This is a genomic window from Cytobacillus sp. QJM3NY_8, from assembly GCF_056173585.1.
On the sequence record NZ_CM149681.1, the window covers coordinates 1,999,207 to 2,056,589 of the forward strand.

The window sequence follows — 57,383 nt, forward strand, 5'->3', positions numbered from 1 at the left end:
GAATCAGAGAATCTGTTAACGAAGTCAGGGAAGAACAGGATGTGAAGCAGGGGAAACTAAATATCGGCTATCGGACAAAAGTCGTTTACGGTGATTCTGATTATTATGCCCTGCAGGTATTCAATGGAATTTTTGGAGGCTTTTCACACTCAAAATTGTTCTTGAATGTCCGCGAAAAAGCCAGTCTCGCATACTATGTAGCCAGCCGCCTTGAAAGCCATAAAGGCTTAATGATGGTTATGTCGGGGATCGATAATAGTAATTATGACCAGGCAGTTAATATTATTAAAGAACAGCTGGAAGCCATGAAAAACGGGGACTTTACGGAACAGGAAATGGAGCAGACCAAAGCTGTCATAAAAAATCAGCTTTTGGAGACTGTTGATACAGCCCGCGGGATTGTCGAAGTCCTCTATCATAATGTTGTGTCAGGCAAAGAAATTACGCTTCAAACCTGGATGGATGAAATGGATAAGGTAACTAAAGAGGAAATTGCCGAAACAGCTAAGAAGGTCAGTTTGGATACAGTGTATTTCCTGACAGGAAAGGAGGCGGGCAAGTAATGGAAAAAATCACTTTTGACCAGCTTCAGGAAGAGCTGTATTATGAAAACCTTGAAAATGGGCTGGATGTATATGTTTTGCCGAAAAAGGGATTTAACAAGACCTATGCCACGTTTACAACGAAATATGGTTCGATCGACAATCATTTCCTGCCCTTCGGGAAAGATGATTTTGTAAATGTTCCTGATGGGATTGCCCATTTTTTGGAGCACAAGCTTTTTGAAAAAGAAGACGGAGATGTATTCCAGCAATTCAGCAAGCAGGGAGCATCAGCCAATGCATTTACTTCTTTTACGAGGACTGCTTATTTATTCTCCAGCACATCGAACGTAGAGTTGAACCTTGAGACTCTGATTGATTTTGTGCAGGACCCTTATTTTACAGAAAAGACTGTTGAAAAAGAGAAAGGCATCATCGGCCAGGAAATCACCATGTATGATGACAATCCTGACTGGCGCTTATATTTTGGACTGATCGAAAATATGTATAAAAACCACCCGGTTAAAATCGATATAGCAGGTACGATCGAGTCCATTTCCCATATTACAAAAGATATGCTGTATGAATGCTATGAAACCTTCTACCACCCAAGCAACATGCTGCTGTTCATCGTTGGACCCGTTGATCCGGATCAGATTATGTCTCAGGTTCGAACGAATCAAAGCAAGAAGGATTATAAAGAGATGCCGGAAATTAAACGCCAATTCGAAGAAGAGCCTGCTGAAGCGGCCGAAAAGAAAAAGGTTCTTGAGATGAATGTTCAGACCTCAAAGTGTCTTGTTGGGATAAAGAGCAGTAATGCAAATCAGTCCGGCAAAGAAATGCTCAAAAATGAACTGAGTCTGAATGTGCTGCTGGATATCTTATTCGGTAAAAGCTCTGAGCACTACAGCTCACTGTATAATGAAGGGTTAATTGATGACACATTCTCCTTTGATTATACACAGGAACAGGGCTTTGGATTTGCCATGGTCGGCGGGGACACAAATGATCCTGACCGTTTAGCTGATACATTGCAAAAGATGCTGCTGGATGCAAGGGAAAAGGGAGCTATTTCACAGGAAACACTTGATCGGACAAAAAAGAAGAAAATAGGTGCATTCCTGCGTGCTGTCAATTCACCTGAGTATATAGCCAATCAATTTACCCGGTATGCTTTTAATGAAATGGATTTGTTTGATGTTGTGCCGACGCTTGAAAGCATCACACTTGAGGATGTGGAAAATGCGGCTGGTCATTTGATTAGCGAAGAACGATTTACGGTTTGTCAGGTTGTGCCTAAAAAATAAAAAGCTGTTTCAGCAGAGCGCCATAAAAGGCGCTTTGCTTTTTTCGGGAGTGTATGAAATGAGGAAATTTGCGTTAATAACTGGAGCGAGCGGAGGAATCGGCCAGGAAATCAGCATTAAACTGGCGGAGGAAGGCTATTCGCTCTATTTGCATTACAATCAAAATAAGCGAAGTATAAACAATCTGCTGGACCGCCTGCAGGCCTTTGATGGAGAATATATTCCAATCCAGGCAGACCTGTCTGTACAAGGCGGCTATAAAAAAATTATACCAAATATCTTTTCGCTTGATGCCATTATCCATAATAGCGGGTCAGCACAATACGGACTTCTGACGGAATTGCCGGAAGCGGAAACTGAGGCGCTGATGAACCTTCATGTGACCTCACCTCTTCTGCTGACCAAAGAGCTTCTGCCAAAACTTATTTCAAAGGGCAGCGGGAATGTCATAGTTATTTCCTCTATATGGGGCCAGACGGGTGCTGCTTGTGAAGTTGCTTACTCGGCAGCTAAGGGCGCCCAAATTGCTTTTGCAAAAGCTTTAAGCAAGGAAGTTGCCCTAAGCGGAGTGAGGGTTAATGCGGTTGCCCCAGGTGCAGTCGAGACAGCTATGCTGAATGATTTTACTGAAGAGGAGTTGGATGCCGTAAAAAGCGATATTCCTATGGGCAGGCTTGCCTTGCCTGCTGACATTGCCAACTCCGTTTCCTTCCTTCTTTCAGAAAGGGCCTCGTATATTACCGGACAGGTCTTGGCTGTAAATGGCGGCTGGTATACGTAACTGCCTATCGTTCATTGAAGTTTCACATATTTTTTGTTCATGTGTATTAGTGCATGCATATTTTATTCAGCCCCTAAGCACAATATAATTGTACAACATTTAAAGGAGGCAATAATTATGTCTGTACTAGATAACTGGCAGCAGTGGAAAGACTTCCTTGGAGATCGTCTTCATCAGGGACAGAACCAGGGAATGAATAAGGAAACTGTAAATGACCTTGCTTACCAAATCGGCGATTATTTAGCCAAGCAAGTGGAGCCGAAGAATGACCAGGAAAAAATCCTGGCTGATCTTTGGTCTGTAGCAAGCCCGGATGAGCAGCATGCCATTGCAAATATGATGGTAAAGCTTGTTCAAAACGACGGCTCTCAATAAGAATTTAATGTAAATCAGCGAAAAGAGAGGAAATCCTCTCTTTTCGTTTTCCCCAAAAAGAATTTCCTCCACAGCCAGACGGGTTTTTCCTTTCATATTGGTAAAAAATCATATATTATAGAATCTAGATGAAAATTCAGGGTAGGTTTAATAAAAATTTACATTAATAAAAGATATACATATACATATAAAATGCGCAATGAGCCGCGCATCATGCAGGAGGAGGTTTTCCGGTGGAGAAAACAGAATGGTATTTGGAATATGAAATCCAAAAGAATCGTCCCGGCTTGCTTGGTGACATTTCTTCCCTGCTGGGTATGCTTTCCATAAATATCGTTACCATCAATGGTGTGGATGAAGGCCGAAGAGGATTGCTGATTCTGGCTAAAGACCACGAACAGATTGAACGCTTAAAATCGATTTTAAATACTATGGATACAATTAAAGTGATTAAGCTCCGGGAGCCTAAACTTAGAGACCGTCTTGCTGTGCGCCATGGAAGATACATTCAAAGGGATGCCGACGACAAGAAAACGTTCAGGTTCGTCAGGGACGAGCTTGGTTTATTAGTCGACTTCATGGCGGAATTATTTAAACAGGAAGGGCACAAGCTTATAGGGATCAGGGGAATGCCAAGGGTTGGAAAAACTGAATCCATTGTGGCCTCAAGTGTTTGTGCCAACAAACGATGGCTATTTGTTTCATCCACTCTGCTAAAGCAGACGATACGCAACCAGCTGATCGAGGATGAATATAATGAAAACAATTTGTTCATAATAGACGGAATTGTCTCAACCCGACGTGCAAATGAACGTCACTGGCAGCTTGTGCGGGAAATTATGCGCCTTCCTGCAGTAAAGGTAGTAGAGCATCCGGATATCTTTGTGCAAAACACTGAATACTCCCTTAATGATTTCGATTATATTATTGAGCTCCGACACGATCCTGAGGAAGAGATTACTTATGATGTAGTAGAGAAAAACAGTATGTTCTCTGAATCTGATTTTGGAGGCTTTGATTTTTAGTAAGTTGGAAGGTGTTGTAAATTGACAGAACTAGGAAATCGTTTAAAAGAAGCGCGGCTGGCTAAGGATATGAGCCTTGACGATCTGCAAAAGGTCACAAAAATACAAAAGCGCTATTTGATGGGTATTGAAGAGGGCGATTATAGCATGATGCCCGGGAAGTTTTATGTCAGGGCATTTATAAAGCAGTATGCTGAAGCGGTGGGAATTGAGCCTGAAGAAATTTTCGAGCAGTATAAAAATGACATTCCGGCACAGATGAATGATGATATTCCGGAAAAGCTATCCCGTGTTCAATCCAGAAAAGATCTTTCTGGCAGGACTTCAAAGGTATTCGATATTCTCCCAAAGGTACTTATTGGTGTCTTTATAATTGGTCTCATCGCAGTCCTTTATAATTTCCTGGGTGCCAAAGATCAGGCGGATAATGAAGAGCAGCCATCTGATCGGACAGATGGGCAGACGGTCATAGAAGAGTCTGAAAACCTTTCAGATAGTAAAAAAGATGAAAATGATAAAGATGAATCAGCAGGAGAGAAAGAAGAATCTGCTGACAAAGACTCTGCTGAGGAAACTGCCGAGGATCAAGAAGCCGAGGAAGCGCCAAAGCAGGAGGTTGCTGTGGTGCAATCCAGCGGAAATGGAACGGTTTATGAATTGAAAAATGCGGACAAGTTTGAACTGGAAGTTGTGTCTACAGGAGAAACTTGGGTGAATATCAAAAACGGCAAAGGAAATTCCTTCTACCAGGGAATGCTGACAGCTGATGGCACGAAAAGCCAGAAGGTAGACTTTTCAAAGGAAACAGAAGCTTCTATTGTAGTCGGAAATTCGACTCAAACTGAAATCTATGTAAACGGCGAAAAAATTGAGTATAAGGTGCCGCCTTCACAATCCGTCAAGCAGGATATAACCATTAAGTACGCGCCGAAGACCGAATAGTCATCTTCTTTAGATGACTATTTTCGCTTTTTATGTAAAAATTATCATTAAAAGGTTTGCAGCGAATGTCTGACACCTTTTTCTGCAAGAAGCTTCATTTACTATACTTGGAGGTAAAACATGAATCTGCCAAATAAAATTACAGTGTCACGTATCATGATGATACCCGTATTTCTGCTCGTAATGCTTGTTCCTTTTTCGTGGGGAAATATAGAATTCCTTGGAGCGGAAATGCCGGTAACCCACCTGATTGGAGCTCTTATCTTTATCATTGCTTCAGTTACCGATTGGGTTGATGGCTATTTTGCCCGCAAATACAATCTGGTTACAAATTTAGGTAAGTTTCTTGATCCGCTTGCAGACAAGCTCCTTGTCTCTGCAGCATTGATTGTCCTTGTTGATCTTGAGCTGGCTCCATCCTGGATTGTGATTATTATCATTAGCCGTGAATTTGCCGTAACAGGTTTAAGGCTTGTTCTGGCGGGGGAAGGAGAAGTAGTCGCAGCGAATCAGCTAGGCAAAATCAAAACATGGGCTCAAATTGTGGCCATTTCTTCACTGCTTTTACATAATATTATTTTTGAAATGGTTTCAATTCCGTTTGATCTGATTGCCCTTTGGGTTGCGATGTTCTTTACCATCTGGTCCGGCTGGGACTATTTTGCAAAAAACAAGCAGGCCTTCATTAACTCAAAATAATTTTTTTAGCCAGAAAGGGGCTTTTGAATGAATGCAGAAATTATAGCTGTCGGGTCTGAGCTTTTACTTGGACAAATCGTTAATACAAATGCCCGCTTTCTTTCCCGGCAGCTTGCTGAACTAGGCATTAATGTTTTTTACCATTCAGTGGTTGGCGATAACCCTGAGCGCCTGAAGTCTGTGATCAAAATTGCGGAAGATCGATCAGATCTGATCGTTTTCACTGGCGGGCTGGGGCCGACAAAAGATGATTTGACGAAAGAAACGATTGCCCGCCATCTAGGCAAAAAGCTTGTCATGGATGAGCAGGCGCTTGAATCCATACAGATGTATTTTAAACGGACCAACAGAGAGATGACTGAGAATAATAAAAAACAAGCACTTGTACTTGAGGATGCACAAGTACTTCCTAACGAGCATGGAATGGCTCCTGGAATGATTTCCGATAATGGCGGGCATGTTTTTATGCTACTTCCGGGACCTCCAAATGAAATGGAGCCTATGTTCCTGAAACATGCTTTTCCGGCCCTGCAATCCAAGCTGGGCACAGATGATATGATTGTTTCCCGGGTATTGCACTTTTTCGGGATTGGAGAAGCCATGCTTGAAACTGAGATTGAAGATATTATCGATGCGCAGAGTAATCCAACAATTGCTCCGCTTGCCTCTGACGGAGAAGTCACGCTAAGGCTTACGGCAAAGCATAGCCAGCCTAACACGGCAATGATGCTGATGGATGAAACTGAAGCTAAAATCCTCGGCCGTGTCGGCGAATTCTTCTATGGCTACGATGACACTTCCTTGATGCATGAGCTCACCAAGCTGATCAAGGAAAACAATATGACTATTTCCGCTGCTGAGAGTTTAACAGGCGGCATGTTTCAGCAGGAGTTTACATCCATTCCGGGAGCAGGCGGTCTTCTAAAAGGCGGAGTGGTTTGCTATACAAACGAAGTTAAGGCTGAGGTTTTAAAAGTTCGCAAAGAAACGATTGATAACTACGGGGTCGTCAGTGCTCAGTGTGCAGCAGAGCTTGCTGAGAATGTCGCCAGTCTGACTAACTCAGATATCGGAATCAGCTTCACAGGTGTTGCTGGTCCTGACGAACTGGAAGGCAACCCGGTGGGAACCGTATATATAGGCATCTGGATAAAAGGTAAGCCTGTCCAGACTGAAAAGCTGAACCTTGGGGGAACCAGGGCGGCAAACCGTGTCCGTACGGTAAAATATGGCTGCCATTTTCTTATAAAAGCATTAAAAGAATGTCAGAGCGCCTGAAAAGCGTTCTGATTTTTTAATAGCCTGAAAAATAGACAGAATTCTTATCGAAATGCCATTTCTTCTATTGATTCACATCTGAAAATTACATTTTCCACAGCATGAATTGATATTTTCGGGCAAAATGTCCAGGTGAAAAAAATCGAATGGATGTTCGACTTTTTGCTCGACAAATGCATTGAAAAGGTTTATAGTAGAGTTAGGTTTTGAGATGAGACAAAACGAATCTAATCAAAAGATAGATTCGTCTATATAAAAGGAGGAACTATTAGTGAGTGATCGTCAAGCAGCTCTTGAAATGGCGTTAAAACAAATAGAAAAGCAATTTGGTAAAGGTTCTATTATGAAGCTTGGTGAACAGACTGACCGCAAAATTTCCACTGCACCAAGCGGATCCCTTGCCCTTGATGCAGCTCTTGGGGTAGGGGGCTATCCAAGAGGACGCATTATTGAAATTTATGGACCTGAGAGCTCAGGTAAAACAACTGTAGCCCTGCATGCAATTGCAGAGGTTCAGGCAAGCGGCGGACAAGCTGCTTTTATCGATGCTGAACATGCTCTAGACCCTGTTTATGCACAAAATCTTGGTGTGAATATTGATGAGCTTTTACTTTCCCAGCCGGATACAGGAGAGCAGGCACTTGAAATTGCAGAAGCACTTGTTCGAAGCGGAGCTGTTGATATTCTGGTAATTGACTCTGTTGCAGCCCTTGTGCCAAAGGCTGAAATTGAAGGGGAAATGGGTGATTCCCATGTTGGTTTGCAGGCCCGCCTTATGTCCCAGGCACTTCGTAAACTATCAGGCGCAATCAACAAATCTAAAACCATTGCGATTTTCATTAACCAGATCCGTGAAAAAGTCGGAGTTATGTTCGGAAACCCTGAAACCACTCCTGGCGGACGCGCTTTGAAATTCTACTCTTCTGTCCGTCTTGAAGTGCGCCGTGCAGAAACTCTTAAGCAGGGCAATGAAATGGTTGGTAATAAGACAAAGATCAAAGTTGTCAAAAACAAAGTCGCACCTCCATTCAGAGTGGCGGAAGTAGATATCATGTACGGTGAAGGAATCTCTAAGGAAGGCGAAATCATCGATCTTGGCTCTGAACTGGATATTGTCCAAAAGAGCGGCTCATGGTACTCATACAATGAAGAGCGCCTTGGCCAAGGCCGTGAAAACGCCAAAGTATTCCTAAAAGAAAACCCTGAAATCCGCCTCACTATCCAAAAACAAATCCGTGAACACTATGGACTTGATGGAGATAAAGTAATCAGCGGAGACGAAGAGCAGGAAGAATTCGAGCTGATCGATTAATACAAAGCAAAAGCAAAGCCCGGGCGGCTTTGCTTTTCTTATAGGTATGAAATTATGTAAACGGGAAGGTTACATGTGGATTTGAGCTCATGGTACGACAGTTCATCAGTAGTATTGAAAATATCCTTTGAAATATCGGTTTAAGGGTTTTGATAACTAAAAATTACTTAATTAGTACATGCTGATTGTAGTGGGAGGCGCGAGATCCTCGAAAATGCTAACGCATTTTCTTCGTGCGGTGTTTAACAGAGGAGCTTACTCGATGTCCTGCGGGAGTGCGGTAAACGGGAGATCCCGTTGGCGCGAATGCGCTGAGGAGGCTCCCGGACCGCCCTCGGCCGCTGAGTGAATGCATCAGAAATCAACACCCATATTCAACGGACGCTAAACAAAATCTTAATTGTAACCAGTTGTAATCTTAAGATATAAAAAAATGAATTGACTAAATGATCAAAAGTGTTCAAACCAATCGAAATATTAAGAAAAGCCTATAGGACAAACCCTTGACAATGAAATTCCACAGCTTTACAATTAAAAATGTATATTTTACATTTTATATGTAAAGAAATTCTTACTGAGTTAGACTTTGTCTTTCTCCAGGCTCCATTGGCTATTCATACGTTAATATTATGCCAGCCCTCAAATGGATGCCCAGTGCTTTATTGAGATTGAAACGTTTAAAAGCCTTAGTGCTGTATGTTGAATTGGACAATGTACATGCCGACACTTTAAAAAACGTAACACAAACAAGTTCATAGCAAGAGGAGGTGAAATGATGGATCTAGTAACAGCAATCATCTCCATTTTGCTTGGCCTAATCGTCGGTGCTATTGTTGGCTATTTTGTTCGCAAATCTATTGCCGAAGCAAAAATTGCAGGAGCTAAAGATGCTGCTGAGCAGATTTTGGAAGACGCAAAGCGAGAAGCTGAGGCTACGAAGAAAGAAGCCCTGCTTGAAGCGAAAGATGAAATTCACAAGCTTCGCACAGATGCGGAAAGTGAAATTCGTGATCGAAGAAATGAACTGCAAAAACAAGAAAATCGCTTAATGCAAAAAGAAGAGAACCTTGATCGCAAAGATGAAACGTTAGATAAACGTGAAGCGCTTTTAGAAAAGAGGGACGATTCTCTTAGCAAAAGACAACAGCATATTGAAGAGATGGAAAGCAAAGTGGACGAGATGATTAAAGAGCAGCAAGCTGAGCTGGAACGCATCTCAGGCTTGACTCGTGAAGAGGCAAAGTCCATCATTTTAGAGCGCACGGAGCAGGAAGTGGCTCACGATGTCGCTATTATGGTAAAAGAGAGCGAGACTAGAGCGAAAGAGGATGCAGATAAGAAAGCGAAGGAAATCTTGTCACTGGCTATCCAAAGATGTGCAGCTGATCATGTAGCAGAAACTACAGTATCAGTTGTCAACCTGCCAAATGATGAGATGAAAGGGCGCATTATTGGCCGTGAAGGCCGTAATATCCGTACTCTTGAAACTCTGACTGGAATTGATCTCATAATCGATGATACGCCGGAAGCGGTTATTTTATCCGGTTTTGATCCGATTCGCCGTGAGACTGCACGCTTAGCTTTAGACAAACTGGTTCAGGACGGACGCATCCATCCAGCTCGGATTGAGGAGATGGTTGATAAGGCCCGCCGTGAAGTGGATGAACACATCCGCGAAATTGGTGAACAAACTACTTTCGAGGTTGGTGTTCACGGTCTGCATCCAGATTTAATCAAAATTCTTGGCCGTTTAAAATTCCGTACAAGCTACGGTCAGAATGTGTTAAAGCATTCAATGGAAGTGGCTCAGCTTTCAGGTTTGCTGGCGGCCGAATTAGGACAGGACGAAACATTGGCACGCCGTGCTGGATTGCTTCATGATATTGGAAAAGCAATCGACCATGAGGTGGAAGGAAGCCATGTTGAAATCGGTGTGGAACTTGCCACTAAGTATAAGGAGCATCCTGTTGTCATCAACAGTATTGCTTCCCACCATGGTGACACAGAGCCTACTTCGATCATTGCCGTGCTTGTCGCTGCAGCTGATGCTTTATCAGCAGCAAGACCTGGAGCAAGAAGAGAGACTCTTGAGAATTATATTCGACGTCTGGAAAAGCTTGAAGAGATTTCAGAATCCTATGATGGTGTTGAAAAATCATTTGCCATTCAGGCAGGACGGGAAATTCGCATTATGGTTAAGCCTGAACAAATTGATGACCTTGAATCTCATCGTTTGGCAAGGGATATCCGTAAGAAGATTGAAGAGGAACTTGATTACCCGGGCCACATCAAGGTCACGGTTATCCGTGAAACGAGGGCCGTTGAATATGCAAAATAAAGCGATGCACATGCATCGCTTTATTTCTTTTTCGGGGTGTGCTTTATATTGATGCAGGAAACTGTGTTAAACTAATAAAAAAGACTGGAAAAGCATACATATATCTTTAAAAACAGAAAGGGATATGACATGAATATATTGTTTGTCGGAGATGTAGTGGGATCCCAGGGGCGTGATATGATCACTGAATATGTACCGAAGCTAAAAGAAAAATACCGCCCGCATATCACGATTATTAATGGGGAAAATGCAGCAGGGGGAAAGGGAATAACAGAAAAGATATACCGGGGATTTCTGGAGGCCGGTGCTCAGGCGGTAACGCTCGGTAATCATACATGGGATAACCGGGAGATTTTTGAATTCATTGACCGCGCTAAATACATGGTCCGTCCGGCCAATTTTCCTTCAAATAATCCTGGCAAAGGCATGGTGTTTTTAAAATTCAATACAGAGGAAGTAGCGGTTATCAGCCTTCAGGGCAGGACTTTTATGAATACAAGTGATTGTCCTTTCCAAAAGGCGGATGAACTGATAAAGGAAGCCCGTGAAAGGACTCCGTTCATTTTTGTTGATTTTCATGCGGAAGCAACAAGTGAAAAACAGGCAATGGGCTGGTATTTGGATGGAAAAGTATCAGCAGTAGTAGGTACGCATACGCACGTGCAGACAGCCGATAACCGTGTTTTGCCTGGCGGGACAGCTTTTATGTCTGATGTAGGAATGACAGGCCCTTATGACGGTATCCTTGGTGTTGAAAAAGAAGCTGTGATCAAAAGGTTTTTGACTGGATTACCGGTTCGATTTGAGGTTCCGAAAGAAGGCAGGACCCAATTAAGTGCAGCATTCATTGAGCTGAACCCAAAAACGGGGCTCGCAAAAAAAATTGACCGGATCTTAATTAACGATGACCACCCTTTTTACACATAAACAGATAAAAAACTGCATTCGGATGTCCGAATGCAGTTTTTAGTTTTTTCATGAAAATCAGCCTGAAACCCTGCTTTTTTTGTCCAAGCCGGAATATGTGAATTCCAAGCTGAATATAGTAGCAATGGAATGATATATAGACCTGGTGCTAAATTCCATCAAAGCAGTATGACATGAACGGAAAGTAATTGCCTCTCTGAAGGCATTCGGCCTTTGCAGAAGGCGAATCAGCGCTTTGAGCAATGCATACAGGAGGGGTAAAACGAGGAGGAGCTAGGAATGGAAATATTAAAAGTTTCAGCAAAATCTAATCCTAATTCTGTAGCTGGTGCGCTTGCTGGAGTTCTTCGCGAAAGAGGAAATGCAGAAATCCAGGCAATTGGTGCGGGTGCATTGAACCAGGCTGTTAAGGCAGTAGCGATCGCAAGAGGATTCGTAGCGCCTAGCGGAGTGGATTTAATTTGTATCCCTGCATTCACGGATATTCTGATTGACGGCGAAGAGCGGACTGCCATTAAGCTGATTGTGGAGCCGCGTTAGCCAAAAGCTTCAGAATGGGAAATCATCCATTGTCATATGCATAAGTCAGCAAAATATAAATTCGTGAAAAAATATTAAAACCTGTTTGCATCATAGGCAAACAGGTTCTTTTTTTAATAAGATGAAGCTATACAGAAAAAGGGAGGAAGACAGCGTGAAAATATTTGATGCACATTGTGATGTCCTATATAAAATGTTTTTGAACAGAGAGGTTGATTTTAAAAATTCAGGAAGTCTTCAGGTAAACATGGAAGGTCTGCAGGCCTCCCGTTTCAAAGTTCAGTGCTTTGCCATATATGTTCCTGAATCTGTACATCCGGAAATGAAGTTCAACGCGGCCCTATATATGGCCGATCTGTTTTACGACAAAGTGCTTAAGCCCAGCCCTCAATTAAAGCTCATTAGAAGCAGCCGGGACATCGACCTGCTGCAGGATGATGAAATAGGGGCAGTGCTGACACTGGAGGGATGTGATGCCGTTGGCTGCGATCTGCTGAAATTAAAGACGCTTCTCAGGCTGGGGGTGTCTTCAGTGGGACTGACCTGGAATTATGCAAACTGTGCTGCTGATGGAGTGCTTGAAGAGAGGGGGGCAGGGCTTTCCTCGTTTGGCAAGCAAGTGGTTTATGAATTAAATGCCAGCAAAGCATGGTGCGATGTATCCCATCTCTCTGAACGCGGGTTCTGGGATGTGATGGAATGGGCGGATTATCCTTTTGCCTCTCACTCGAACTGCTATTCGCTGTGCCCAAATCCCCGCAATTTATCAAACGAACAGATTGAAGCCCTGATTGACCGGGACAGTGTTATGGGCATTACATTTGTGACGGAGTTTTTATCAGGAAAACAATCAGCCACAATTACTGATATCCTAAGACATCTTGAACATGTTTGTTCACTTGGAGGAGAAAATCATGTTGGATTTGGTTCGGATTTTGACGGCACCGATGGAAGAGTTACAGGTTTGGAGGATGCAAGAAAATACGACAGCCTGATAAATGAACTAATAAAATATTATTCTGATATACAAGCTGAAAATTTTCTATTTCGGAATTTTTATAGCAGATTTCCAAGGTGAAAATGGTGAAAAAACTGTATATCAAGGGTTGTTAGAGACCTATTGAATCCAAAATAGAATGATCTTTTTAGTATTTTTCAAAAAATAAAAAAATATTCATCTTTTAGCCAATAAATATTCAGAAAGGGTTGCTTTTTTAGACGCATAGGTCTAGAATTGAAAGCGTTTAGTACCCATCCATCTTCCAAAAATATAGCCTTAAAGGCATGTTGAATGACCGGTTTGACTGGACAAGTACTACACTGATATTAAATAAACGTTTTTACATAATTTCTTAACGTATCTAAAGGGGTGTAAGACATGATCAATCAACTTTCATGGAAAGTTGGAGGACAGCAAGGGGAAGGTATTGAAAGTACCGGGGAGATTTTTTCCATTGCGCTAAATCGTTTAGGCTACTACCTGTACGGTTACCGCCACTTTTCATCACGTATTAAGGGCGGGCACACGAACAACAAGATTCGCGTCAGCACGTCACAAATTCGTTCTATTTCGGACGATTTAGATATTCTGGTAGCTTTTGACCAGGAAACAATCGATTTAAACTACAAAGAACTACACGATAAAGGGATCATGATTGCAGATGCAAAGTTTGATCCTAAACAGCCAGAAGATACGAATGCAGCTTTGTTTGCAGTCCCTTTTACAGAGATTGCTACAGAGCTTGGAACATCCCTGATGAAAAACATGGTTGCTGTTGGTGCGACATGTGCGGTTCTAAATTTAGATATTAAAGTATTTGAAGAAGTAGTTCAAGAGATTTTTGGGCGAAAAGGACAGCAGGTTGTCGATAAGAACATGGAAGCCATTCAGGCTGGCTTTGATTTCATGAAAGAAAAGCTTAGTGATGATGTGGAATTAATGGAGCTTGAAAAAGCTGACGGGCTGAAGCGTTTATTCATGATCGGAAACGATGCAATCGCTCTTGGTGCGCTGGCAGGCGGATGCCGCTTCATGGCCGCTTACCCAATAACACCTGCATCCGAAATCATGGAATATCTGATTAAAAAGCTTCCGGCACTTGGCGGATCTGTCATCCAGACAGAAGATGAAATTGCCGCAGTTACTATGGCAATAGGTGCAAACTACGCAGGTGTCCGCTCACTTACAGCATCTGCTGGTCCGGGACTTTCCCTTAAAATGGAAGCGATAGGCCTTTCAGGGATTACTGAAACACCGCTTGTTATCGTTGATACGCAGCGTGGCGGCCCTTCTACAGGACTTCCGACAAAGCAGGAGCAATCTGACTTAATGGCAATGATTTACGGAACTCATGGCGAAATTCCAAAAATCGTGCTTGCTCCAAGTACGGTACAGGAAGCATTCTATGATACGGCTGAAGCTTTCAACCTTGCGGAAGAATATCAGTGCCCGGTTATTGTTCTCTCAGATTTGCAGCTTTCCCTTGGAAAGCAGACAGTGGAGCCGCTTGATTTCAGCAAAGTGGAAATCCGCCGTGGAAAGCTTGTTACAGGAGATCTTCCTGAAATTGAAAACAAAGGCTACTTCAAGCGCTTTGAGGTTACAGAAGATGGAGTTTCACCTCGCGTAATCCCAGGTATGAAGAACGGAATTCACCATGTGACAGGTGTGGAACATGATGAAACTGGAAAACCTTCAGAATCAGCTGCAAACCGGAATGCGCAAATGGATAAGCGTTTCCGCAAGATTGAAAATATTAAATTCAATACACCTGTTCACAAGCATGCTCCTCATGAAGAAGCAGACTTGCTGATTGTCGGCTTCAACTCAACACGCGGTGCAATTGAGGAGTCAATGAGCAGACTGGAACAGGACGGTATTAAAGTGAACCATGCACAAGTTCGCCTAATTCATCCTTTCCCAACTGATGAGTTATTGCCGCTTGTGAAATCAGCTAAGAAAATCGCTGTAGTTGAAAACAACGCTACAGGACAATTAGCGAACATCATGAAGATGAACGTCGGACATGCTGAGAAAGTACATAAGCTATTAAAGTACGACGGAAATCCATTCTTGCCGCATGAAATTCACACAAAATGCAAGGAGTTGTTCTAAATGGCCACATTTAAAGATTTTCGTAATAATGTAAAACCAAACTGGTGCCCAGGTTGTGGAGACTTCTCCGTGCAGGCTGCGATTCAGCGTGCGGCAGCAAATGTTGGTTTAGAGCCTGAGAACTTAGCTGTTGTATCAGGCATCGGATGTTCCGGACGTATTTCCGGCTATATCAATTCTTACGGTTTCCACGGCATTCATGGGCGTTCACTTCCAATCGCCCAGGGTGTGAAAATGGCAAACCGCGATTTAACAGTTATCGCATCCGGTGGTGACGGAGATGGATTTGCGATCGGTATGGGCCATACGATCCATGCGATCCGCCGTAATGTGAACATCACTTATATCGTCATGGATAACCAAATCTATGGTTTAACAAAAGGACAGACTTCACCGCGTTCTGCGGCTGGCTTCAAAACTAAGTCCACTCCTCAAGGTTCTATTGAGCAGGCGATTTCTCCAATGGAAATGGCATTAACTGCTGGTGCGACTTTCGTGGCACAAAGCTTCTCAACTGACCTTAAAGATCTGACTGCGTTAATCGAAGCTGGCATTAAGCATGATGGCTTCTCTTTAATTAATGTGTTCAGCCCATGTGTTACATACAATAAAGTAAACACATATGACTGGTTTAAAGAAAATCTGACTAAGCTTAGCGATGTGGAAGGCTATGATAATTCTAGCCGTGAAATGGCCATGCAGACTCTTATGAAGCACAGCGGCCTTGTAACTGGATTAATCTATCAGGACACAGAGCGGAAGTCTTATCAGGAATTGCTTTCAGGTTACTCTGAAACTCCTTTATCACAAGCAGATCTTGAACTAGATCAAGCTCACTTTGATAAACTTGCAGCTGAATTTATGTAATGGAAAGAAGCTCGGGGCTCCCGGGCTTCTTTTTTTGAGGCAGATACGGCTATTGTGAATTTGGCGAATAATATGTAAAAACTGGGGATATGAAAGCAGGATTGAAGTAGCAATCAGAAAAATAAGGAAAGTTTAGAGTAATCCGGGATAAAAATCTGCAAAATGTGGAAAGCATTCCACCAGAGACGAAGCTTAGGGAGATTGAATATAATGTGACACTTATCACACACAAAATGTTAATTTTAGTCTAGTATTAGTGGTTGTGCAGGGTTAAAACTTTACCAGAACGTACATACAAGTAATAGCTGCTGATAAGAGGCTGAGTGCGGTTTTCTATTGTTTTAACTATAAGAAAGCCTTATACTATAATAATGTGCACATATATAAAATGCACACCAATAATAGCTGAAAAATGAGTTTAAATGATAGATGCTGCTCAGGAGAAAGAGAAAGGGGATACATGATGAACGAAAAACAGCGTTTAGAAAGCCAGCAAGTGCAAACAGCAAATCCTTCGGACAAAAAATCCGTCAAGGATTACAGCAAATACTTTGAAACTGTTTATACTGCACCTTCCTTAAAGGAAGCGAAAAAACGCGGTAAAGAAGAAGTGAAATATCATAAAGACTTTAACATTCCAGAAGAATTTCATGGAATGGGGAATGGCCGCAAATTCTATATCCGCACTTACGGCTGCCAGATGAATGAGCATGATACCGAAGTTATGGCTGGTATTTTCCTTGGTCTTGGCTATGAGCATACAGAATCAGTGGAAGATGCAAATGTCATTTTGCTTAATACATGTGCCATCCGTGAAAATGCGGAGAATAAAGTATTTGGCGAACTTGGCCATCTTAAACATTTAAAAAAGGAAAATCCCGATCTTCTAATTGGTGTCTGCGGATGTATGTCACAGGAAGAATCTGTTGTTAACAAGATTCTTAAAACATATAACCAGGTAGATATGATATTTGGAACACACAACATCCACCGTCTTCCTAACATTCTTCAAGAAGCGTATATGTCGAAGGAAATGGTTATAGAAGTATGGTCTAAGGAAGGGGATGTTATTGAAAACCTTCCAAAAGTGCGCCGCGGCAATATTAAAGCATGGGTCAACATTATGTATGGCTGTGATAAGTTCTGTACGTACTGCATCGTACCTTATACACGAGGAAAAGAGCGGAGCAGACGTCCTGAGGATATCATTCAGGAAGTGCGCCAGTTAGCGGCACAGGGCTACCAGGAAATTACCCTGCTTGGGCAAAACGTAAACGCGTATGGAAAAGACTTTGAGGATATGAATTACGGTCTTGGCGATTTAATGGATGAAATGCGCAAAATAGACATTCCGCGAGTCCGCTTTACAACAAGTCATCCGCGCGACTTTGATGATCATCTGATTGAAGTGCTGGCCAAAGGCGGCAATCTGGTAGAGCATATTCACCTTCCAGTTCAATCGGGTTCAACAGATGTACTGAAAATCATGGCCCGTAAATATACAAGGGAACAATACTTGGAACTTGTTCGCAAGATTAAAGCGGCTATTCCAGAGGCTACTTTCACAACTGATATCATCGTCGGCTATCCTAATGAGACAGAAGAGCAATTCGAAGAAACAATATCCCTGTATCGGGAGGTAGGCTTTGAAGCTGCTTATACATTCATTTACTCACCTCGTGAAGGCACACCAGCGGCCAAAATGGTGGATAATGTGCCAATGGAAGTGAAGAAAGAACGTCTTCAGCGCCTGAATGCAGTTGTTAATGAATTATCGGCAGAAGCAATGAAAAAATATAAAGGCCAGACTGTCGAAGTTCTTGTGGAAGGGGAAAGCAAGAACAATCCTGAAATTCTTGCAGGGTACACAAGAAAGAACAAGCTGGTAAACTTTAAGGGACCGAAAACAGCGATCGGCAAAATTGTGAATGTCAAAGTAACTGATGCGAAGACTTGGTCCCTAAACGGAGAAATGGTAGAAGAACTAGACGCGGTTGAGGTGAAGCAGTAATGGCTAAATACACAAAAGATGAGATTGTAGAACGTGCTAAGGAATTGGCACGCATGATTGCAGAGACAGAAGAAGTGGATTTCTTCAAGCGTGCTGAAGCACAGATTAATGAAAACGATAAGGTTAGTGCTACCATTACAACAATCAAAGGCTTGCAAAAGCAGGCTGTGAATCTTCAGCACTATGGTAAAGCTGAAGCATTAAAGAAAACGGAAGAAAAAATTGCCCAATTGGAACAGCAGCTGGATGAAATCCCGGTTGTTCAGGAATTCAAGCAATCCCAGGTGGATGTTAATGAATTGCTGCAGATTGTGGCTAATACGATTTCCAACACTGTAACAGACGAAGTCATTACTTCTACAGGCGGAAATCTCCTGAGCGGCGAAACAGGATCAAAAATCAGCAACAGCAGCTGTACACATTAATAAACAGATAGTGAAACACCCTGCACCAATTGGTGCAGGGTGTTTTTACGTTCTATATTTAAGGGAGGAATTGGTATTGGCCATGGGTTGTGGGGGGCCTTTTATTGGTTTCGCAATAGTTCTACTGCCTTTAAAAATTCTTTTCTGTACTCCTGCTGTTCGATGATTGCTGCATTTAACGTTGACAGCAGGGATTGATTCAGCATTTTAGTCCCTGCATCATCAGATTTTTTGTCCAAAAAGTTGAGGAGAAAAGTATACACAAGAAGCAATGTCGAGTAATTATCCACATATGTGAGATTGATGGCCCGTCCGCCCTTTCCGCCGGCAGCATGGTTATTAATCGACGGTATTCCGGCTTCTGCAGCCATATCAATAAACTCCTTTGGAATACCCAGCTGCTTGAGGACTTCCGGATCCAGATCCAGCTTTTGCATATTTTGACTTAGCATGGTACTCCCTCCCTTCTTTTTGGACATTTTTAGACTCTGCATAGAAAGAATTGCTTTATCTTTAATTACGCTTTGTTGCTTTGCTGCTGAGTTGTAGTGTTCACAGAAATGGCTGTGGAGTCTCCTCCATTTGCAATATTGTATTGGGCTGAAAGAATTGGAATGTTGATCAGTGCAGCGTTAACAGCAAATCCTCCACCAGAAATCGGCAATTGGCCGTTTAGGTTTGTTTGAGGAAGGTTTGCTTGTGCAGCGAAAGTAAAAGCTTCCGCTTCATTGCCGCTGTCTGCTCCATTTACTGCTCCGCCGCTCGGCAATACGCCATTGTCTTTTTCGTAATCATCATAGCATCTTGATAGCATATTTTTTCACCTCCTTCAATTGATTGAAGTGGCTGTTTTCCAGATTATGAGTCTTTCTTCATCATGTCTGAAAGATCCAGATCCAGAAGTTTCTTACGGTTTACAGATAGTTTCACCTGTTTATAATCCTCGGATGTTTCCACAACAGGCAGCAGATTTTTTAATGCAGGAATCATATTCCCGATCCCGGAGGAATTTTTTGTGAAGAGCCCTTCTAAGTTTCTCAACGGCTTAAGAGATTCCATAAGATTTCCTTTTAACTCTTCAGACTGAATTTTTTCTAATCCTTTTGTATAGAATCCGCCCAATGTTTCCGTAAACTTGGCCACCATTTCTTCTGCATATTGTTTTGCTTCTTCCCCTGTCATCTCTTTGCCATTGATTGAAACTTTATAGTTGGAGTTCTCCTTGTCTGCCATTCCTGTTCACCTCCTTATCGATAGTTTATTATATTGATTCAAGAGCCAAGCTGTCTCCGCAAATGCAGTAGGACAAACGTGCATTTTTCAATTACATACCTATTAGTGAGTTTTAAGTCCTTACCATAGGCAGGCAGTTTCCTTATTTATATAGAGAATTCTCCTGCTGGATTTGTTCAGACCGGAACATTCGCCCGCTCCCGGCATACTATAAATCATGCCAATACTTTTGCCTAACATTCATAAAAATTATCGCACACTAGTCTAATATCCCGCATAGGATGAATTGAAAATGAATGAGGAGGGTTCGCTCGCAATGGGAGATTACAGAGAGATTATAACGAAAGCGGTCGTTGCGAAAGGACGTAAATTCACACAGTCCAATCATACGATCTGCCCGTCACACCATCCGTCAAGCATACTTGGCTGCTGGATCATAAACCATACGTACGAGGCGAAAAAAGCTGGGAAAACAGTGGAAATCTGCGGCCATTATGACATTAACGTTTGGTACTCTTTCAACAATAATACAAAAACCGAAGTTGTTACCGAACGGGTTGAGTATAAAGATGTCATTAAATTGAAGTACCGTGATCCGGACTGTTTGGATGATCATGATGTCATCGCCCGTGTTCTGCAGCAGCCGAGCTGCTGTGAAGCAGTCATTTCTCCAAATGGCAATAAAATCATCGTCACTGTGGAAAGAGAGTTCATGGTCGAGGTGATCGGCGAAACAAAAGTTTGTGTAGCTGTTCATCCAGACAAGTGCGAGTGCGATGATGACGCTTGGGGACTTGATGTGGAGGATGAAGAATTCGAGGATTTAAATCCGGATTTCTTGGTGGGAACTGAAGAAGAGTAATGACAAACTAGGAGGTTTTGCTTCCTAGTTTTTCTTTTTATATTTTCATAGTGTCAGCCAAATTCAAGCGAATTAATGACAGCACCTTCCGCCTTTAGTCTGAATGCATCTGCAGTGCATTACCTTAGAATGGAGGTATAAGATGTAAAGGGGAGAGGCGAGGATGAAAATATTTCAATTGAATTTGAAGTGCCATGATTTAGACAGGATGAAAGAATTTTATACAAATGTGCTGGAGATGGAACTGTTGACGGAGACTCAGAGTTATTTTACGATTATGGCCGGCTCAACAAAGATTCTTTTTGAGAAAGATGCAGCAATCCCCTTTTATCATGTGTGTTTCCGGACTAATGCTGAATACTTTGAACATATGTATCAGAAATTAGGTGCTGAAAGTGTGCTGCTGCCAAATGAGAGCGGCGAGTACAGTATGTTTTGGAAAGGAAAGCAGGCATATTTTATCGATCCGGACGGAAATATTATGGAGATGCTCGAGCGGCCTTTGGATGATGTGAAAAAGGATGGTCTCCGCTGGCATGATGTTGGGGAAGTTGGCTTGCCAGTCAATGATGTAGCTGCAATGGAGCAGGAATTAGATCAGTATCTGTACAATGAACAGATGGATTCCAGTGAGACGTTTGCTTTTTACGGAGACAGGAAAGGGGTTTTTGTGCTTGTAAAGGAAGGGCGGAACTGGTATCCAACAGAAAGGGCTTCCGTTATTTCACCAATTAAAGTATTTGCATCAGGACCAAGGGATGTTATGTTTCAGCATCAGGAATATCCTTATGAAGTGATTGTGAGGAAGGAATGGGAAGGGAGCATCCCGGCTGTGCAATTTCGCATTGCACGTCCGACAAACCAGCTTGATAAACTCATTTCCTTTTATGAAAAAGGACTGGGTCTGAAGAGAGTTGGCGAGTTTTGGAATCATGAAGGCTATGATGGTATTATGATTGGTCTGCCTGATAGCCAATACCATCTTGAATTTACTCAATCTAAGGAAAAAATGGAGCTTCCGCAGCCGACAAAGGAGCATCTATTAGTTTTTTATGTGGGAGACCGCCTGGAGCGTGATAACATTGCCGAAAGGCTTGCTGCTTATGGGTATATGGAAACAGAACCGGAAAATCCATATTGGGGCAGAGGCGGAGTGACAATAGAAGATCCAGATGGATGGCCGATTGTATTAATGAATACGCCAGGAATATGAAGCTTCCGGTTTGCCGGGAGCTTTTCCAGCGTAAATTTTTAATTGAATAAGCCATCGTTTTCCTAAATATGTTAAAATAGCAAAGTAGTAAAATGAATGCAGAAAGGTTGAGGGGTTATGTTTAAAAAGGTTGCCTCTGATGTGCTGGGATTAAGCGATGTGGGAAGCGTCATCCAGCCGGCTGACTATGACAAAGTTGATGCTGACGATTATGTCCTTCACGAAGATAATGAGAAAATTTACTTCCTGATTAAGTCCAAATCGGATGAATACTGCTTTACGAATAAGGCGCTTATTCATCTGGATGGTACAAGTGCTGTCAGCAAAAAACGAACTCTAAAGCGCTACAGCTACCGCGAATACAGCATTTCAAATGTGATGCTGGAAACAGCTGGTACAGTCGATTTGGATGTGGAAATCAAATTCGTGATTGGATCTCAGGCATTCTCTATTGACGTACATAAAAAGCATATCGAAGAATTGAAAGATTTATATAAAGCACTGATCCGCATTTCCGAAATCTGCCGCGAAAATGAAGTGTCCATGGAGTATGCTGAAAAAAGCCTGAATTTGGCATCAAGCACTCTTGGACGTTCAGTGTCCAATCAGGACGCCAATGTGGTGGACAATTTCCGTGTACTAAATGAAACAGCCTTCAACTGGCTGATGAACAGCCGCAAGAAATATAATGTGAAAGACTTCGGATATGTGTTTGAAAAATACATAAATAACTAAGAAATCCTGGCAGCTCTCCATTTGGGGGCTGCTGTTTTTTTGTGTGGCAAGACTTTCTACTGCTCATTAAACGCAAGTATAGTTTAACCACTGCTTTGATTGCAGCGGAGGATATTTGACTCAAGCGGGAGGAGAGGGAAGTGGAAGACCCCGCAGGCAAAGCCAAGGAGGCTCGGGAACCTCCCCGCGGAAAGCAAGTGTCCCGTGCTGAAATCAACGGCATAATATATAAGCCTATCAATATAAGAGAATAGCCAAGGCAAATATTGCACCTCTGAGTCAGCCAATAATCTATGATATAATGAAAAAGACGTTTTTAGAGGAAATCTCTAAAAAAGGATTATAAAATAATAGATTATGGATCGTTGGAGGAAGTTATGGCAGCAGCATACACGCCTATGATACAGCAATATTTAAGGGTAAAGGCAGAATATCAGGATGCCTTTTTATTTTTTCGCCTTGGAGACTTTTACGAAATGTTTTTCGATGATGCACTTAAAGCATCACAGGAGCTTGAAATCACATTAACCAGCCGCGAGGGAGGCACGGAAGAAAGGATTCCCATGTGCGGGGTGCCGTATCATTCAGCACCGGTTTATATTGAACAATTGATTGAAAAAGGATACAAAGTCGCAATCTGCGAGCAAACAGAAGATCCGAAACAGGCAAAAGGAGTTGTGAAGCGGGAAGTCGTTCAGCTTATCACACCTGGAACAATGATGGAAGGCAAAGGCCTTCAGGAAAAAGAAAACAACTATATTGCATCGATTTCGGTCTTTGAAGATGAAACCTTTGGATTTGCCACCAATGATTTATCAACAGGTGAGACGAAGGTAACGATGTTAAGCAGCGGGTTTGATGAGGTCTTAAACGAGCTGTCTATGTCAGGTGCAAAGGAAGTAGTCATCTCTTCCGACTTTGATGGAGAATGGCAGAGGAGAATGAAAGAACGCTCCGTCATGGCGATTTCATTCGAGGATGATTGCGGAGTCCGGGACTCTTTCGAGGGACTTCTGGCTGATTTAAATCAGGACAAGCTCAGGACAACTTCTTGCAGACTGATTAATTACCTGTACCGTACGCAGAAGAGGAGCCTGGATCACCTTCAAAAGGTGGCTACTTATCAGATTAATCAATACATGAAAATCGATTATTTTTCAAAAAAGAATCTTGAGCTGACAGAAACCATCCGCAGCAAAGGCAAGAAGGGCTCGCTGTTATGGCTCCTGGATGAAACGAAGACTGCCATGGGCGGCAGGCTTTTAAAGCAATGGATCGACAGGCCGCTTATTGATGAACAGGAAATCAAACGCCGCCATTCGCTGGTTGAAACGCTTATTCACTCTTTCTTTGAACGGGAAGAAATCCGGGAAAAACTGAAGGAAGTCTATGATCTGGAACGCCTTGCAGGAAGAGTGGCGTTTGGAAATGTAAATGCCCGCGACCTTGTGCAGCTTAAGAAATCTCTTCAGCAGATACCTGTTCTAAAAGAAATGGTCTCAAATCTGCCGAATGAGGAAGCAGTGAGGCTTGCTGAGCGCCTGGATGCGTGTGAAGAAGTCACGGATACTTTGGAAAGCGCGATAATGGAAAATCCGCCGCTGTCATTGAAGGATGGAAACATCATTCAGGACGGCTATCATGAAGAGCTGGATAAATACCGTGATGCCAGCCGCAACGGGAAAACCTGGATTGCCCAGCTTGAGAAGCAGGAACGTGAAAAAACAGGCATTAAATCATTGAAAATCGGTTTTAACCGTGTGTTTGGCTATTATATTGAAGTTACTCGCGCTAACCTTCATCTTCTAAAAGAAGGGCAATATGAGCGCAAACAGACCCTGACCAATGCCGAACGATTTATTACGCCTGAATTAAAGGAAAAAGAATCACTCATACTGGAAGCACAGGAAAAGTGTGTGGAGCTCGAGTATGAATTATTTACGAATGTCCGCGAACATGTAAAAGAATTTATTCCGAGATTGCAAAAGCTGGCGAAAACGGTAAGTGAGCTAGATGTTCTTCAGTGCTTCTCCGCTGTCAGCGAGCAAAGGCATTATATAAAGCCAAGTTTTTCAAATGAAAGACGGGTTTATATCAAAGACGGCCGCCATCCAGTCGTTGAAAAAGTGCTGAACGCACAAGAATATGTGCCGAATGACTGTTATATGGATGCGGACCGGGAAGTGCTGCTGATTACAGGGCCGAATATGTCCGGTAAAAGTACGTATATGCGGCAAATCGCCCTGACTGCGATTTTAGCCCAAATCGGCTGCTATGTACCTGCTTCTGAAGCCGTGCTGCCGATTTTTGACCAGGTATTTACGAGAATCGGAGCCGCCGATGACCTTATTTCCGGCCAGAGTACATTCATGGTCGAGATGCTTGAAGCGCGAAATGCTATTGTGAATGCCACTCAAAACAGTTTGATTCTGTTCGATGAAATCGGGCGCGGAACATCCACCTATGATGGGATGGCATTGGCGCAGGCAATCATTGAGTATATTCACAACCGGATTGGTGCGAAGACTTTATTTTCCACGCACTATCATGAATTGACGGTGCTTGAAGAAGAACTGCAGAAGGTGAAAAACATCCATGTCAGCGCAGTCGAGCAAAATGGACGGGTTGTGTTCCTTCATAAAATTAAGGAAGGAGCGGCAGATAAGAGTTACGGAATCCATGTTGCCCAGCTTGCAGAGCTCCCTAATGAACTAATTGTAAGGGCAAATGAAATTTTAACGGGACTGGAATCGAACGATCCCGCTCCTGTGAAAAAAGAGATTCCTGCCGCAGAAAAAATGGCAGAGCCTGCTGCCCAATTATCTTTCTTTGAGGATTCTGAAGATGTGAAGAAACCTTCAATAAGCTCTAAGGAAAAAAAGATTATTGATAAAGTCAAAGCGCTCGATATCCTTGATATGACGCCAATGCAGGCATTAAATACATTATATGAACTGCACAGAAAATTAAAGAATTAATAAACAGGGGGTGACGAGATGGGGAAAATCATTCAGCTGGATGATGCGCTTTCTAATAAAATTGCTGCCGGCGAGGTGGTGGAGCGGCCAGCATCGGTGGTAAAAGAATTGATGGAGAATTCGATCGATGCCGGAAGTACTATTATTGAAATTGAAGCGGAAGAAGCCGGCCTGGCCAAAATCCGCATTATCGATAATGGCGATGGCATTGAGGAAGATGATGTCCTGAATGCCTTTCATCGCCATGCCACCAGTAAAATTAAAGACGAAAATGACCTTTTCCGCATCCGCACGCTCGGATTCCGCGGCGAGGCATTGCCAAGTATTGCGTCGGTATCGAGGATTGAAATGAAAACCTCAACTGGGGATGACGGCACACGTGTTGTCATAGAAGGCGGAAAAGTGGAAGTGATGGAAAAGGCACCCGGCAGAAAAGGGACTGACCTGACCGTGACGGATTTATTTTTCAACACGCCGGCAAGGCTTAAGTATATGAAGACGATTCACACAGAACTTGGCAATATTACAGATGTGGTTAACAGGCTGGCGCTCGCCCATCCGGAGGTCGCCATCCGCCTGATCCATAATGAGCGAAAGCTCCTGCAGACGAACGGAAACGGGGATGTCCGGCAGGTGCTTGCAGCTATTTATGGGCTCAATATTGTGAAGAAGATGGTTCGGATTGAAGCAAGCTCACTTGATTTTAAAATCAGCGGATATGCAGCAATGCCGGAGATTACAAGAGCATCAAGAAACTACATTTCTACCATGATCAACGGCCGCTTCATCAAGAATTATTCTTTGGCCAAAGCCATTCAGGAGGGGTATCATACTCTGCTGCCAATCGGCCGCTACCCGATTGTGCTCCTGAACATTGAAATGGATCCGCTCCTTGTCGATGTGAACGTCCATCCGTCGAAAATGGAGGTACGCTTAAGCAAGGAACATGAATTGAATGAGCTTGTATCAGGTGCTTTGAAGGCTGCATTTAAAAAAGAGGAACTGATCCCATCCGGATTTACACAGCCGAAGACCATGAAGCCTAAGTCAGAACAGACGGCTCTTGAACTGGATCATTTGCCTGAGCATCGGGAGCATGTGCCTTCTTTTGTTCGTGAAGCGAGGGAGGATGCTATCCGGCAGTACCCGAATGGGGCAGATCCGCAAAGCCCGCAAAGTCTACCAGGTGAACCGGCAGCAGCTGAATATCCTGATTTGCAGGATGCTCCTCTCATAGATTTAAGCCCCTCAGCTGAAGAATTGCCTGAAGCAGATCAGCACATATTCCAGCCCGAAGAGCCGAGAGCTGCAGGACTGGAACAGTTTTTGGCAGAGACCGCCACAGTGGAGGAGCCATCCCGGGTGCCGCCGCTCTATCCGATTGGGCAAATGCATGGGACATATATTTTTGCCCAAAATGACCGGGGCCTTTATATCATTGATCAGCACGCCGCCCAGGAGCGGATCAAGTACGAGTATTTCAGGGAGAAAGTCGGCCAGGTTGAAAGTGAATTGCAGGAAATGCTTATACCGCTGACATTTGAATACTCAACGGATGATTATATTAAAATTGATGAATACAAAGGCGAGCTTGAAAAAGTGGGGGTATTTCTGGAGCAGTTCGGACATAACAGCTTTATTGTCCGTTCTCATCCGCAATGGCTGCCTAAAGGCGAAGAACAGGAAATTATTGAGGATATGATTGAACAGCTCTTAGCCATGAAGAGAGTCGATATTAAAAAGCTGCGTGAGGAAGCTGCCATTATGATGAGCTGTAAAGCTTCCATTAAAGCGAATCACCATCTCCGCAATGATGAAATCCAGGCGCTGCTTGATGAATTGCGGAGGTCTTCCGATCCGTTCACATGCCCGCATGGACGGCCGATCATCATACATTACTCCACTTATGAAATGGAAAAGATGTTCAAACGTGTGATGTAGTGGGATTTGTGGCAAGGGGAATTTCTCCTTGCCCACTTTTTGCCCATTTATCTTAAATATGACTCTAATTTTAGTAAATTTTCAGTTTCATATTTTTTTGTAATATGAACATAGACATCGGCTGTCATATTGACAGTTGAATGCCCCAATCGTTCACTAACAAACTTTATATCTGCACCACTTTCCAGCAGCATAATTGCGTGAGTATGACGCAATCCATGCGGGGAAATGTGGGGGAGGTTTGTTTTAGCTTTTTTTAAAATAGAATCAATCGTCTTGTTGACTCCGTATTCTCCAATTTCTTTTCCGTTTGGGCACCTTACTAAGAACTCTGATTTATGGTAATCGGCACCATGTTTCATTTTATTTTTCTTTTGCCATAACTGATACTGTTTTAAATCAGCAATTAAAGTATTATCAATCCCAATTGTGCGGTTACTTGATTTGGTTTTTGGTTTTTTTACACCATTGTCACTTCTCGTTTTTGTGATGGAAATAGTTTTATTTTCAAAATCAATATCCTCCCATTTTAAGGCTAACATTTCACCTTTTCTAATTCCTGTTCGGAGTAAAATTGATGCGATAATATAATGATGATATGGAGATTTTTTAGCTGCATCCATGAAGATTTCTACTTCATCTCTCGATAAATAATTAATTTTTTCTTGTTCCTCAACTTTTATAGATATCCCTTGATACTTATTATGTGTAACCATTTCTAGTTCAACAGCTTTATTGATTGCAGTACAAAAAATAGAATGAATCGTCTGGATGGTTTTTTTAGCGTATCCTTTTTCAATTAATGTATTAATAAATTTTTGATATTCCATCCGTGTTAACTGATTCATTTTATAATTTCCGAGACTTGGGATAATATGATTATTGATATACCAAAATCGATTAAATAATGTTCTTTCTGCGCATTGGGCTCCATAAATTTCTAACCATTCGGTAAGCCAATCCTTAAGTATAGTTTCGCTATTTGCAATAACAGAATGTTGCCGGAGATAAAACTTTTTCTCCACTTCAGCTGCTTCAATCTGTGCCTCTTTTTTAGTTCTAAATCCACTTTTACTTTTTTCTTTTGGTTTTCCAGTAGCAGGGTCTATATATTTAATTCTGTATTGCCATGAATTACCTCTGTTTCTGAAACTAGCCATGAATACCTTCACCTCTATATGTAAGTATGTAATTTTTTGAAAAATATCATTGAATTGATTCTATTCTCAAACATTACAAATCTCTTTTCAGCAAACTTATAAGTTACCTTGAACATTTGTGCAACTTGTTTAATAACCTCTCCTCTTGTAGGAGGAAATGTCAGTTGTATTAACATAAAAGTTGGGACACAGAAATGATAAGAAAAATAGTTGGCTTGGAATTCTTGAAGTTTTAAAAATTCTTCAGGCATAATTAGTTGATTTCCAAAGTGCCTTTTAAAATGGCAAAATTCGTGTCCAAATTCTTCCCACTGTTCTTCCTTACTAAGTCTTTCATCAATGATTACTTCATCTTCATAGATACGACTTGATATATTCATATATTTCACGGACATCCCTAAGCGATAAATGATATCGTGCATATCAATTTGATGGGGATGTAAGATTCCAATATCGTAATAAAAGTCTTTTATCCAATCTTCTAGCAAAGTTGTGCGGTAATTCATTTTGAACCTCCGGATGGGAATGTATGTTCTATTTTAGTTTGAAAAGAAAAGCCCAAAAGGGCTAATCATTGAATCTCTGAATTATAAATTTTCCAATGGTAATTCAAATCGAAGTCCCCGCGTGATTCTAATGTACCCCTGACTGTAACACTATCACCTGGCTTTAGATCGGTTAGAAGATTACTCGTAAAATCTGCAACAAAAACATTGTAAGCTTCATTACCTGATGTATTAACATCATCCCACGTTTGACCGGTGTACTCTCCTGCACCTAATACCCAAATTTGTGAAGAACCTATTTCCATTATAGTTCCTGACCAAGTTACTTCTTGTCCGTATAGGTAATTATCCCAAGTTGGTGTTCTGTCTTCACCGAGTTCTTTATAATTATTAATGAACTCCGGAAAATTATTTAAAGAATCAATAGTTTTCTGTTGTTGATCGGATATTTGTTTTTCAGTTACATTCGGTTCTTCTGATTTTGTATTTTCTTCAACAGGCTTGTCTACCGGCTCTTTAGTTTCCTCTGTACCTGAACATCCCCCTAAAATAAAGCTTAGAGATAGAACAGAGATAACTAGTAAAAATTTGTACTTCAACTTATCTAATCTCCCTTTTAATAAATTTATGTATTTATGGGTAAATAACCCATTATATCCTCAAATAAAAACACGCAAGCGCGTGTTATTTTTTATCTCTATCTCTGATAATCTCCCAGAACTTGATGAGTTCTTCTATCTTTTCCTCTGGAGCATCCATTAAATCTTTAAAAAAGATTTGTGTTTTAGGATTAAGTATCTCTCTCCACATTTCATCGCTAGAGCTGTTTTTTTCATTACCAGTAATCAAATAATCAATTGAAACATCAAATATTTCCGAGATTTTTTTTAATGTCTCGAAGTCAGGTCTACGTTCATCTGATTCATATCGCGATAGTTGGACATTGGAAAGTTCCAATTTTTTCGCCATATCTTTTTGATTAATTCCACTTTTCTCTCTTAATTTCCTAATTCGATTTCCAAAAGATGACATTAAAAAACCCCTCTAATTATTAACTGATTAAATCATATCATTTACCAATATGGTAATAAATATTTTTGCCAAAAAGGTAATTTTCCGATTGACTTTGCCGTAATGGTAATATATTATAAATATGAGTTACCGATATGGCAAAAATGGAGGTGAAACAATGAAACAGAAAGTGTTGAAAGTGGATCTAGTAAAAATAAAAAAATTAAGAAAAGAACATAATTTGTCACTTGAAGAAATGGCAAAGCATTTGGGGTACGAGAGCCCAAATGGATACTATTATCTTGAAATTGGTCGTGGCAAGTTCCCAGCCGAGACATTAGCCAGAGTTTCGGAAATCTTAAAAGTCCCTATAACAGAACTTTTTTTTGAAGATGAAATTGCCAAAATGGCAAAAAATCAAAGTGCATAAGGAGGTATTTCAAATGTTAAGTGTGCAGGTTGATAAACAAACAATTGAACAGCAGTTTCATGAAGAGTTACGCAAGCACCTAAATGAAATTCAATATCGTACAGTTTTTTGGGACATGAAAATGCTATGTCAACAGACATGCATGAGTGAACCATTCATTAAAGAGCAATTCTTTTTCGATCCTCGTTTCCCAAAATTCAGGGTTGGACGGAAATGGTTATTCCCAGCAAAGGAAACAGAAGATTTTTTAATCAAATGGTTAAAAGAACAACCTCACTATTAAAAGGAGCTGATGTTATGAATCATCTTCAACCAATTAGCCAGGGAGGAAAGCGAGTTTTAACTACTATCCAATTGGCTGAAGTTTTTGGAACAGAAGCAAAAATCATAAACCGAAACTTCCAGAGAAATGCTGATCGGTATGTTCAAGGCAAACATTATTTTGCCTTATCCGGAGAAGAATTACGGGAATTCAAAGGGTCACGTCAATTTGACGACAGCCTTAAATTTACTTCTATTCTCTATCTCTGGACTGAAAAAGGAGCTTGGCTTCACGCTAAATCACTTAATACTCAGCAGGCATGGGATGCTTACGAAAGGCTGGTCGATGAATACTACAACATTAAAGAAGACATTGTTCCTCTTTCAAAAGATCAGGCTCTTGTCACGGTGCTGAGAACAACCGCAGATCTTATGGAGGATACTCAAACCATTAAAGCTGAACAACATAAAATCAGAAAGCTAGTCTATGAGATTGATCATAAAGTCGAAGAGCATATCACTCTAACCAGTGGCGAACAACGACGTGTGCAAAAAGGAATCGCTCAAAAGGTTTATGAGCTAGAAAGTAATCCAGAGTTCCGATCAAAGCTTTTCAGGGCACTACATCGGGAAATCAAGGACCGTTTTGGTGTAGCAAGCTACAAAGACATTAAGAGAAAGGAGCTGCAATTAGCACTCAGCTACATAGAAAACTGGTTTCCTAGAAAAGTTTCATGAGCGAAGGCACCGAAACGAAGCTGCCAGGCTCATAAGATTCGGTGCACTTCCTTTCATCTATAAATTTTAATAGCAATCTATTAATTTGTCGGTTCCATACTGGAACGTTTCCAAATTGGAACAAAGAAGGGAGGGAGAAAGGATTGACTTTCGGCGCAGTACTGAAAGCATGCCGGGAGCGAGCAGGTCTTACCCAGGAGGAAATCGCAGAAAAGCTTCATCGTTCACGGAGTTGTATTTCAAAATTTGAAACAGATAAAAAAACATTGGATGTCGCGACTTTAATTAAGTGGGCAGATGTTACCTCAGCTAAAGATGTGGCATGTGCCATTGTGACAGGGGTGGATCCAGTGATGATATTGCAGCAGTTAATGCCGTTGATAGGAGGAATAATCCATTGGTTCTAACCAGAAAAGAGAAGCTGGAACAATTGATTAAGAAATTAAAGAGCCAAGGAGTCAAGATTGATTGGGCTGTTAGGATCCATACTCCAAAGGAGGGTTCATGAATGGACTTGGGTTATGTCCTAGCTATGATTTTCGGAACCTATTTTATTTTTATCATGGGAATTTTAATTGGAGATTTTACTTCAAATCAAAAAGAAAAGCAGTAAGCTCACCACAGCTCACTGCCACTAAATATCGATACTACTATTCTACCACCACTAGAATAGGGCGGCAAGAACCTTTGTTCCTGTCGCGATAAGTCGGAACGAATATCTACCATTCCCCCATCATCTACGTTTCGGCTTATCGCGGTGTGAATAAAGCACCTAATACATAGAGAGGAGGATAAAAATGAATCATCCTATGATTGACCAAATAGAGAGGTCTGGATACCCGAATATGGTTGAACAACCTGAACACGTGGGGGTAGATTATTTTGGTGATGAAATTCTTTTTGGTGATGACATTGTTGAATATGATGGTGAAATCATTTTGAAGGACAACTTGGATCGGTTCTTAACAGAAGTAATGGAATTTGAATTTAGAACAGCATAAAAAATGACTCCTGTTGGCGCAGGAGTCCGTAATGATTGGCTAATTATTTTGTACCGTCATTTTAGCATATAGGCTCTTGACGGTAAAGGGGGGACTAGAATTGGCGTTAAACAATGCAGTTCCTACAAAGGATATGAGCCGGTACGAATGGCTGCAAGAACGGGCTAAAGGAATCGGCGGGAGTGACGCTGGAATCATTCTTGGAGTTAATCAATTTCGTACACCTTTTGAACTTTGGCTTGAAAAAACAGGCCAAGTCGAACCACAGGAAACTGATAATGAAGCAATTTACTGGGGAAATCAAATGGAAAATGTGGTTGCCAAGGAGTTTGAAAAGCGTACAGGTAAAAAGGTACGCCGAACAAATTTCATGTACAGCCATTCCAAGTATCCATTTATTAAAGCAAACGTTGACCGTTTAGTTGTTGGAGAATCAGCGGTTTTGGAATGCAAGACAGCCAGTGCGTATCTCGCTAAAGAGTGGGAAGGCGAAGAAGTTCCGGCAAGCTACCTTGTGCAGCTCCAGCATTATCTCGGAGTGACTGAAAAGGAAAAGGGTTATATCGCTGTTCTTATCGGTGGCAACAAGTTCATCTGGAAGGAAGTAAAGCGAGACCAGGAGCTTATCGAGATGATTTTCAATGCTGAAAAGCACTTTTGGGAATATCACGTACTGCAAGGGCATGCTCCAGCGATAGACGGATCAAGCGCAGCTGAGAAGTATTTGAAAGAGAAGTACGATCGTGCTGAGAAGGATAAAGAAATTGTCCTTCCATCTGATTATAAAGATTTGCTGGTTCAATATGAGAAAGTGAAATCTGATGAAAAGCTGATTAAAACAGCAAAAACCGAAATTGAAAATAAATTAAAAGAAGTATTGAAGGATGCTGAAACAGGTATTACTGATCAATTTATAGTCACTTGGAAGAATCAGAGTAGAAGAAGTGTGGATTCAAAAGCTCTGAAAGAAAAGTTTCCGGACATTTACAAAAAAGTTTTGAAAGAATCCTCTTTCCGAAAATTTGCTGTAAAGGAGATTAATTGATGGCGACCAATACAGAATTGAAAAATCAATTAGCTAATAGGCAAGAGACAGCTGCAAAGCAAGTATCAGCCCAATCACTGGGACTTAAAAGTCTACTAAATACGCCAACAATGCAAAAGAAATTTGAGCAGGTATTAGCCAATAAAGCTCCGCAATTTATGGCATCCGTCCTTAACTTATATAACGGAGATACTGGCCTACGAGAAGCTGAGCCAATGTCCATTGTATCTAGTGCAATGGTTGCTGCATCTCTCGACTTACCAGTTGATAAAAACTTAGGCTACGCCTGGATTGTTGCTTTTTATGATTCTAAAAAGGGGTATAAGGCAGCACAGTTCCAGCTGGGATACAAAGGATACATTCAGCTGGCATTAAGAAGCGGCCAGTACAAGTCCATAAATGTAATACCGGTATATGAAGGAGAACTCCTAAAGTGGAATCGTCTAACGGAGGAAATTGACCTTGGTTTGGATACCAGGAAAAGTGACAAGGTCATCGGTTACTGTGGCTACTTTAAGTTGGTCAATGGCTTTGAAAAAACGGTCTATTGGACCCGAGATGAAGTAGAGGCGCATAGGATTAAGCACAACAAGGCAAAAGACAAGAAATCTCTTAATAATGTTTGGCGTTCTGATTACGATGCCATGGCAATGAAAACCGTTCTTAGGAACATGTTAGGCAAATGGGGTATCTTGTCCATCGATATGCAAAAAGCATTCTCAGAAGACGAGCAGGAGCGTGAGGTAAAAGATATTACGGATGGTGCTAATGAGTATGAAGAGTCCATCCATTTTGATCCACCAAGCCAAGAGGATCAAGAATCAGCTGCCGAACCAGAAATTATTGATGTGGATCAAAAGAAGAAAAAGACAAAAAAGAAGATTTCTGCCCAGGAATCATTGGACATAGATTTTGAAGATGCAGAGTAACAAAACAAATGTCCTCCTTCCAGCATGGATCTGGGAGGAGGCAAGAGATAAAGAACATTTGAAAATGCTTGTTTTAGAGTATATGCGGAGGTATCCGGATTACAAAGTAAAAGGGGTTAAGAACGGATTTGCTGTATGTGAGAGGGAGTGAATCACATGCTTGTTAAGACCATTCGTATTCCAAATGGAGATGTATTTTCAAAGTATTTTATTTTCAAATGTGATAGATGCGGTGAAACTATCGGGGAATCTGATCCACACATACCAGAGGAACAAAAACATTATTGTTGGGAATGCAGTTTCATTTTAGGAAAGATAACGGAAGTGGAGTTCCTAAAATGTTCAGGGGTTTCCGTATCAAATTCTCACGCTTCTGTAATTGATGGGGAAATCTTGATATGGATAGGAAGTAAACCACCCTGGGAGCAGACAAATAAGGATATTAGGAGCTCTGGAAAATATAAGGAATGGCGAACTTTGGTTTTTGAAAGAGACAAATACACATGTCAGCATTGTGGGCAAGTTGGGGGAGAGTTAAACGCTCATCATATAAAACCGTTTGCTAAATATGAGAATTTAAGATTCGAAGTTTCAAATGGTCTAACCTTATGCGTTCCATGTCATAAAGATGTCCATAGGAAGTAGGTGATTCGGTGCCCGAAAGTTATCCATTTCCAACCTATTCAGGATTATTAGAGCCGAAACATTACAAAAAAATTGGATCAGCATTGTGGCTTTTTCTCTGGTGCGTCAGCTCCACTACAAAAGAAATTGAACGAGATGGGGTAACCTGGGGCATCGTGTTAGGAAATAAGCCATTGAAACGCTCAGAGTTGGCAGAACCTTTTGGAGTTAGCGAAAGAACTGTTCAAAGGTGGCTGGATGACCTGGAAACACATGGTTACATAAAGATCACTAGAGCACCTTATGGATATATTATAACTGTGAAAAACTCCAAAAAATACAGCAAAGAGAGAGTGGACAAAAATGTCCAGTCCGAAAGAGACCGGACAAAAACGTCTAGTCCAGAGTGGACAGAAATGTCCAGTCATGTGGACAAAAGTGTCCACTCTAATAAAGATATTACAAAGATAAATAATACTACTATTACTATTACTAAAGAAAATGACCCTGTAGATATTATTGCTGAAAGATTCATAGAGTTACGAACGATACAAGAAGGACGTTCTGTTTACCCAACAACAAAAGATTATGAAGCAATCGCCCGGATTGTCGCCCGTGGTATGCCGTTGCCACAAACAATCAAATTGCTTGAACAGTGTTTTGCTGAATACAAAGAACGCCAGCCAAATGGTGCCATTAAAGCATTTGCTTACTGTGAAAAATACATCATGGATCATTATGATGCCTTAGTAGCAAGAGAACAGGCAAAAGTAGCAGCTAAAAACGTTAAGCCTTTTAAAAGCAATAATTCTTATAAACCTAAGGGTATGCGATCCAAGCCAATACGTACGGAAATGCTGCCAGATTGGTTTTATGAAAATGAGCAACCTAAACAACCGATAAAGGAAAAATCACCTGACCAAATTGCTGCAGATCAAGCAGAACTTGATGAAATGCTGAGGAAAATGCAAGAGCGGGAAGTGCCTAACAATCAAGATGAGCTGGCCCGTAAAAAGGCAGAACTAAATGAAAAGCTAAAAATATTAAGATCAGGGAGTTGAAAACATGGGGATCCTTTATGAATCCGTTATGCAACAGAAAAGGAATATCCTCATCAAGAGATTGTCAGAACTGAATATTTCTAAGGCTCAATCAGGAAAGAGAATCCATGATTGTGATTACGAGGAACTGAAATATGAGCTTGTACTGGCATCCTTTCGGGAGATTGATGCGGAGGCTGCACAAAATAACTGGTTTTGAAGGGAGATATGAAAAATGACTATCACAAATGTTAAATTAGTTACTCGCTGTCCAAAATGTCTGGCCAAGGGGACAGTGATAGGACATCGAAATAATCTCTTGTTACTTGAATGCAGGGACTGCAACAAACGTTGGAATACTTACTCAAAAACCTGCAAGATTTGTGGAAAGCCAAATTATTTCTACGTTGAGGGTCCCTGCGTTAAATGTTATTCAGAAAAACATAATGCCGTCTGAAGTTAATAAAATCGAAATGCAGAAGTTTTAGAGTGATGAGCAGATATAATGGCTTTACACTTAGGGCAGGTGACATTATCTACTTTTTTAAATTGAATCTTCTTAAAATCACTTCTTGTAAATGTAGAAAAGACATGGTATTTAACGCCACATAAGCAATAGTTTTGATCCTTAATTATATGTCTTAGACCAGGCTCTTTACTGTATACTGTCGGGAAAATCATGAATTTCAACACCCTTTCTTTAGTTATAAAATAGGCAAACTAGAAAGGTAATGTATTGGTAATATATTGTGTGCAACTCGGCTGCCATGACAAATAAGCTGTTTTAGGCCCGTGGCTTTGCGTCTTTTACTTTCGTAAAATTTGCCCAGAGGAAATACTAGCATAATTTAGGTATAATGTCATATTTTGTCGGTTTTTGTAACGAAAATGTAATGATGTTTACGAATGGGAAAAATAGCATTATTAGGGGTACTAGGCGGTGAGGGAATGAAGCAATTAGATTTATTTTCCTTCGCCCTTGAGGATCAGATCTTTGGACTAAAACAGGGTGAGGAGTTGGAATTTTTCAGAGGAAATGAACGGCTGCTTATTCGGAAGCATGAGAAATACAAGGACGTTTACTTTTATCAGGGACCTGACTTCTCCGGATACGCGCTTCATATTGATGAAGAGGGTTTATTTGGTGGATTAGATATCTTTAAAACAAAAATAAATCAGTGGCTTTGTAGCGGGTGTTGAATTTAACAAAATAAGGAGTTAGTTTCATTTACCTTTTTTCTCAGCTCTAAAAGTCCAAGCAACTACTAAGAGCCAAAAAGCTGACAATATACTTGGAACTCCAAGCGTTACGAAATATACATTTTTTAAAGTATTTTGATCAATCCAGTTAAACATATTTTCACCTCAACTGTATGCGAGCATGGACCTGGAGCACTTTTATTCGTTCGTTGGAAGGTTGGTCCAGCTCGTTTAAGTTTAAAGTTCCCAGTTGGATGAAAAATATGAAATTATGGCGAAAAAAGAACTGCATAAGAGGCGTAAGCCATATATCTAAACAACATTTCATTCCTAATCTAAAAGTATAATCTCAACACTTTTTGTAGATGTTAAGAGAAAAACAAGGGAGGACTTTTAGTTGGAATGGATTTTTTATCTATACCTGATAAATACGTTTTTTATCTTAATCATAGCAATTTGGGAAGTACGTAGGCCTGCCAAGGCATTGAATTGGATAATAATCGTCCTTCTTTTTCCTATCATTGGTTTCTTGCTTTATCTTAGCATATCAAATCCTAAGTTTATTCATCGGAAAAGATTGACCTCTTCTAAAAGTGTATCTAATAAATTACCTGATACATTTGGTGATTCAGCATCGTTAATCGCCGATGCTTTACGGCACTTCACTGTGAATGGGATACGAACGGGCCAAGTCCAAGTATTTGACAATGGAATAGCAAAATATGAACAACTCATTGAATCCCTCCAAAAAGCCCAAAAAACGATTGATCTGGAATATTTCATATTTAGGAATGACCAAATTGGTAGTCGCATCACGGAACTACTAATCGAAAAAGCAGTAAACGGAGTGCGGGTTCGTTTTATGAGAGATGGTTTGGGGAGTTATAAATTTTCGCGTGAAAAAACCCGACAGATGGTCGAAGCAGGGATAGAATGCCGTACAATATTTCCCTTACGATTTCCTTGGATATTGTCCTATTGGAATTATCGTGATCATTGTAGAATTGTAACAATCGACGGAAAGAAAGCTTTTACTGGTTGCATGAACGTAGGATATGAATATACAGGATTGAAGCCAGACGTTGGCTTTTGGCGGGATACTCATTTGCAAATCATAGGAGATGCATTGGTCGATTTACAGACTGTTTTTGAGGTTCATTGGAATATGGCAGTGCCGGAAAAAATAAAATCAAAAACTAACCTGAAAACAAAGTCTGATGTAATCAATCCAATCGGCAGAGAAGATCATGTCAGATGGTCAGCCGAATTGGGATCAGAGTTGAGCACCCTAGATTATAATGAGATAGACATATCGCCAAAAACAAGGACATTGCAAAAAGCGTATATCCATACGTTGGAAGGAAATCCTGGAATTCCTACCCCGGTAATACGTCAAACTTACTTTATATGTATAACACAGGCTACTAAGACTATTGATATAACAACACCCTATTTTGTACCGGAAACAGATATTATCATGGCATTAAAGACAGCAGTAGCTCGTGGTGTGCGCGTAAGGTTGCTGGTTCCTCGCCATAATAATCAAAAAATCGTGGAATTTGCAAGCCGTACTTATTATGGGGAACTTATAGAAGCTGGTGTACAAATCTACCAGTACGACAAAGGAATGATTCATACCAAGGTGTTGACTATAGATGAGGAGATTGCTGCCGTAGGCTCAGCAAACTATGATATGAGAAGTTTTCGCCTGAATTATGAGGTATGTCAAGTCTTCTACAGTACTGATGTGGCGAGGGAACTCACAGATCAGTTCGAACGCGATCTAATGGACTCTATTCCATTAAATATTGAAGACTTGCTGCAACGATCCCTGACCGAGCGCATTGTAGAACAGGGTGCTCGCCTGTTTTCTCCATTATTATAAGTTGAAAAAACCCGTATTATTTATCTTTCTGATTTTAATTTAGCTTACATGTTGTAATATAAATATTTTAAAACATGAGGATTTTTGAAATCGAGTGAAATATAAAATGGAGGAATAAACTTTGGGTGAAGTTTTTTTGGGTTTACTGACAATCAAAGTCATAGTAGGTTTTGTCACCTTATTTTTTATCATTATCATAACCGGTAGAACATCAATCTCTCAGTTAACCCCGTTTCACTTAGTTTTTGTATTAGTGCTTGGAGATTTTTTAGGAAATACCATTTATGAAAATAAGGTAGGGATTTTTCACTTTTTATATGCCATCGGATTGTGGACACTTCTCATGTTGGGGATAGAGTTCTTGACTCTAAAAAATAAATCGACACGTTCTCTCTTATTGGGGGATCCTAACATCATTATTCGGGATGGTGTAATGGATAGAAAGTTACTTAAAAAGAACAAATTGGATGTAAATCAAGTATTAAGTATACTTCGACAAAATCAGGTTTTTTCTGTTCGCGAAGTCAAATACGGTATATTGGAAGCTAATGGGCAAATAAGTATATTATTACAATCGAAGTATCAAAAACCAGACAAGCAAGATCTCAGTCTTCTAGAAAGTCCAGTATACCTCCCAACAGCGTTAATTATAGATGGGGAAGTATTAAGGGATAATTTACAAGAACTCGGATTTGATCAACAGTGGTTAGATAACCAATTAACTACCAATGGATATGATAATGTTAAACGTATACTCTACGCAGATTGGCGAGAGAATGAAGGAATTCATATTAGTCCATTTTAAAATTCTATTAGGATATTAGCATATGTTTGTGAATGGCCATTTGGATTTTAAATATTAATTCAGTGTTTTTATAAAAAATGAAACAGAGAATATGTATCTTGACTCTTATTTGAAATTTAAAATGTTATCTGCATTTTGATTGATACTTGAAAATTAATTTATCAAGAGATTGACTGTTTCTTATAGTTTCAGGGTCATCTAACCCTTTTCTTAATCCGGTTTCCAAAAGCACTTTTCTATAAAATTTAATCTTTTTTCTAAGCTCTCGGCAGAAACGACACATTATTTTGCTCCTTTAAATAATAAAAGTCCAGGAACCATTATTACAGATAAAGGAAAAATATTAAATGATTTCGACAAAACTTGTCAAAAAACGACAAAAATTAGTAATAAGAAAAAGCCAAGATTTCTCCCGGCCGACCTAATATAATTTTAGTACTTGGGAGGGATTCCTGGTGAAAACCAATATAGAAAAAATGACAACTGAAATCGATTTAATGAAAAATGCAGTGTATATCGTAAAAGACGGCCATCTAATATTAGTCGATACCCCGCCGAAAGGGTTCGGTAAGCAAGTTATATCCTGGCAATCAGGGAAGCCTTCTCATTATGAATTAAACTACTCAAATAAGATATGATCATTTATTCCATAACTTGGATAGATTGATGGGGACTATTTCTTCCCCATTAATTTGTTTATGTATTATTGGATTTTGAAAAGGGTTGTAAGCATAATTATCACTACCATATTTTGAATTGCGAGCACGGACATCAACACCGAGGACACTTCGAATCATTTTGTGGTATGTCATAGCTGTTCATCTCCTTTGTATTTATTAGATTTATTATTTTTAATTGCTCAATAAAAAATTCATAAAAAAACAAAATAAGTCTACTGGAACAACCAGGGGCACTGAATGGCGAATTAAGCGTTGTTTGGTGTCCATTTTTATTATATCCAAAGGAGTGTTTTTAATGAAAGAAGCTGCCAGCAAACAAATTGAATCCATTCTTAAGGATTATCATTGGATGATGAACTCTATAAAGATACTCAGGGACTCAATGAAAGATGCAGGGGAAGAGCTCACAGCTCAATATGGAGATGAGGCTGGGATGCCGAAAGCTAAAGGCTCCACAAGTGATCCTGTTTATAGAGAGTGTGTACGCAGAGAGAAAAGATATTTAGTTATTCATAAGTACGAGACTAAGATTTCTATTATTCAGGATCGGATGCATCTTATAACAGATGAAAGAGAAATTGAGGTTCTTCATTGGCTGCTTGAGGGTAAAAGTTATCGCTGGATTGCTATGCATATGGGGCTGTCACATACCCACATCGGACGTATTAAAGATTCTATTGTTAAGAAAATGAGTGAATGTGTTCCAAATGTTAAAAATGGTACAAATGATACGAAGTTGCTAAAACATAAATCTGCTTGCTAAACTGAAAGGCAGGACGGGGAGGCGGTTAACAAACTGCGTCCTCTTTTTTAGTTTATTTTTACTTATAGTAAAAAATGTGCAGGAAAAAATCTCCTTTTATAGAAATGGTAGAAGAAGGGAGATGGAAAAATGAGTAAATCGACAATGTTTATTCAACCACTTTTTGATTATAAACCTGAAGAGTGGTTGGCTATGATCTATGGATGGCCGCCTGAGGTAAAACCTGACAGTACATTCTTGATAGGGTTTGCATTTAAAACGAAAGAGTATGCTCGAGAGTTTTTTGACTTATTAAGATCTTACAATCAGGGTGAGGATGTTGATACAGAGGATAACATTCGATTCTCTTTAATTACCGAGAACTTGCAGGACTATTCTGTATATATTTATCCTAGTACCGATAGGGAAAATGTGAAAAAGTTTGCGGATGATTCTGTAAAGGAATTTGGAGATGACGTTCAGCTTTTAATTGCAAACTTGACTATGTGCAAACCTTTTCCTTATGGAGAAGGATCAACATTCAAAAGGTTTAAGGATATTTATATTGAAGGAAATCCTATTGAGCTAAGGGCTTTTGTGTTAAAGAATGGCAACGTGCCTGAACAGATTGAGGATATAAAGCCAATTATTAAACATAAGATTAAAATAAAGCATAGAAAATTATTAACTAAAGATGAATTAGAATATCAACACGGAAAGTCTATTATGGGTAAATAATAGTTTTTAAAGCATTCTTAGGGATGCTTTTTCTTTTGCTCCAAAACAAACACAAATACTAGGAGGTGGCAGGTGATGTAGCATGGCTGAGAAATATGTCCAAGCTGAAAAAGATTACGTCAAAGGCATGAAGTACAAAGACATTGCCGAGAAATATCAGGTGTCGCTTAATACAGTGAAGTCCTGGAAAAAGCGATATGGCTGGAATCGTAATAGAGGTGCACCCAAAGAAAAAAGTGTGCACACAAAAAAGCGGGGTGCTCCTAAGGGAAATATTAATGCAAAAGGTAATAGAGGAGGAGCTGCTCCAATAGGAAATTCCAATGCAGTCACTCATGGTTTTTTCTCTAAGTTTCTACCAGAAGAATCATTAGAAATCATGAACCATATGCAAGAGCATTCCCCTGCCGATTTAATTTGGGATCAAATACAGATTCAATATGCTGCCATTATCCGAGCACAGAGAATTATGTTTGTTGAGAATAAAGAAGACATAACAAAGGTCTTAAAAAAGAAAAAGGACTCAGATTCTGCTGAAGAAAGAGAATGGGAATATCAATTTGCTTGGGATAAGCATGCTACTTTCCTAAATGCTCAGTCCAGGGCAATGGGCGAGTTGCGTTCCCTTATTAAGCAATTTGATGAGATGGCACACATACATGATGAGCGCAGGCTAAAGCTAGAGCTAATGCGAACAAATATCGAAAAGACCAAGGCTGAAATCAAACAAGAGGGCGGAGATGCCAGCAAGGTTGTGATCGTGAATGATAAAGAAGCAATGAGGAAGGCGTTAGAGAATGACAGTCAAAACGATTAATGTCATGGATTTAATGAACGTCAATTTCTATTCCCTCTGGCTTGCTGAACAGTCCCATATAGTCGCTAAAGGCGGCCGTTCCTCAATGAAATCCTCAGTGATTAGTCTAAAGCTTGTGGTCGATTTTTTGGAAGATGACTTAGGTAATGTCGTTTGTCTTAGGAAAGTAGGAAAATATCTTTCTACTTCTATTTACGAACAAATTAAATGGGCCATATACATGCTAGGTGTTGAGGATGAATTTTATTTCGGGAAATCCCCTTTGCTGATTCGGCACAAGGCTACAAACACGGCTTTTTATTTTTATGGCGTCGATGATCCCATGAAGATTAAGTCAGCCAAAATTGCAAAAGGCTATGTCATGGCACTGTGGTTTGAGGAAGCAGCAGAATTTGCTGGTGTTGAGGATATTGACATAGTTGAAGATACTTTTATCCGGCAGGAGATTGAGGGAAAAGAGGTTAAGGTGTTCTTCTCCTACAACCCTCCCAGAAATCCATACAGCTGGATTAATGAGTGGTTGGATACTAAAGCCGGGGATGATGATTATTTCATTCATCATTCAACGTACCTTGATGATAAAAAAGGGTTCTTATCTGAGCAGATGATCCGGAAGATTGAGAAGTACAAGGAAAATGATGAAGATTACTGGCGCTGGATGTATGCCGGTGAGGTTATCGGTCTTGGTGACATGGTGTACAATATGGACCACTTCCATGAAATCGAGGAGCTGCCAAAGGATGATGATCTAATTCTTATCGATATAGCCATTGATACTGGGCACCAAGTATCTGCTACGACATTCCTGGCTTTTGGATTTACGAAAAAGAGGAATGTAATCCTACTTGATACCTTTTACTATAGCCCAGAAAACAAAGTCGTAAAAAAGGCTCCGAGCGAGCTTTCAAAGGATCTGAAAGAATGGATGGATAAAATCCAGCAAACCTATAATCGACACTTTGATCAGCAAACCATCGATTCAGCAGAGGGAGCTTTGCGGAACCAGTTCTTTAAGGACTATGGCATCCGGCTTCATCCGGTAGTGAAGAAAAAGAAAATAGATATGATCGACAACGTCCAGGACCTATTGGCTCAGGGGCGTTTTTTTGTGCTTAAAAAAGCAACCAATGAGATTTTCCTTACCGAACATAAAAAGTACCAATGGGATGCTGATACCTTACAGAGTGATGATCCGAAGGTTATAAAGATTGATGATCATACATGCGATGCCTTCCAATATTATGTTCAGGATAATTTGAGAAAGCTTGGATTGAAATATTAAGGCGGTGACAACTAATGTTTAAAAACATGCTGGCCCGCATAAGGCAGGTGATGTACAGAATGGGATTGATTAAAGGCATTCAGAAGCTGGCCGATCACAAGGACATCCAGATTAATGAGGATTTCTACAAAAATATTGGGAATTGGAAAGCTCTCTATAAAGGGTATTTTAGCGAATGGCATGATATCCGATATACAACGATTGCGGGACCGAAAAAACGTCGAATGGCTTCCCTGAACATGCCTAAGGTGGTCTCTCAGGAGCTAGCAACATTAATCTTTAATGAGCGTTGCGAGATATATATTTCTGATAAGACTTTGTCTGAGAACATCCATGATGTCTTTAAGAATAATAACTTCGTTAAGAAATTTCAGGATTACTTAGAATACCAGTTTGCTATGGGTGGCATGGTGATCAAGCCTTATGTGGAGGATGAGAAATTAAAGCTCTCTTACGTAACAGCTGATTGTTTTATCCCGATTAGCTGGGACCATAACACCATTCGAGAGGCTGTTTTCATAAATGAATTCAACAAGAAAGGAAAGAAATACACTCACCTGGAATGGCACCTGTGGGTTGGGGAGACCTATCTAATCCGGAATGAAGTCTATGAAAATAATACAGGCGAGGAATTAGGGGTTAAGGTTCCACTGAAGCAATTTTTCCCGAATCTTCAAGAGGAGATTAGGATATCTAATTACAAGCGACCGGGTTTTGTCTACTTTAAGCCAAACATAGCCAATAACTTGGATACTACAAGCCCATTAGGGATTTCCATTTTCGCCAATGCGCTTGATACGCTGCATTCCTTGGATATCGCTTTTGACTCCTATCAACGGGAATTCAAGCTTGGGAAAAAGCGCATTTTAGTACCGGATACAGCTATTCAAACCGTTATTGATCCAATAACTGGCCAAATGCACCGTTATTTTGATGCCGAAGATGAAGTTTACCAGGCGATGGCTCTTGGCGATATGGATGCTAATAAAATAGCAGACATTTCAGCAACACTTCGTGTCGAGGAACATATTTCTGCGATCAATTCCTTGCTCAATGTCTTGGCAATGCAAATAGGTTTCTCTTCCGGTGCTTTCACTTTCGATGGCCAGGGAGTCAAGACAGCAACAGAGGTTGTTTCTGAAAACTCTAAGACCTTCCGGACCAAGCAAAGCCATGAAAACCTTATTGAAGCTGGCATTCAGGAACTAGTGGAATGTATCCTTCAGGTCGCTGAGCTATATCAGTTATTTTCTCGGCCAGAAGGTGAATATGAAGTCACAGTTGCTTTTGATGATTCGATAGCAGAAGACCAAAACGCAGAGATTGCAAAGCAAGTTCAGTTGGTTACCAATCAGCTGACTTCTAAGAAAAAGGCGATTATGAAAATCCATGGTTTTTCAGAAGAAGAAGCTGAGCAGTTGCTGAATGAAATTGCAGAAGAAAATGCAACAGCAACGGCTGAAGCAATTGATTTCTTTGGTCTTAACAATAATAGACAAGACCAGGGTGAGACCTAATGGAACCACTAAGACAGCAGCAATTGACAATGCCTATTATCGAAGTCTTTCTATCCATTGAGGAAGAAATCCTTTTAAACATTGCCATTATCCTGAAACAAGGAAAAAGTCTGCTGGAAGAAGATGTGGAAAGGTGGCAAACCGAGAAGCTTGGTCAACTAGGAAAATTAACACAGCAAAATATTATAACCATAGCTAAATATGCGGAACTTTCGATTGAAACAGTAACAGCTATGCTTGAAGAAGCTGGCTATGAAGCTATCACTGATTCAGAAATGGAATTGATCGAAGCTGTTGCTCAAGGAATCTTGCTGCAACCTCCTTTATCTAAAGAAAGCCCTGTTCTTGAAGCGGTATTAGTGTCTTTTCAAAGGCAAGCAAGGGAAACTTTCAACCTGATCAATACAACCATGTTAGATCAGTCTCAGCAAATATATTTAAATATCTTGAATGAAACAACAGGAAAGGTCCTCACAGGCACAAAGACACCAAGACAAGCACTGGCAGAGACAGCTGCAAGGTGGGCAGAACACGGAGTTCCTGCTCTTATTCGAAAAGATGGGGCCAAGATGTCAACCGAAGCCTATGTATCAATGGTTACCAGGTCAATGTCAAACAGTGTTGCCAATGAAATGCAATTTGCTCGAATGGATGAATACGGGGCAGATTTAGTTGAAGTCAGTTCCCATATGGGAGCAAGGCCAAAATGTGCAAAGTACCAGGGGAAAATCTTTTCAAAATCAGGGAGCAGTAATAAATACCCTCCTCTTTCATCTACTAGCTATGGTGAACCCGATGGACTAAGGGGGATCAATTGCCGACATGTTTTTTATCCCTTTATTGAAGGTTTTTCAAAACGTGTGTATAGACCTTATCCGGCTGCAGAAAACAGGAAGGTCTACAAGGAAAGCCAGAAACAGAGGCACTTAGAAAGGGAAATCAGGAAAGCTAAAAGACAATTAGCTGTTGCAGAAGCCCTGGGTGAATCTGAAGCCATAGATGCTGCTAAAAAGAAAGTACGGCAGCGGCAAGCTAACATGAGAGCCTTTATTCACGATACAGGCCGAACAAGGCGGTATGAGCGAGAAAAGGCTTATTAATAATGGTGCGTCTTTTTAAAGGTTAGACGCCATAAAGAAACGGAACCTTTTGCGTGAGGTGTGACACGCTAAAAAACATTAAAAAGGAGATAAAAATAGATGGACTTAAAAGAATTGCTTGGAGAAGATCTTTATAAGCAAGTCATGGAAAAAGCGGGAGATAAAAAGATTGCAATTGTTTCTGATGGCAATTGGATCCCTAAAGAAAAGTTTAATGAATTGAACGAAAACACCAAGGAACTGAAAAAGCAGTTAAAAGATCGTGATGCTCAATTAGCTGAACTTGGCGAAAAGGCCAAAGGTCATGAGGAATTAATGGTCAAGATTAATGAGTTAACAGAAGAAAATAAGAAAACTGCAGCTGAATATCAGCAAAAGCTTGATCAGCAGGCTTTTGATTTTGCATTAAAGTCTGCTATAACAAATGCCAAGGCTAAAAATCCTAAGGCGGTTGAGGCTCTATTAAATAAGGATTCTATCAAGCTGGATGGAGATAAGCTCCTGGGCTTGGAAGATCAGTTGAAAGCATTGCAAAAAAGCGATGCTTATTTATTTGAAGCAGAGCAGCAACCTAGTAAGCCAACATTTTCACAAGGCCAACACCAAACGACTCCAGCTGGTGAGCCTAGCACTCTTTTAGATGCACTAAATCAAAGGTTTTCAACAACCAATAATTAAGATTAGGAGATGATTGTTCATGCCAATTACTTTAGAGCAAGCAAAGGTTGGAATGGCAGACCATATTGACCAACAGGTTATCGATGAATTTCGTCGCGCTTCCTTCCTTTTAGATCGGTTAACATTCGATAATGCTGTTTCACCTGGGACAGGTGGATCAACTTTAACATATGGTTACACGCGTTTGAAAACTCCTTCAACTGCTGGGTTCCGTGAGATTAACAGCGAATACACAGCAAATGAAGCAGACCGCGAGAACCAATATGTGAATCTTAAAATCTTTGGGGGAGCGTTTAAAATTGACCGTGTAATTCAAGATACTAGTGGTCAAATCAACGAAATGAATTTTCAAATGCAGCAAAAGATTAAAGGGGCTGCCAACCTGTTTCATTACACTGTAATAAATGGCGATTCAGCTGTCGATTCTAAAGCATTTGATGGGTTAGATAAGGCACTTACTGGTTCTAATACAGAATTAAACACTGATTCTGTTATTGATCTTTCAGATGAGGCAGGATTAGAAAGTAAGAAGTTTGCTTTATTAGATGAGATCGATAATTTCCTAGCGGAATTAGATGGCCGGCCAACTATGCTTATGGGGAACAGCAAGTTAATTACCAAAATCAAATCGGTTGCTCGCCGGGCTGGTTATGCAACAAAGTCTGAGGATGGCTTTGGACGTACCGTAACAGGGTATGATGGAATCCCACTAGTTGATCTTGAATATTTTTATGACGGTACTTCAACCATTCCAGTTGTTCCAATCGTTAACCGTACGGTTGGTACTGAGCAAACAGGATTAACAGATCTTTATGCTGTTTCCCTTGGCATGGATGGATTCCATGGTGTTTCGCCTACCGGTAATAAAGTGATTCGTACTTTCTTGCCTGATTTCAACTCTCCAGGAGCTGTTAAAACAGGTGAGGTAGAAATGGTGGCTGCTGTTGCCCTAAAAGCTACCCGAAAAGCCGGTGTTCTCCGTAATATTAAAGTTCAATAAAGGAAGGAGCTTTTTTTATGGCTAAAATTAAAAGCCCTAATCCTAATTACAACGGGAATAGCGCTTCCCTTCAATTTGTTAATGGAGAAGCTGAAACCGATAATAAATGGTTGCTGGAGTGGTTTAAGAATAAAGGTTATACGGTTGAGGAATCTAATGAACCTAAAAAGAAGAACTCAGGGAAAACGGAAGCTAAAAAGCCTGAAGGTAAGAAGGATGAGTAGTCATGCCCTATATTGATCAGGCTTTTTATAATGATGTGTACAAAGGTATTCCAATGGATGCTGAAAGCTTTAACAAGTTAGTATCCAGGGCTTCAGATCTTATTGACATGGTGACTAATTACAAGCTGTTAGGTATCGATTTATCCAAGGAACCTACTTTGATTCAAACCAATGTTAAAAAAGCTGTTGCAGCACAAGTTGAATATATGTTCTCAGATGGTGGGGAATTGTCAATTCATGGCGGTTCCCCTTCTTCTGTGAGTATAGGCGGTTTTAGTTATACAGAAGGATCCGGTGTAAAGATAGTTTCTGAAATGGCCCGAAGCTATTTAAGGCCAACGGGATTGCTGTATATGGGAGTTGGGGTTAGATGTTAAGAATCAGGCCTATTCCTCGGAATCTATTAATCCATGAAGCTACTTATGAACAGTTTGAAGAAAATGGGAGGTATGGTGAAACCTATTTGCCTGCAGTAACCCTGAAAAACATCAGGATCAACTTTGAAAAAAGTTTTAACCGGGCAGGAGATACAGAAAGCAAAAGTATTAAAGCTCTAATGTTCTATGACCAAAAGAATTCAAGTTCTTCTGGCATATTCGAATTCAAGGAAAAATCAAAGGTGACATTCCAGGGTGTAACAATGCAAGTTCAGCGGGTTAATCCTCTGTATACCGACACCCTTCATCATTATGAGGTGGAGTTAATATGATTCGTTTCAGCGTGAATCTGGAATTGGGGAATATCGAACAACGGGTTGAAGAAGCGGTAGATGCTGGTCAGAAACAGCTGGATCAGGAAGTTTTGAAGGGTTCAAACTATTTCATTCCTAAAGATACCGGTGAACTTGAACGTTCAGGGGTTCGAGCTTCACAAATCGGAAAAGGGAAAATTATTTGGGATCAGCCATATGCCAGAAAGCTTTATTACAACCCGCAATATAACTTTTCCAAAGATGCAAATCCAAATGCGCAGGGCTTATGGTTTGAAGCTGCAAAAGCCCGTTTTCTTAGTGATTGGGTGCGCATGACACAACAGGCCATTAATCGGCACTTGTAAGAAAGGGGTGATTCCCCTATGCCTTCAGATTTTATTGACGATATGGCAAATCATTTAGAAGCAAATTTTTCTCTGTTTGATGCCCTGTCAGTTGATGTCCTGCCAGAGGATCTAAATGCAATTACAATCCGGAGAACTCCTGCAACACCTTCAGAAAGGTTCATGGATGGTTCAAGGGATTGGATCATTGCCTTTCAGATCCTTGTTAAACATCAAAATCAGGGCCAAGCCATTGACACTATGAATCAATTAACTATTTACCTTGATGAATTAGGAAAAGATGCGGTGATTCCTGCTGATGGATCCTATCAATTTATCAAGTCTGAGATCTACACAATGCCTATTTTGGTTGAGAAAGACAGCAGGGGCAGTTATATCTATTCAGCGTTATTTAACGCCACTTTGACGAAATATTAGGGGGGTTTTATGAATGGCAGGTTTTGAACTTAATTCAGCACATAAATTTGAAATTGATACAGCGCAGGATCAGACAGGCACAGGCGCAACTTATGAGCGGGTTGCAGCCGGTATCAATTCATTTGATCCACAATGGAATGAAGAAATTGATCAAACGCCTTATTTAGATGGTGAGGGGTTCGGTTCTTCTGATGTTACTTCAGCGCAACTTGTAATTACTTTTGAAGGACATAGGAAATATGGGGATCCTGCACAGGATTTTGTCGCAGGCCTTCAAATTGAAACAGGAGAAGCCCGGAAAACAAACTTCCGTTGGACAGATCCAAGCGGGGATATGTTTGAAGGATGGGTGACTGTTGCAAATATCGTGGGCGCTTCTGGAGCTGCTAACGAAAAGAGCACATTCAGCTTTGAAGTGCATTTCAATGGAAAACCAACATTCACGGAAGCAGGCACAGGCGCTTAAATTAAAAACTGTTAAAGGGGAATGAAACAATGGCTATTAAAATTGACGTTCAAAAAACCTATGAAGAAGTCGAGATTGCAGACAAGGTTTATAGAATGTATCTCAATGATGAAAGTTTGAGAGAGTACGATAAAGTTTTTAAACGTTTCCGCAAAGAATCTGCAAAGATGAAGGACAGAGATTATTCCGATATGACAGAAAAGGAACAAAAGGCAGCGGAAAAAGAGAATTACGAGATTATGTTTACCGTTGTAGAAGTTCTTTTGGGTGAAGGATCTTTTGAAAAGGTATATGCAGATACCGGGAAATCATTAATTGTTATGGCTGATATTATCCTTCAATTAATGGAAGTAGTGGGAAAAAGAATGCAAACCTTCAAGAAAAGAGAAAAAGCCTATTACACAGGAAAATAAAAGCCTATGAAGCTTACAGAAAGATTTACTGATGAAATCATATTTCGAGGTCATACAATCAAGCTGAATCTTGCATTTGACAACGTTTTGAGGGTGGATGAACTCCTTCATGATGATACATTTGATGAATATGAAAAGCTAGATATTTTGTATGAAATGCTTGTGAAAAATGCCTATGAGTTGGAATTATCCATTGAGGATATTGCCGAACTCATAGGCTTTCTTTTTGATCGTGTTCTTTATCCTGGGAATCCAGAAAGCAAGGGCAAAAGTTATTACGATTTTGAACAAGATGCCGGGTTTATTTATGCTTCATTCCTTCAAGATTACAAAATAGATCTTTTTGAAATGCAAGGAAAAATACACTGGCATAAGTTTTTGGCCCTGTTAGAAGGTCTTTCTGATGATACCAAGTTTAAAGAAGTTGTGGCGATTAGAGCGCAGAAGATCCCTGCACCTACTAAATACAACGTGGAAGAACGCAAGCGAATTATTGAACTGAAGCGACTTTATAGGCTTAAAAATGAAAAACCTTCCCTTGAAGAAGCTGATGCAGCTTTAACAGCAATTTCGGATTCTATTAAAAAATCCTACAAAAAAGGTAGGTGATTTGAATGCCTTCAGGTGACGGGCGCATTGTCATTAATACAGAGATAAATACAAATGATGTTGAATCAGGCCTTAGACAAATTGAAAACCGGGTGCAAGATGTAGCAGACAGAATGGGAATCATTGGCGATGCTATGACAAAGGGTGTGAGTGTTCCCCTTACAGCAACAGGCGGGGCAGCCATGAAGTTTGCTAATGATTTTGATGTAGCAACAGGCAGAATCCAAGCCGGGCTTGGTGTGACCGGTAAAGAAGCTGAAAAGCTTACAGGTGTAGCCCAAAAAGTGTTTGTGAACGGTTGGGGCGAAAGCCTAACTGAAGTATCAGACACTATAACCCTTGTTAGAAACAATATGGGGGAATTGAACAACGCAGACTTACAAAAAGTTACCGAAGGAGCCTATATTTTAGCAGAGCGGTTCGATGCTGATGTAAACGAAAGCACAAGGGCAGCCGGGCAATTGATGAAAGATTTCGGTGTCGATTCAACCAAAGCCATGGATATGCTCACATGGGGATTTCAGAACGGCTTAGATTATACAGGTGAATTCCTTGATACCGTTCGTGAATACAGCCCGCAATTTAGAGAAATGGGCTTCACAGGAGAGCAGATGCTGAACACCCTGAAAGCCGGGTTTGATGCGGGCGCTTGGTCATTAGACAAAGTTGGTGACAGTATCAAGGAAAGTCATCTTAGAATGTCGGATATGTCTGAAGCTACAAAAGAAGCCTATAAATCATTAGGCTTAAACGCTGAAGAATATGCCGGGAAGATTGCCAAAGGTGGAAAAGAGGGAAACAAGGCTTTCCGAGAAATTATTCAAAAGCTTATGGGCGTTGAAGATGCCACTTTAAGGAATCAATTATCAACTGATCTATTCGGAACACAATATGAAGATCTAAGAGAGAAAGTTATCTTTTCCATGGCAGGAGCAAGCAAAAGCATAGAAGGCTTGGAAGGAACGACACAAAGAGCCGGAGAAGCTTTGCAGGATAACTTTGGCGAAAGGCTTCAAATAGCATTCAGGCAACTTCAGGAAGCTTTAATTCCTTTGGGTAATGTCCTTTTAGACATGGCAGAATTTATACTTCCTTATCTAACTTCAGCAATTCAAACCGTATCGCAATGGTTCCAAAGCCTTTCCCCTGTTGGTCAGCAAGTAGTAGCAGTTATAGGATTAATTGCTGCAGCTGTTGGCCCGTTTTTAACCGTATTCAGTATGATGATTGGTCCACTAACAACAGCCTGGCAATGGTTATCAAAATTAGGGCCTGTTTTTACAGCTATCAGAACCGCCATGCTTGCCCTGACTGGCCCTGTCGGGTTTATTTCAGCAATTGTTGTAGCTTTGGCCCTTCTAATCTATGAAAATTGGGATTCTATAAGCAATTGGACGACAGAAAAATGGGGCCATATCAAAAATTTCCTTTCCAACATGTGGAGTTTAACGAAAATCCTTTTTGAACAATCCCTAAAGTTCATATCTGATTTTATAGATAAAACTTGGAAAGCTGCCAAAACAGTAACAGAAAATACATGGAATGGTATAAAAACATTTTTCTCCAATACTTGGCAGGGCATGAAAAACGCTGCAAACAATGCAGCTGAGAATATCAGAAGCTATGTTTCTGGAAAATGGCAAGCCCTGAAAGACAAAACCAATGAAATTTACAATTCCATAAAAACCAAAATACAAAATACTTGGAATGATGCAAAGGGAATTGTCCAAAACACAGCTGAAGCAATTCGCAGAACTGCTGTTGATAAATTTGTCGCCTTAAGGCAAGGCGTTCAAGAAAAGCTTTATGAAGTTAAACAGAAGATCATGGACATATGGAATCAGGCCCAAGATTGGCTTGAAGGTGTTGATCTTGAATGGATAGGGCGAAACATCATAAGCGGTCTTATTCGTGGATTGTGGGGCATGTTTGGAAGCCTGATGGACACAGCCAGAAGCATTGCAAAAAGCATTGCAAGCAAGATCCAGAGCGCATTAGATATTCATAGTCCTTCAAGGGTAGCCATTGAATTAGGTTCATTCTTTACGGAAGGTTTAGAGGATGGGCTTTTAGCTAGGGCCAAACAACTGATGAAAGCAGCAACCCAAGTAGGGGAAACTGTTGCCATTGGCACAAGGAAACCTTTGCAAGATGCTAGATTAGATATTTCAAAACAGAAAGTTCATTCTGCACAAACTGCTTCAAGTGCTGCTGCAGGAGTTGTTCATAAAACGATTCAGCTTATTATGCCGAATGTACGAAATGAAAGTGATGCAAGAAGCATTTCTCAGAAACTTGCAAGCTTAGAAAACAGGTCTTTGCGTGTAGGGGGTGTTAATCCATGAGTTGGGGATTTTCCTTCAACGGAATTCATTCAACATCAAAAGGAATAAGGATTACAAATATACAAGGTCGTGACACACTCCCGGAGATCGAAAGCCGAACGGCTCAAGCGCCTTCTAAAAATGGGGTTCATTACTTTGGTTATCGGTTTATGGAGCGGAGAATAACGGTTGAAATTAACCTTTTCGGTGCTTCTCTTTTTGATTTCAGAACAAAAATAAGGGATTTGGCTTCGTGGCTGAATCCCAAAAATGGACCACAAGAACTGATTTTCGATGATGAAACTGATAAGAAATATTATGCGGTTGTAACCGAAAATACAGATTTTGAAGGGATCTTTGCAAAGCGGGTGGCAGAAATTGAATTCCTTTGCCCGGATCCATTTGCTTATTCCATAACAGAAAGTTCTGCAACGATTTCAAACGATTCTGCAACAATAAATAATACAGGAACGGCAGAAGCATTTCCTATTATCTTGGTCGATTTTTCGGCTTCAGCTACTGAGTTAAAGATTGAGAAGAATCCAAATGAATTTATACGGATTGTGCGTAATTTTGTAGCGGGTGATGAAGTTGTGATTGATTGTCAAGTTGGCACAGTTACTTATAACGGCGCAACAAACTTAATGACTGCACTTGATATTAATTCAGATTTTTTCTCTTTGGATCCAGGAGATACAACATTAACTGTTACGCCTGCTGGGGTTAGTGCAGTAAGCCTTGTTTATGTAAGAAGGTGGCTATAAATGAACAAACTTTTTATATTGGATGGACAATCTGAAGGGCTTCTTGCTGTGTTACAAAATGACAACAGCAAGAAATGCCCTTTTTTTGATGCCATTCACACAGAGCAATTAAATAAAGATCATACTTTTGAGTTTTCAGTTCCCGCAGATCATGAAGCGGCTGCACACGTGAAAGAAAACAATCTTGTCACATTCAAAGACGAAGATGGAGATTTTCAGTTATTCCAGATTTACAAAATCGAAGAAGAACACAACGGAATTGAAATTGTCACAAAAGCTTATGCTGAACATGCTTTCTTTGAAATGAATGATGATATTATCGAGGACTTGCGAACCGTTGACGGAACAGCAGACAGTGCTATGATTGATGCCCTTTCTAAGAGCCGGTTCAAAAAAGGAACTGTTGCGGATCTCGGCCTAAGAACAACAAATTTTTACTATGAATCTGCCATTTCTTCAATTCAGAAGATCATCAGTACATGGGGCGGGGAACTAAAGAAACGCATAAACTTTGACGGTTCAGCCATTATAGGGCGTTTTGTGGATCTCCTTGCAAGGCGGGGAGCTGATACCGGGAAGCGGTTTGAATTCACAAAAGATCTGGTTTCCATTAAAAGAACTGTTGATGCTTCTAACCTGAAAACGGCCCTTTATGGGCGTGGAAAAGGCGAACAGACGGAAACAGGAGGATACACAAGGCGCATAGACTTTTCGGATGTGGTTTGGAATGGTTCAGGCCTTGATCCTGTTGATAAACCATTAGGTCAAAAATGGGTTGGGGATCCTGTTGCCCTTGAACGATTTGGGCGCATTGATCCAGACACAGGGAAGAAAATGCACAGATTCGGGATCTTTGAAGATGGAGAAGAAACTGATCCAGGAGTTTTATTAGAAAAAGCGTGGAATGCCCTGCAAGGCACAAACACACCAAGAATCACTTATGAAATGAATGTTTTAGACTTGGAGCAATTCACGGGACTTTCCCATGAAAAAGTTCGTCTCGGCGATACTGTTTTTGTCATTGATAAAGAATTCAAGCCTGCTTTAAGGGTCGAAGCAAGAGTTATCGAAATCAAACGTGATTTAGTTAGCCCTGAAAACACAGAAATTATTCTTGGCAATTTTCTTCCTTTGTTCACTGATCTTGCTTCAAGATTGAAAAACATAGAAAGCAAGGTAGATGGAAGAACCGGGGTTTGGGATGAATCTGGGGAACTTGGCCCTATTGATGATACTGATTTTGCGGATATACTCCCGGCAAAACCAAATGTAACGGCTTCAGGAGCCTTTTCAAAAGTCATTATTGAATGGGATGCAGAACTTAAAAGCTATATCAAGGAATATGAAGTTTTTGTTTCAACTGTTCCTGACTTTACTCCTGATGATTCAAACCTTGTGGCCCGGACTATTGCCAGCGTATTCACATATGAAGGCGTACCAAATCAGCAATATTATGTGAGGGTTAGAGGAGTAAACAGGGCAGATGCAGCAGGGCCATTCTCTGACGAAAAAACAGCAACAACAGCCCGGATTGGTTCTTCTGATCTTGCTGATTTGCTTGTAACAGCCGAAAAGTTAGCAGCAGGAGCGGTTGGAAATAACAAGCTTGATAGAACTTCAGCAAACAAGATTGTCATTGATTCAGCAGATATTAAGAAAGCTGCAGTTGGATCAGCGGCCATTGCAGATTTAGCCGTTGGAACCGGGCATATACAGAATCTTGCTGTAACGAATGGGAAAATTGCAAATTTAGCTATTGATACTGCCAAAATAGCGGATTTGGCTGTTACAAATGCAAAAATTGGCGATATAAGCGCAACTAAAATCACTTCAGATTATTTAAATGTTGCAAGAATTGATGTTAGGGCGCAACTTGGGGCCAACATTTCAACAGCAGAAGAAGGTTTATATGGGTTTATGAAACCCGTTACCTTGAACGGTGAGATATGGTATCAATGGAGCGCTTTAAATACTTGGATTTATTTAATGGAAGATACAGATGCAGATCAATATAACAGGCCGGTTCCAAATGATGGGGATGAAGTTGCATTTGATTTCATGTTATATGCACAAAACTCAGGAACAGCGCCAAGTCTAACAATGGGAATCAGAGTTTATTTTGAAGATGGAACTTCATATATACAAACTTTCTCACTTAGCAGTATTGTTTCTGTTCCGGCTAATACAGCAAAACGGTGTCAATTTTCTAGAAAGATTCCTGAAAATGCTTACTCAGGTAAAAAACCTACCTATTGGGAAGCTTATTTTTACACTTCTACTTCTTCCACTAAGCTATATGTCCGGGAAACAGACGTAAGAATCAGGCTTAGAGGGAACTTAATTGTTCAAGGTGATATAGAAGCTAAGAACCTTACAGCGTGGGAAGGTTTGAACGTCAATAATCAATTTATTGTCGATGCTAACGGAAATGTTAAATTTGCCGGAACACTTGAAGCGGGGGTTTCTATAAAT

At 40.6% G+C, this 57,383-nt stretch carries 62 protein-coding genes, 2 pseudogenes and 1 riboswitch (2 of these 65 only partly in view); of the genes and pseudogenes, 56 read left to right on the forward strand and 8 right to left on the reverse strand.

Annotated features, from left to right (window positions below; translation table 11 throughout):
• The 17 genes from yfmF to AC0VZ9_RS10475 form a co-directional block, all read left to right on the forward strand.
• Positions 1-563: the 3' portion of an EF-P 5-aminopentanol modification-associated protein YfmF gene (gene yfmF, locus AC0VZ9_RS10395; protein ID WP_071156598.1), read on the forward strand. 718 nt of this gene lie to the left of the window's left edge; 563 of the gene's 1,281 nt are visible here — the last part of the coding sequence; its start codon lies beyond the left edge, outside the window; the stop codon is at positions 561-563.
• A complete protein-coding gene (gene yfmH / locus AC0VZ9_RS10400; RefSeq protein WP_475397330.1) occupies positions 563-1,852 on the forward strand; it encodes an EF-P 5-aminopentanol modification-associated protein YfmH in 1,290 nt (429 codons plus the stop codon). The genes yfmF and yfmH overlap by 1 nt, the downstream gene beginning before the upstream one ends.
• 58 nt (positions 1,853-1,910) lie before the next feature.
• Positions 1,911-2,633, forward strand: a complete 723-nt coding sequence (gene ymfI / locus AC0VZ9_RS10405) for an elongation factor P 5-aminopentanone reductase (protein ID WP_475397331.1) — start codon at positions 1,911-1,913, stop codon at positions 2,631-2,633.
• A gap of 117 nt (positions 2,634-2,750) precedes the next feature.
• Positions 2,751-3,008 carry a DUF3243 domain-containing protein gene (locus tag AC0VZ9_RS10410; RefSeq protein ID WP_009330675.1) on the forward strand — a complete coding sequence of 86 codons (258 nt, stop codon included), beginning with the start codon at positions 2,751-2,753 and terminating at the stop codon, positions 3,006-3,008.
• 233 nt (positions 3,009-3,241) lie between these two features.
• Positions 3,242-4,033: a YmfK family protein gene (locus AC0VZ9_RS10415; protein ID WP_009330674.1), complete on the forward strand. Its 792-nt coding sequence runs from the start codon at positions 3,242-3,244 to the stop codon at positions 4,031-4,033.
• 21 nt (positions 4,034-4,054) lie between these two features.
• Positions 4,055-4,975, forward strand: a complete 921-nt coding sequence (locus AC0VZ9_RS10420) for a helix-turn-helix domain-containing protein (protein WP_019381798.1) — start codon at positions 4,055-4,057, stop codon at positions 4,973-4,975.
• Positions 4,976-5,095: 120 nt separating this feature from the next.
• The gene (gene pgsA, locus AC0VZ9_RS10425; protein WP_009330671.1) at positions 5,096-5,674 is read left to right on the forward strand and encodes a CDP-diacylglycerol--glycerol-3-phosphate 3-phosphatidyltransferase; all 579 of its coding nucleotides are present in this window, start codon (positions 5,096-5,098) and stop codon (positions 5,672-5,674) included.
• A gap of 27 nt (positions 5,675-5,701) precedes the next feature.
• Positions 5,702-6,952: a competence/damage-inducible protein A gene (locus tag AC0VZ9_RS10430; RefSeq protein ID WP_475397332.1), complete on the forward strand. Its 1,251-nt coding sequence runs from the start codon at positions 5,702-5,704 to the stop codon at positions 6,950-6,952.
• A 271-nt stretch (positions 6,953-7,223) separates the two neighbouring features.
• A complete protein-coding gene (gene recA, locus AC0VZ9_RS10435; RefSeq protein ID WP_009330669.1) occupies positions 7,224-8,264 on the forward strand; it encodes a recombinase RecA in 1,041 nt (346 codons plus the stop codon).
• 775 nt (positions 8,265-9,039) lie between these two features.
• Positions 9,040-10,602 (forward strand): ribonuclease Y, encoded by a 1,563-nt coding sequence (rny, locus tag AC0VZ9_RS10440; RefSeq protein ID WP_019381799.1) that lies wholly within the window; start codon positions 9,040-9,042, stop codon positions 10,600-10,602.
• A gap of 129 nt (positions 10,603-10,731) precedes the next feature.
• Positions 10,732-11,529 carry a TIGR00282 family metallophosphoesterase gene (locus AC0VZ9_RS10445; RefSeq protein ID WP_009330667.1) on the forward strand — a complete coding sequence of 266 codons (798 nt, stop codon included), beginning with the start codon at positions 10,732-10,734 and terminating at the stop codon, positions 11,527-11,529.
• Between the two features lie 279 nt (positions 11,530-11,808).
• Positions 11,809-12,069: a stage V sporulation protein SpoVS gene (spoVS, locus tag AC0VZ9_RS10450; protein ID WP_009330666.1), complete on the forward strand. Its 261-nt coding sequence runs from the start codon at positions 11,809-11,811 to the stop codon at positions 12,067-12,069.
• A 121-nt stretch (positions 12,070-12,190) separates the two neighbouring features.
• Entirely contained in the window at positions 12,191-13,147 is a 957-nt protein-coding gene (locus tag AC0VZ9_RS10455) for a dipeptidase (protein WP_197198918.1), read from the forward strand.
• 300 nt (positions 13,148-13,447) lie between these two features.
• Positions 13,448-15,184, forward strand: coding sequence for a 2-oxoacid:acceptor oxidoreductase subunit alpha (locus tag AC0VZ9_RS10460; RefSeq protein WP_009330664.1), 1,737 nt, complete (start codon positions 13,448-13,450; stop codon positions 15,182-15,184).
• Entirely contained in the window at positions 15,185-16,051 is an 867-nt protein-coding gene (locus tag AC0VZ9_RS10465) for a 2-oxoacid:ferredoxin oxidoreductase subunit beta (RefSeq protein ID WP_009330663.1), read from the forward strand. It begins immediately after the preceding gene.
• Between the two features lie 460 nt (positions 16,052-16,511).
• Entirely contained in the window at positions 16,512-18,062 is a 1,551-nt protein-coding gene (gene miaB, locus AC0VZ9_RS10470; protein WP_180321087.1) for a tRNA (N6-isopentenyl adenosine(37)-C2)-methylthiotransferase MiaB, read from the forward strand.
• On the forward strand, positions 18,062-18,487 hold the full coding sequence (locus AC0VZ9_RS10475) for a YlbF/YmcA family competence regulator (RefSeq protein ID WP_009330661.1): 426 nt from the start codon (positions 18,062-18,064) through the stop codon (positions 18,485-18,487). The genes miaB and AC0VZ9_RS10475 overlap by 1 nt, the downstream gene beginning before the upstream one ends.
• 101 nt (positions 18,488-18,588) lie before the next feature.
• Here the strand turns inward: AC0VZ9_RS10475 and AC0VZ9_RS10480 are convergent, their stop codons facing one another.
• The 3 genes from AC0VZ9_RS10480 to AC0VZ9_RS10490 all read right to left on the reverse strand — a co-directional run bounded on the left by AC0VZ9_RS10480 (position 18,589) and on the right by AC0VZ9_RS10490 (position 19,720).
• Positions 18,589-18,939, reverse strand: a complete 351-nt coding sequence (locus AC0VZ9_RS10480; RefSeq protein WP_009330660.1) for a hypothetical protein — start codon at positions 18,937-18,939, stop codon at positions 18,589-18,591.
• Between the two features lie 65 nt (positions 18,940-19,004).
• Positions 19,005-19,301 carry a hypothetical protein gene (locus AC0VZ9_RS10485; protein ID WP_009330659.1) on the reverse strand — a complete coding sequence of 99 codons (297 nt, stop codon included), beginning with the start codon at positions 19,299-19,301 and terminating at the stop codon, positions 19,005-19,007.
• A gap of 44 nt (positions 19,302-19,345) precedes the next feature.
• A complete protein-coding gene (locus tag AC0VZ9_RS10490; RefSeq protein ID WP_475397333.1) occupies positions 19,346-19,720 on the reverse strand; it encodes a hypothetical protein in 375 nt (124 codons plus the stop codon).
• 316 nt (positions 19,721-20,036) lie between these two features.
• On the opposite strand from AC0VZ9_RS10490, the gene AC0VZ9_RS10495 reads away from it, so the two are divergent.
• The 6 genes and pseudogenes from AC0VZ9_RS10495 to mutL all read left to right on the forward strand — a co-directional run bounded on the left by AC0VZ9_RS10495 (position 20,037) and on the right by mutL (position 27,449).
• The gene (locus tag AC0VZ9_RS10495; protein WP_019381802.1) at positions 20,037-20,582 is read left to right on the forward strand and encodes an outer spore coat protein CotE; all 546 of its coding nucleotides are present in this window, start codon (positions 20,037-20,039) and stop codon (positions 20,580-20,582) included.
• Positions 20,583-20,745: 163 nt separating this feature from the next.
• Positions 20,746-21,057 (forward strand): annotated as a pseudogene (locus AC0VZ9_RS10500) (VOC family protein); the annotation flags it as partial.
• Positions 21,058-21,345: 288 nt separating this feature from the next.
• On the forward strand, positions 21,346-21,795 hold the full coding sequence (locus tag AC0VZ9_RS10505; protein WP_372675451.1) for a VOC family protein: 450 nt from the start codon (positions 21,346-21,348) through the stop codon (positions 21,793-21,795).
• A 117-nt stretch (positions 21,796-21,912) separates the two neighbouring features.
• Positions 21,913-22,530: a PH domain-containing protein gene (locus tag AC0VZ9_RS10510; protein ID WP_009330655.1), complete on the forward strand. Its 618-nt coding sequence runs from the start codon at positions 21,913-21,915 to the stop codon at positions 22,528-22,530.
• Positions 22,531-22,907: 377 nt separating this feature from the next.
• Positions 22,908-25,508, forward strand: a complete 2,601-nt coding sequence (gene mutS / locus AC0VZ9_RS10515; protein WP_251175180.1) for a DNA mismatch repair protein MutS — start codon at positions 22,908-22,910, stop codon at positions 25,506-25,508.
• 18 nt (positions 25,509-25,526) lie between these two features.
• A complete protein-coding gene (gene mutL / locus AC0VZ9_RS10520; protein WP_252246200.1) occupies positions 25,527-27,449 on the forward strand; it encodes a DNA mismatch repair endonuclease MutL in 1,923 nt (640 codons plus the stop codon).
• A 47-nt stretch (positions 27,450-27,496) separates the two neighbouring features.
• Here mutL and AC0VZ9_RS10525 read toward each other — a convergent pair whose 3' ends face one another.
• From AC0VZ9_RS10525 to AC0VZ9_RS10540, 4 genes are all read right to left on the reverse strand, one after another.
• Positions 27,497-28,609 (reverse strand): site-specific integrase, encoded by a 1,113-nt coding sequence (locus AC0VZ9_RS10525; protein WP_386849798.1) that lies wholly within the window; start codon positions 28,607-28,609, stop codon positions 27,497-27,499.
• A gap of 14 nt (positions 28,610-28,623) precedes the next feature.
• Positions 28,624-29,115: an ImmA/IrrE family metallo-endopeptidase gene (locus tag AC0VZ9_RS10530; RefSeq protein WP_284522163.1), complete on the reverse strand. Its 492-nt coding sequence runs from the start codon at positions 29,113-29,115 to the stop codon at positions 28,624-28,626.
• 65 nt (positions 29,116-29,180) lie between these two features.
• Positions 29,181-29,714, reverse strand: a complete 534-nt coding sequence (locus AC0VZ9_RS10535) for a hypothetical protein (RefSeq protein WP_284522162.1) — start codon at positions 29,712-29,714, stop codon at positions 29,181-29,183.
• 85 nt (positions 29,715-29,799) lie between these two features.
• Complete coding sequence (locus AC0VZ9_RS10540) at positions 29,800-30,147, reverse strand: helix-turn-helix domain-containing protein (protein ID WP_284522161.1); 348 nt, start codon at positions 30,145-30,147, stop codon at positions 29,800-29,802.
• A gap of 157 nt (positions 30,148-30,304) precedes the next feature.
• Between AC0VZ9_RS10540 and AC0VZ9_RS10545 the strand changes: the two genes are divergently transcribed.
• The 13 genes and pseudogenes from AC0VZ9_RS10545 to AC0VZ9_RS10605 all read left to right on the forward strand — a co-directional run bounded on the left by AC0VZ9_RS10545 (position 30,305) and on the right by AC0VZ9_RS10605 (position 40,084).
• On the forward strand, positions 30,305-30,556 hold the full coding sequence (locus tag AC0VZ9_RS10545; protein WP_386849799.1) for a helix-turn-helix domain-containing protein: 252 nt from the start codon (positions 30,305-30,307) through the stop codon (positions 30,554-30,556).
• A gap of 13 nt (positions 30,557-30,569) precedes the next feature.
• Positions 30,570-30,839, forward strand: a complete 270-nt coding sequence (locus tag AC0VZ9_RS10550) for a group-specific protein (RefSeq protein WP_282140297.1) — start codon at positions 30,570-30,572, stop codon at positions 30,837-30,839.
• A gap of 14 nt (positions 30,840-30,853) precedes the next feature.
• A complete protein-coding gene (locus AC0VZ9_RS10555; RefSeq protein WP_386849800.1) occupies positions 30,854-31,555 on the forward strand; it encodes an ORF6N domain-containing protein in 702 nt (233 codons plus the stop codon).
• A gap of 143 nt (positions 31,556-31,698) precedes the next feature.
• The gene (locus AC0VZ9_RS10560) at positions 31,699-31,962 is read left to right on the forward strand and encodes a helix-turn-helix domain-containing protein (RefSeq protein ID WP_386849801.1); all 264 of its coding nucleotides are present in this window, start codon (positions 31,699-31,701) and stop codon (positions 31,960-31,962) included.
• A 390-nt stretch (positions 31,963-32,352) separates the two neighbouring features.
• Entirely contained in the window at positions 32,353-32,556 is a 204-nt protein-coding gene (locus tag AC0VZ9_RS10565; protein WP_475397334.1) for a YqaI family protein, read from the forward strand.
• A gap of 133 nt (positions 32,557-32,689) precedes the next feature.
• Positions 32,690-33,601 (forward strand): YqaJ viral recombinase family nuclease, encoded by a 912-nt coding sequence (locus tag AC0VZ9_RS10570; protein WP_386849850.1) that lies wholly within the window; start codon positions 32,690-32,692, stop codon positions 33,599-33,601.
• Positions 33,601-34,530 (forward strand): recombinase RecT, encoded by a 930-nt coding sequence (locus AC0VZ9_RS10575; protein ID WP_386849802.1) that lies wholly within the window; start codon positions 33,601-33,603, stop codon positions 34,528-34,530. The genes AC0VZ9_RS10570 and AC0VZ9_RS10575 overlap by 1 nt, the downstream gene beginning before the upstream one ends.
• Positions 34,531-34,686: 156 nt before the next feature.
• Positions 34,687-35,175: an HNH endonuclease gene (locus AC0VZ9_RS10580; RefSeq protein WP_386849803.1), complete on the forward strand. Its 489-nt coding sequence runs from the start codon at positions 34,687-34,689 to the stop codon at positions 35,173-35,175.
• A gap of 8 nt (positions 35,176-35,183) precedes the next feature.
• Positions 35,184-35,993 (forward strand): annotated as a pseudogene (locus AC0VZ9_RS10585) (hypothetical protein); the annotation flags it as partial.
• Positions 35,994-36,219: 226 nt separating this feature from the next.
• Positions 36,220-36,414, forward strand: a complete 195-nt coding sequence (locus tag AC0VZ9_RS10590; protein WP_071160420.1) for a hypothetical protein — start codon at positions 36,220-36,222, stop codon at positions 36,412-36,414.
• Positions 36,415-36,943: 529 nt separating this feature from the next.
• A riboswitch (cyclic di-GMP riboswitch) is annotated at positions 36,944-37,031 on the reverse strand.
• A gap of 111 nt (positions 37,032-37,142) precedes the next feature.
• On the forward strand, positions 37,143-37,394 hold the full coding sequence (locus AC0VZ9_RS10595; RefSeq protein ID WP_019381525.1) for a hypothetical protein: 252 nt from the start codon (positions 37,143-37,145) through the stop codon (positions 37,392-37,394).
• 397 nt (positions 37,395-37,791) lie between these two features.
• Positions 37,792-39,279: a phospholipase D-like domain-containing protein gene (locus tag AC0VZ9_RS10600; RefSeq protein ID WP_386849805.1), complete on the forward strand. Its 1,488-nt coding sequence runs from the start codon at positions 37,792-37,794 to the stop codon at positions 39,277-39,279.
• Between the two features lie 121 nt (positions 39,280-39,400).
• The gene (locus AC0VZ9_RS10605) at positions 39,401-40,084 is read left to right on the forward strand and encodes a DUF421 domain-containing protein (RefSeq protein ID WP_386849806.1); all 684 of its coding nucleotides are present in this window, start codon (positions 39,401-39,403) and stop codon (positions 40,082-40,084) included.
• Positions 40,085-40,208: 124 nt separating this feature from the next.
• Here the strand turns inward: AC0VZ9_RS10605 and AC0VZ9_RS10610 are convergent, their stop codons facing one another.
• Positions 40,209-40,367: an aspartyl-phosphate phosphatase Spo0E family protein gene (locus tag AC0VZ9_RS10610; protein WP_019381530.1), complete on the reverse strand. Its 159-nt coding sequence runs from the start codon at positions 40,365-40,367 to the stop codon at positions 40,209-40,211.
• 172 nt (positions 40,368-40,539) lie between these two features.
• Here AC0VZ9_RS10610 and AC0VZ9_RS10615 point away from each other — a divergent pair, with 172 nt between their 5' ends.
• From AC0VZ9_RS10615 to AC0VZ9_RS10710, 20 genes are all read left to right on the forward strand, one after another.
• Positions 40,540-40,722 (forward strand): DUF3954 domain-containing protein, encoded by a 183-nt coding sequence (locus tag AC0VZ9_RS10615; RefSeq protein WP_386849807.1) that lies wholly within the window; start codon positions 40,540-40,542, stop codon positions 40,720-40,722.
• A 337-nt stretch (positions 40,723-41,059) separates the two neighbouring features.
• Positions 41,060-41,527: a LuxR C-terminal-related transcriptional regulator gene (locus tag AC0VZ9_RS10620; RefSeq protein ID WP_386849808.1), complete on the forward strand. Its 468-nt coding sequence runs from the start codon at positions 41,060-41,062 to the stop codon at positions 41,525-41,527.
• Positions 41,528-41,656: 129 nt separating this feature from the next.
• Positions 41,657-42,244 (forward strand): hypothetical protein, encoded by a 588-nt coding sequence (locus AC0VZ9_RS10625; RefSeq protein ID WP_386849809.1) that lies wholly within the window; start codon positions 41,657-41,659, stop codon positions 42,242-42,244.
• Between the two features lie 82 nt (positions 42,245-42,326).
• On the forward strand, positions 42,327-43,061 hold the full coding sequence (gene terS, locus AC0VZ9_RS10630; RefSeq protein ID WP_386849810.1) for a phage terminase small subunit: 735 nt from the start codon (positions 42,327-42,329) through the stop codon (positions 43,059-43,061).
• On the forward strand, positions 43,042-44,343 hold the full coding sequence (locus AC0VZ9_RS10635; protein WP_386849811.1) for a PBSX family phage terminase large subunit: 1,302 nt from the start codon (positions 43,042-43,044) through the stop codon (positions 44,341-44,343). The genes terS and AC0VZ9_RS10635 overlap by 20 nt, the downstream gene beginning before the upstream one ends.
• A gap of 14 nt (positions 44,344-44,357) precedes the next feature.
• Positions 44,358-45,860 carry a phage portal protein gene (locus AC0VZ9_RS10640; RefSeq protein WP_386849812.1) on the forward strand — a complete coding sequence of 501 codons (1,503 nt, stop codon included), beginning with the start codon at positions 44,358-44,360 and terminating at the stop codon, positions 45,858-45,860.
• Positions 45,860-46,960 carry a phage minor capsid protein gene (locus AC0VZ9_RS10645; RefSeq protein WP_386849813.1) on the forward strand — a complete coding sequence of 367 codons (1,101 nt, stop codon included), beginning with the start codon at positions 45,860-45,862 and terminating at the stop codon, positions 46,958-46,960. The genes AC0VZ9_RS10640 and AC0VZ9_RS10645 overlap by 1 nt, the downstream gene beginning before the upstream one ends.
• Positions 46,961-47,059: 99 nt before the next feature.
• The gene (locus tag AC0VZ9_RS10650) at positions 47,060-47,638 is read left to right on the forward strand and encodes a phage scaffolding protein (protein WP_386849814.1); all 579 of its coding nucleotides are present in this window, start codon (positions 47,060-47,062) and stop codon (positions 47,636-47,638) included.
• 19 nt (positions 47,639-47,657) lie between these two features.
• Positions 47,658-48,638 (forward strand): major capsid protein, encoded by a 981-nt coding sequence (locus tag AC0VZ9_RS10655; protein ID WP_386849815.1) that lies wholly within the window; start codon positions 47,658-47,660, stop codon positions 48,636-48,638.
• Positions 48,639-48,655: 17 nt separating this feature from the next.
• Positions 48,656-48,862 (forward strand): hypothetical protein, encoded by a 207-nt coding sequence (locus AC0VZ9_RS10660; protein ID WP_386849816.1) that lies wholly within the window; start codon positions 48,656-48,658, stop codon positions 48,860-48,862.
• 2 nt (positions 48,863-48,864) lie between these two features.
• Positions 48,865-49,239 (forward strand): head-tail connector protein, encoded by a 375-nt coding sequence (locus AC0VZ9_RS10665; RefSeq protein ID WP_386849817.1) that lies wholly within the window; start codon positions 48,865-48,867, stop codon positions 49,237-49,239.
• Positions 49,233-49,571, forward strand: a complete 339-nt coding sequence (locus AC0VZ9_RS10670) for a putative minor capsid protein (protein WP_386849818.1) — start codon at positions 49,233-49,235, stop codon at positions 49,569-49,571. The genes AC0VZ9_RS10665 and AC0VZ9_RS10670 overlap by 7 nt, the downstream gene beginning before the upstream one ends.
• Positions 49,568-49,918, forward strand: a complete 351-nt coding sequence (locus tag AC0VZ9_RS10675; protein WP_386849819.1) for a minor capsid protein — start codon at positions 49,568-49,570, stop codon at positions 49,916-49,918. Before AC0VZ9_RS10670 ends, AC0VZ9_RS10675 begins: the two co-directional genes overlap by 4 nt.
• Before the next feature lie 18 nt (positions 49,919-49,936).
• On the forward strand, positions 49,937-50,335 hold the full coding sequence (locus tag AC0VZ9_RS10680) for a phage tail terminator protein (RefSeq protein WP_386849820.1): 399 nt from the start codon (positions 49,937-49,939) through the stop codon (positions 50,333-50,335).
• Positions 50,336-50,348: 13 nt separating this feature from the next.
• Positions 50,349-50,801, forward strand: a complete 453-nt coding sequence (locus AC0VZ9_RS10685; RefSeq protein WP_386849821.1) for a phage tail tube protein — start codon at positions 50,349-50,351, stop codon at positions 50,799-50,801.
• Between the two features lie 29 nt (positions 50,802-50,830).
• Positions 50,831-51,214 (forward strand): hypothetical protein, encoded by a 384-nt coding sequence (locus tag AC0VZ9_RS10690; RefSeq protein WP_386849822.1) that lies wholly within the window; start codon positions 50,831-50,833, stop codon positions 51,212-51,214.
• 6 nt (positions 51,215-51,220) lie between these two features.
• Entirely contained in the window at positions 51,221-51,823 is a 603-nt protein-coding gene (locus AC0VZ9_RS10695) for a Gp15 family bacteriophage protein (protein ID WP_475397335.1), read from the forward strand.
• Between the two features lie 5 nt (positions 51,824-51,828).
• A complete protein-coding gene (locus AC0VZ9_RS10700; protein WP_475397336.1) occupies positions 51,829-54,168 on the forward strand; it encodes a phage tail tape measure protein in 2,340 nt (779 codons plus the stop codon).
• Positions 54,165-54,911, forward strand: a complete 747-nt coding sequence (locus AC0VZ9_RS10705) for a distal tail protein Dit (RefSeq protein ID WP_386849825.1) — start codon at positions 54,165-54,167, stop codon at positions 54,909-54,911. The genes AC0VZ9_RS10700 and AC0VZ9_RS10705 overlap by 4 nt, the downstream gene beginning before the upstream one ends.
• Positions 54,912-57,383 carry the 5' portion of a phage tail spike protein gene (locus AC0VZ9_RS10710; protein ID WP_386849826.1) on the forward strand. The gene runs 1,269 nt beyond the window's last position, so 2,472 of the gene's 3,741 nt are visible here — the first part of the coding sequence; its start codon is at positions 54,912-54,914; its stop codon lies off the right edge, out of view.

Excerpts from the sequence above, each read along its gene's own strand:
- AC0VZ9_RS10590 (WP_071160420.1), top strand. The coding sequence starts at position 36,220 with ATGGGGATCCTTTATGAATCCGTTATGCAACAGAAAAGGAATATCCTC.
- AC0VZ9_RS10545 (WP_386849799.1), top strand. The coding sequence starts at position 30,305 with ATGAAACAGAAAGTGTTGAAAGTGGATCTAGTAAAAATAAAAAAATTA.
- rny (WP_019381799.1), top strand. The coding sequence starts at position 9,040 with ATGGATCTAGTAACAGCAATCATCTCCATTTTGCTTGGCCTAATCGTC.
- AC0VZ9_RS10665 (WP_386849817.1), top strand. The coding sequence starts at position 48,865 with ATGCCCTATATTGATCAGGCTTTTTATAATGATGTGTACAAAGGTATT.
- AC0VZ9_RS10670 (WP_386849818.1), top strand. The coding sequence starts at position 49,233 with ATGTTAAGAATCAGGCCTATTCCTCGGAATCTATTAATCCATGAAGCT.
- AC0VZ9_RS10525 (WP_386849798.1), bottom strand. The coding sequence starts at position 28,609 with ATGGCTAGTTTCAGAAACAGAGGTAATTCATGGCAATACAGAATTAAA.
- AC0VZ9_RS10625 (WP_386849809.1), top strand. The coding sequence starts at position 41,657 with ATGAGTAAATCGACAATGTTTATTCAACCACTTTTTGATTATAAACCT.
- miaB (WP_180321087.1), top strand. The coding sequence starts at position 16,512 with ATGATGAACGAAAAACAGCGTTTAGAAAGCCAGCAAGTGCAAACAGCA.
- AC0VZ9_RS10650 (WP_386849814.1), top strand. The coding sequence starts at position 47,060 with ATGGACTTAAAAGAATTGCTTGGAGAAGATCTTTATAAGCAAGTCATG.
- AC0VZ9_RS10640 (WP_386849812.1), top strand. The coding sequence starts at position 44,358 with ATGTTTAAAAACATGCTGGCCCGCATAAGGCAGGTGATGTACAGAATG.
- AC0VZ9_RS10690 (WP_386849822.1), top strand. The coding sequence starts at position 50,831 with ATGGCTATTAAAATTGACGTTCAAAAAACCTATGAAGAAGTCGAGATT.
- AC0VZ9_RS10700 (WP_475397336.1), top strand. The coding sequence starts at position 51,829 with ATGCCTTCAGGTGACGGGCGCATTGTCATTAATACAGAGATAAATACA.
- AC0VZ9_RS10695 (WP_475397335.1), top strand. The coding sequence starts at position 51,221 with ATGAAGCTTACAGAAAGATTTACTGATGAAATCATATTTCGAGGTCAT.
- AC0VZ9_RS10575 (WP_386849802.1), top strand. The coding sequence starts at position 33,601 with ATGGCGACCAATACAGAATTGAAAAATCAATTAGCTAATAGGCAAGAG.
- AC0VZ9_RS10490 (WP_475397333.1), bottom strand. The coding sequence starts at position 19,720 with ATGGCAGACAAGGAGAACTCCAACTATAAAGTTTCAATCAATGGCAAA.
- AC0VZ9_RS10530 (WP_284522163.1), bottom strand. The coding sequence starts at position 29,115 with ATGAATTACCGCACAACTTTGCTAGAAGATTGGATAAAAGACTTTTAT.
- AC0VZ9_RS10465 (WP_009330663.1), top strand. The coding sequence starts at position 15,185 with ATGGCCACATTTAAAGATTTTCGTAATAATGTAAAACCAAACTGGTGC.
- AC0VZ9_RS10460 (WP_009330664.1), top strand. The coding sequence starts at position 13,448 with ATGATCAATCAACTTTCATGGAAAGTTGGAGGACAGCAAGGGGAAGGT.
- pgsA (WP_009330671.1), top strand. The coding sequence starts at position 5,096 with ATGAATCTGCCAAATAAAATTACAGTGTCACGTATCATGATGATACCC.
- AC0VZ9_RS10565 (WP_475397334.1), top strand. The coding sequence starts at position 32,353 with ATGAATCATCCTATGATTGACCAAATAGAGAGGTCTGGATACCCGAAT.
- AC0VZ9_RS10455 (WP_197198918.1), top strand. The coding sequence starts at position 12,191 with ATGAAGCTATACAGAAAAAGGGAGGAAGACAGCGTGAAAATATTTGAT.
- AC0VZ9_RS10550 (WP_282140297.1), top strand. The coding sequence starts at position 30,570 with ATGTTAAGTGTGCAGGTTGATAAACAAACAATTGAACAGCAGTTTCAT.
- AC0VZ9_RS10675 (WP_386849819.1), top strand. The coding sequence starts at position 49,568 with ATGATTCGTTTCAGCGTGAATCTGGAATTGGGGAATATCGAACAACGG.
- AC0VZ9_RS10505 (WP_372675451.1), top strand. The coding sequence starts at position 21,346 with ATGTTTCAGCATCAGGAATATCCTTATGAAGTGATTGTGAGGAAGGAA.
- mutS (WP_251175180.1), top strand. The coding sequence starts at position 22,908 with ATGGCAGCAGCATACACGCCTATGATACAGCAATATTTAAGGGTAAAG.
- AC0VZ9_RS10680 (WP_386849820.1), top strand. The coding sequence starts at position 49,937 with ATGCCTTCAGATTTTATTGACGATATGGCAAATCATTTAGAAGCAAAT.
- AC0VZ9_RS10475 (WP_009330661.1), top strand. The coding sequence starts at position 18,062 with ATGGCTAAATACACAAAAGATGAGATTGTAGAACGTGCTAAGGAATTG.
- AC0VZ9_RS10485 (WP_009330659.1), bottom strand. The coding sequence starts at position 19,301 with ATGCTATCAAGATGCTATGATGATTACGAAAAAGACAATGGCGTATTG.
- AC0VZ9_RS10620 (WP_386849808.1), top strand. The coding sequence starts at position 41,060 with ATGAAAGAAGCTGCCAGCAAACAAATTGAATCCATTCTTAAGGATTAT.
- terS (WP_386849810.1), top strand. The coding sequence starts at position 42,327 with ATGGCTGAGAAATATGTCCAAGCTGAAAAAGATTACGTCAAAGGCATG.
- AC0VZ9_RS10610 (WP_019381530.1), bottom strand. The coding sequence starts at position 40,367 with ATGTGTCGTTTCTGCCGAGAGCTTAGAAAAAAGATTAAATTTTATAGA.
- AC0VZ9_RS10645 (WP_386849813.1), top strand. The coding sequence starts at position 45,860 with ATGGAACCACTAAGACAGCAGCAATTGACAATGCCTATTATCGAAGTC.
- AC0VZ9_RS10480 (WP_009330660.1), bottom strand. The coding sequence starts at position 18,939 with ATGCTAAGTCAAAATATGCAAAAGCTGGATCTGGATCCGGAAGTCCTC.
- mutL (WP_252246200.1), top strand. The coding sequence starts at position 25,527 with ATGGGGAAAATCATTCAGCTGGATGATGCGCTTTCTAATAAAATTGCT.
- AC0VZ9_RS10540 (WP_284522161.1), bottom strand. The coding sequence starts at position 30,147 with ATGTCATCTTTTGGAAATCGAATTAGGAAATTAAGAGAGAAAAGTGGA.
- AC0VZ9_RS10655 (WP_386849815.1), top strand. The coding sequence starts at position 47,658 with ATGCCAATTACTTTAGAGCAAGCAAAGGTTGGAATGGCAGACCATATT.
- AC0VZ9_RS10495 (WP_019381802.1), top strand. The coding sequence starts at position 20,037 with ATGGGAGATTACAGAGAGATTATAACGAAAGCGGTCGTTGCGAAAGGA.
- ymfI (WP_475397331.1), top strand. The coding sequence starts at position 1,911 with ATGAGGAAATTTGCGTTAATAACTGGAGCGAGCGGAGGAATCGGCCAG.
- AC0VZ9_RS10410 (WP_009330675.1), top strand. The coding sequence starts at position 2,751 with ATGTCTGTACTAGATAACTGGCAGCAGTGGAAAGACTTCCTTGGAGAT.
- AC0VZ9_RS10660 (WP_386849816.1), top strand. The coding sequence starts at position 48,656 with ATGGCTAAAATTAAAAGCCCTAATCCTAATTACAACGGGAATAGCGCT.
- AC0VZ9_RS10685 (WP_386849821.1), top strand. The coding sequence starts at position 50,349 with ATGGCAGGTTTTGAACTTAATTCAGCACATAAATTTGAAATTGATACA.
- AC0VZ9_RS10510 (WP_009330655.1), top strand. The coding sequence starts at position 21,913 with ATGTTTAAAAAGGTTGCCTCTGATGTGCTGGGATTAAGCGATGTGGGA.
- AC0VZ9_RS10555 (WP_386849800.1), top strand. The coding sequence starts at position 30,854 with ATGAATCATCTTCAACCAATTAGCCAGGGAGGAAAGCGAGTTTTAACT.
- AC0VZ9_RS10595 (WP_019381525.1), top strand. The coding sequence starts at position 37,143 with ATGAAGCAATTAGATTTATTTTCCTTCGCCCTTGAGGATCAGATCTTT.
- AC0VZ9_RS10705 (WP_386849825.1), top strand. The coding sequence starts at position 54,165 with ATGAGTTGGGGATTTTCCTTCAACGGAATTCATTCAACATCAAAAGGA.
- yfmH (WP_475397330.1), top strand. The coding sequence starts at position 563 with ATGGAAAAAATCACTTTTGACCAGCTTCAGGAAGAGCTGTATTATGAA.
- AC0VZ9_RS10580 (WP_386849803.1), top strand. The coding sequence starts at position 34,687 with ATGCTTGTTAAGACCATTCGTATTCCAAATGGAGATGTATTTTCAAAG.
- spoVS (WP_009330666.1), top strand. The coding sequence starts at position 11,809 with ATGGAAATATTAAAAGTTTCAGCAAAATCTAATCCTAATTCTGTAGCT.
- AC0VZ9_RS10570 (WP_386849850.1), top strand. The coding sequence starts at position 32,690 with ATGAGCCGGTACGAATGGCTGCAAGAACGGGCTAAAGGAATCGGCGGG.
- AC0VZ9_RS10430 (WP_475397332.1), top strand. The coding sequence starts at position 5,702 with ATGAATGCAGAAATTATAGCTGTCGGGTCTGAGCTTTTACTTGGACAA.
- AC0VZ9_RS10445 (WP_009330667.1), top strand. The coding sequence starts at position 10,732 with ATGAATATATTGTTTGTCGGAGATGTAGTGGGATCCCAGGGGCGTGAT.
- AC0VZ9_RS10635 (WP_386849811.1), top strand. The coding sequence starts at position 43,042 with ATGACAGTCAAAACGATTAATGTCATGGATTTAATGAACGTCAATTTC.